Below are 45,570 nucleotides of genomic sequence, written 5' to 3' on the forward strand. Positions count from 1 at the left end.
TGATGTGGCCTATGCCGTGTATTCGCCGGAGGTGCGTCATCCCGTGGAAGTCGGCGCGGCCGACGAGGCGCACCTCGTCGCCTGGCTCTCCAAACGCCTGGGCAAGCCCTTGCAGATTCCGTCGCTCGGCGAGTACGGCTACGCGCTGGTCGGCGGGCGGCTGCTGCCGGGCGCGGCGGGACCGGCGGCGCAGTTCATGTATCAGAACGACGCCGGCGAACGCCTGACGCTCTACGTGAGCGTCTCGGGCCGCGAGCGCGACGCCGTGCATCTGCTGCGCGACGGCGCCCATCGCACCTTCTACTGGAGCACTGACAGCATGGGCTACGCGCTGTCCGGCCCGGCGACGGAAGGGCGCTTGCGTACGATTGCCTACGACGTGTGCGGCGCGCTTGGCGGCACGTCGGCGCAATGGTGACGTTTCATGGCCGCCGACACGCCACGGCCGCCCGGCATGAGCGCGGCAGAACTTTCGCGCGCGCTCGCGTCGTTCGAAACGATTGTCGGGATTCCTAACATATGCCGTAGCGGCGCGGCGCTGGCGGCGTATCGCGATCCATTCGCACTCTTGCCGGGCGACGATGCCTTCGCGCCCAGTGCCGCCGTGCTGCCCGCAAATGTCGACGAAATCCGCGCGATCCTGCGCGTAGCCAATGCGGCGCGCGTGCCGTTGTGGACGGTTTCCACGGGCCGCAATTTCGCCTACGGCGGCGCGGCGCCGCGCCTGTCCGGCTCGGTCGTGCTCGACTTGCAGCGGCTGAACCGCATTCTCGACGTGGACGAGCGCCTCGCGTGGGCGCTCGTCGAACCGGGCGTGAGCTACTTCGATCTGCACGCGCATCTGCGCGAGCGCGGTCTCGCGTTGTGGGTCGATCCGCCCGCGTCGGGATGGGGCAGCGTGATCGGCAACACGCTCGAACGCGGCTTCGGCTACACCGAATACGGCGATCACGCAGCGGCGCAATGCGGTATGGAAGTGGTGCTCGCGAACGGCGACGTCGTGCGCACCGGCATGGGCGCGCTCGACATCGGCACCGCATGGACGCTCTATCGACCCGGTTACGGGCCGTCGTTCGACGCGCTGTTCACGCAATCGAACTACGGCATCGTCACGAAGATGGGACTCTGGCTAATGCCCGTGCCGAGCGCGTATGTGATCGGCGAAATCCAGTTCGCGCGCGAGGACGATCTGGGCGCGCTCGTCGATACGCTGCGCGAGCTGCAACTGAGCGGCACGATACGCCAGCATGCGGTGATCGAAGGCGCGATCCGCCGCGCCGCCGGTCTCGCGCCACGCACGCGCTGGTACGACGGCGAAGGCGCGATGCCCGAGGCGTCGGTTGCACGCATGCAGCGCGAACTCGATATCGGGCGCTGGAATCTGCACTACGCGCTTTACGGCGACGCCGAGGTGATCGAACTGCAACGGCGCATCGTCGAGCGTGCGTTCGAGAAGGTGCGGGGCGTTCGTTTCGTCGCGCGGCGTTACGCGGGCAAGGACGAACCGCAAGGCGGCGGCGACCGCAACATGGCGGGCATCCCGTCGATGAGCGCGTTTCGCATGCTCGACTGGCTGGGCGACGATGGCGCGCACGTGGACTTCTCGCCGCTGTGTCCCGCCGACGGTCGCGACGCGCTGCGCCAGTACGCGCTCGTCAAGGCGCGCGCGGTCGAATACGGCTTCGATTACTACGGCGGCTTCTCGGCCGCGGGGCGTTATCTGCATCACGTGTTCGCGGCGATTTTTCCGCGCGCCCCGCATCCGCAAGCGGCGCGCGCGGGCGATCTGCTGCGCGCGTTGATGAGCGATGCGCGCGCGGCCGGTTATGGGGTGTACCGCTCGCATCTGCTCTATATGGATTACGCGGCGGCGCAGTACAGCTTCAACGATGGCGCGTTGCTGCGCCTCGCGGAAACCGTGAAGGACGCGCTCGATCCGCAAGGCGTGCTGTCGCCGGGCAAGCAGGGCGTCTGGCCGCAAGCGTGGCGCGCGCAGCGCGGCTATACCTGAAGAGGCGATGACGATGAAGCGGCGCAGGTTTATCGGTGTGTCATGCGGCGTGTACGCTGCGTGTTGCACGATCTGGATACGTCGATCGCAGGCGGCGTTGCAGCGTGGCGCGCGCATTGCCGTAGTCGATTTGCGACTCGCGCGCGGCGTGGCGCTGGCGCGTCATGCCGCCCGTGCGGGCATGATGACGTTCGCCGTTGACGACGATATCGGCGCGTTGTGGTACACGCGGCTCGCGTGCGTCGGCGAGGGCGTGCTGATGTTGTGCGCGCTGTGCGATTCGGAGCGCTTCGTGCTCGAACGGCTCGCGCTATCGCGCGGTTGCGTTGTCGTGAATGTGTCGTCGAAGATAATTAATACGGAAACCTAACCAGTTCGCGACGCATCGTCTTTTTCAAGCTTCGCGATTTCCGCATCACGCAATTCGCGGCGCAAGATCTTGCCGATATTGCTTTGCGGCAGCGCGTCGCGAAACTCCACCATTCTTGGCACCTTGTAGCCGGTCAGTTGCTGGCGGCAATACTGGATCAAGGCGTCCGCGGAGAGCGTGGCGTCGCGCCTCACCACGAACACCTTCACGCGCTCGCCCTGCACCGGATCGGGTACGCCGATCGCGGCCACTTCGCGCACGCCGGGATGCGTTGCGATCACGTCTTCGATCTCGTTCGGATAGACATTGAATCCCGAGACGAGAATCATGTCTTTTTTCCGGTCGATCAGCCGGATATAACCGCGCGCATCCATTACGCCGATATCGCCGGTCGTGAGCCAGCCGTCGCTCACGAACACTTTGGCGGTTTCATCGGGACGGTTCCAGTAGCCGCGCATCACCTGCGGGCCTTTCACGCACAGTTCGCCTGCTTCGCCGATACCCGCCCACGTGCCGTCGTCGCGACGAAAGCGCACTTGCGTGGACGGCGCGGGCAGGCCGATCGATCCGGCGAAATCCTGAAGATGATCGAGATCGACGGGATTGAGCGTGACGATCGGCGAACATTCGGTCAGGCCGTAACCCTCGACGATCGGCTTGCCCGTGACGGCGCGAAAGCGGTCGGCGATGGCCTTTTGCGTGGCCATGCCGCCCGCCATCGCGAGCTTGAGGCCGGAGAAGTCGCGCGCGCGAAATTCCTCGTTGTCGAGAAACGCGTTGTAGAGCGTATTGACCGCGCTGATGCAACTGAAATGTTCGTGGCGGATGGTTTTCATCACGCGTTTCATGTCGCGCGGATTCGCGATCAGGATGTTGCGTCCGCCCAGCAGCATGAAAATCAGCGCGTTGATGGTGAGCGAATAGATGTGATAGAGCGGCAGCGGCGTGAGCACGGTTTCGGCGTCGGCGTTCAACTGATCGGCGATCCAGGCCTTCGCTTGCAGCACGTTCGCGAGAATCGAGCCGTGCGTGAGCATCGCGCCTTTCGCCACGCCGGTCGTGCCGCCCGTGTATTGCAGGAAGGCGAGATCGTCGCGCGCGGCGGCGACCGGCGCACGCGGTGCGCGCGCGCCTTGTTCGAGCGCGTCGAGCAACCAGACGGCGCCCGGCAGCGAGTAGGGCGGCACGACCTTCTTCACGTGACGCAGCATGAAGTTGATGAAGCGGCCCTTCAGATTGAGCCCTTCGCCGAGCAGATCGCCCAGTTGCGTGAGGACCACGCGTTCGACGCGCGTGCCGGGCAGCGCGTCCGCGAGCGTCTTCGCGAAGCTCTCGAATACGACGATGGTTTGCGCGCCGCTGTCGTTGAGCTGATGTTCGAGTTCGCGCGCCGTGTAGAGCGGATTCACGTTGACGACCGTTGCGCCCGCCTTCAGCGCGCCGAACAGCGCGACCGGATATTGCAGCGTGTTCGGCAGCATGATCGCCACGCGCTCGCCAGGCATCACGCCCGCGCCTTGCAGCCACGAAGCAAACGCGGTGGCCTTGCGCGCGAGCGCGCCGTAGGTCATCGGCGAGCCTGCGCTCACATAGGCCTCGCGCTCGCGAAAGCGCGTGGTGCAGTCGTCGAAAAACTGAACGAGCGAGGTGTAGCGCGTGACGTCGACCTCGTGCGGCACGCCGTCGGGATACGAAGCGAACCAGATGCCATCGGTATTGGGCTTGTCGAAGGGCGGCGTGCTGTCCAGATTGTTCGTCGTGCTATGCGTCATGCGTGGGCTCCGGGCGGGACAGGGCGCTCCCATGATGCGCCGCGCGGCGCGCGAGCGTTACGCGTATTTTCCCCATTTTTACGCGGCGTGTTCGGTGGGTGTCCTCTTTGCGTTTGGCGTTGTGCGATGCGTGCCGCAAGAACCGTGCGGGCAAAGAAAAAGCCGTGCGGGCAATAACCCGGCACGGCTCGTTCGTGGGACGCGCGGCGCAGCGCCGCCGCGCTCCCTGTGCGAAGGTTCGCTAACCTCAGGTGGTGCTCACCTGCTTCGCGGTCTGCGTCATGTCGATGCCGCGGCGTTCGCGGCTGAACAGGATCAGCACGGAAATGACGATGGCCACGGTGCCGGCGACGATCGCCATCGCCATGCCGTAGTTCTGGTCGTGCGTTTCGGCCAGCGATGCCTGCAGCGTCGCGTTGACCGACGCGAACAGATTGCCGAGCTGGTAGACGAGACCCGGGAAGGTCGCGCGCACTTCATCCGGCGAGATTTCGTTCAGGTGCACCGGGATCACGCCCCACGCGCCTTGCACCGAGATCTGCATGAGGAAGGCGCCGAGCGCGAGCATCACCGGCGTGACCGAGAACGCCCACAGCGGCAGCACCGGCAGTGCGATCAGCGCAGCGATGCAGATGGCCTTGCGGCGGCCGATCTTCTCCGAAATCGAACCGAAGAACAGACCGCCCACGATCGCGCCGATGTTCAGCACGATGGTGATGAGCGAAACCGTATGCGGATCGAAGTGATGCTGTTCGCGCAGGAAGGTCGGATACAGATCCTGCGTGCCGTGCGAGAAGAAGTTGAACGCCGTCATCAGCACGATCGCGTAGATCGAGAGGCCGAGATTGTGACGCAGCGTGGAAAGCAGCGTGGGCCGCGCGCGCTTTTCCATTTCCTTCCAGGCCGGCGACTCGGGAACGTGCGAGCGCACATAGAGCACCAGCAGCGCGGGCAGCACGCCGACGAAGAACATGCCGCGCCAGCCGATGTGCTGATACAGCACGCCGAACACGACCGAGGCGAGCAGATAGCCGCTCGGATAACCGGCCTGCAGCAGACCGGAAACGATGCCGCGCGCTTTCGGCGGAATGGTTTCCATCGTCAGCGCGGAGCCCACGCCCCATTCGCCGCCCATCGCCACGCCGAACAGCGCGCGCAGGACGATGAAGGTGGTGAGGTTCGGCGAGAAGCCGGTGAGCAGTTCGAGCAGCGAATAGCACGCGATGTTGACCATCAGCGTGGGGCGGCGGCCGTATTTGTCGGCGAGCCGGCCGAAGATCAGTGCGCCGAGCGGGCGCATGGCCAGCGTGAGCGTAATGGCAAATGCGACAGCCGGGATTTTGGTATTGAATTCAGTGGCGATATCTTTCAGAACGAAAACCATCAGAAAGAAATCAAATGCGTCGAGCGTCCACCCCAAATACGCTGCGATCGTTACGTTTTTCTGTTCTCGCGTCCAGCTCATTTCATTTTTCTCCTGTCTTACCCGCGCCATGCCTCGTCTCCCGGGCATGGCCTGTGTGGCTGTTCGCCCCGCGCTGCGAGCTTCGTACGAGTGTACGCCCGGCATTAAACATTTGCATGAATGTCGGGCGCAACCCGTACTAATCCCTGGTAAAGATGGGGAAATATGAAAGCGTTTTGTTTTATTGGTAATTTAAATGTAATTAAAATGAAGCCGTAATTGAATGTTGAATGGATTGATCAAGTGGTGCACCGGTATTTCGATTAATTTTTTAATTGCGGTTAACCCGGATCGAGTGCCGGATATGCTCCGGAGTACGTAGCGCTTTCCGGCGCGGCGATCAGCGGTGCATGAGCCAGTCGAGCGTAGCCGCGATCACATTCGACCAGTCGCCCATTGTCTGCTGACGCAGCACGTGCGCATCGCGTATCCAGGGCGAGTGCGTGCCGTCCTTGCCCCAGCGCCATTCGCCGGTCGGATTGACGAGCACGGCGGTGGGCTTGCCGGTCATCGCCGCGAGATTGGCCACGCCGGCGTCCACGCTGACCACGGCGTCGAGTTGCTCGATGCAGGCGGTGGTGTCGGCGAACGTGCCGATGGCGGGCGCGTAATGACTGAAGTGACCGCGCGGCGTTCCGCCGTGCATTTCCACGCCCGGATGCAGCAGGCTCACGAACTGGACGCGTTCGCCGAGCGCCGGATTCGTCGTGAGGCGTTCGAGCGCGTCGAGCGGCATGCTGCGCAGGCGCGCCCAGTTGCGCTCCTTGCTGCGCAGCGTCTGGCTGTGCCGTTGCGCGCAGTCCCAGAACACGCCGACGAGCAGCTTGCCGCGGTGCTGCGCGCGCATCGCCTGGCTCCAGGCTGCGCCGTTCTCGCGCGCGGACTCGGGCGCGCGGATATAGGCGGGAAAGTACGGATCGGGGCGCGGCGTGTCGTGCGCGGTGAGCAGCGGCAGATGCAGCAGCGTGGCCTGCAGGGTTGGCGCGAAGTCGTGAACGTCGGGCAGTAGCGAGGCTTCGATTGGCGCGCAGACGGCCAGCGGGCGGCGTGCGGCCACGACGCGGCAATCGGGCAGCGAGGCTTCGAGCACGCTGTGTATGGGCGCGTCGCAGGTCACCATGATTTCCGCGCCGGCGTCGCGCCAGTGACGCAGCGCGCCGTAAAGCATGAACTGATCGCCGTAGCCCATCTGGTGCGTGACGAGCACGCGCTCGCCGCGCAGATCGCGCTGGCCGTTCCACATCGGCACGTCGGCGTGGCGCGTGTTGCCGCTGTCGCCCTGGTTGCGGTACAGCCAGTGCGTGAAGCCGCGCGCGTCGCCGAGACTCAGCAGCGCTTCGGCCAGCCATTTGCGCGCGCGAAGCTTGTCGGGATTGTCGTCGGGCAGGGCGCTGTTGACCGCGCGTTCCAGTATGGCAATCGCCTGGTGCGTCTCGCCGCTCAGATAGAGGTCGCGGCCCAGCCGCGCTTCGTAAAAGAGCGGCGACCAGCTCGTCTGCGCAGCGTCGATCCACGTCTGCGCGGCGCGCGCGTGTTCGCCGAGCAGACGCAGCGCGCGCGCCCGCGCATGGACGAAGCCCGCATGGCCGGGCGCGAGCGCGAGCCCTTTTTCGGCCCACGCGAGCATCTGCTCGTCGCGCTGCACGCCGATCAGCGCATGACAGATGTCGAGCAGCGCGGCGGGATCGAGCGGCGCGCGCGCATGGGCGGCGAAGGCCGCGACGAGTCGGTGTTCGGGGTCTGCGTGCATGAGCGGGGCGTCATTCTCAGTGTTTATGAGAAAAAGCTTAGAGACGCGCCTCGCCGCCGGACATCGGATACGTCCTAATTTATATAGAGCAAACGATGCATTCCGCATCCGTCGGGGCGACGCGACGCGGCAATCCGCGCGCGTTGCAAGCTTCCCGGCACGCCGCGCACAATTTCGCCGATAATGAACGACCGTGCTTTTCCTGATTGCCGCCGTCAGATGCGGTGACTAGAATCGACTCGACTTTACGCGTTCCGTCAGGCGGAACGCGGATCAGGCTTCAGGGCAATCCGGGCCTTAGCGGTCCAGACAGACATCAAGGAGACACAAGCATGCAGGTCAGGGAATTGTTCGAACTGGGCGGTCAGGTGGCGCTCATCACGGGCGGCTCGCGCGGGCTCGGCCTGCAGATGGCCGAGGCGCTGGGCGAAATGGGCTGCCGTGTCGTGATCACGGCGCGCAAGGCCGACGAACTCGCCGAGGCGCAGCGCCATCTGCAGGCGCGTGGGATCGAGGCGATGACGATCGTCAGCGACCTGCAGCGTCCGGAGGCGGCCACGAAGCTCGTCGACGAAACGCTCGCGGCGTGCGGCCAGATCGACATTCTCGTGAACAATGCGGGCGCGACCTGGGGCGCACCGGCGGAGGATTATCCGGACGAGGCCTGGCACAAGGTCATGAACCTGAACGTGAACGCGCCGTTCTTTCTCGCGCGCGAAGTGGGCAAGCGCAGCATGATCGCCCGCAAGCGCGGCAAGATCATCAACATCGCCTCGATCGCCGGTCTCAAGGGCTCGCTCGGCCCGATGCAGACCATCGCCTACAACACCTCGAAGGCGGCGGCGATCAACTTCACGCGCGCGCTCGCGGCGGAATGGGGCAAGTACGGCATCAACGTGAATGCGATCTGCCCGGGCTTCTTCCCGACCAAAATGGCGGCGGGCCTGCTCGACAAGCTCGGCCAGAGCGTGATCGACCATACGCCGCTGCAGCGTCTGGGCGACGAGAGCGATCTCAAGGGCGCCGTGGTGTTTCTCGCCAGCGCGGCGTCGCGCCACGTGACCGGCCAGTATCTGGCGATCGACGGCGGCGCGAGCATCGTCTGATTCGCATCGTAGTCCGAAGTAAAATCACGGACGGTCCGCGCTACGCCGCGGCCGATTGACCGATTGCAAGACGCGCGCGCCGCGCTCGACGGCGCGCGCTCCAGGAGACGGAACCCGCCATGTCCACATCCGCCATCGCAGCTTCGCAAGATTCAGGCGCATCCGGCGCGACGCACCATGCAACACACGGCACGGCACCCAGCTCGCCGCACTGGCCCGCGCATCTCTCGCCGCATCTGAGCATTCCCGGCACGAACCTCTTCTATAACGCCGAGGTCTCGGCGGCGCGCTTCCCCGACAAGCCCTTCATCTACTTCTACGACACGCCCGTCACGTTCGCGCAGTTCAAGGACGAGGCCGAGCGCGTGGCCGGTTATCTGCAGCAGCACTGCGGCGTGAAGGCGGGCGACCGCGTGCTGCTCTACGTGCAGAACAGCCCGCAATGGGTGCTCGCGTACTACGGCATCCTGCGCGCGAATGCCGTGGTCGTGCCGGTCAATCCGATGAATCTCACCGAGGAACTCGAACATTACGTCGAGGACAGCGGGGCGACGACGGCCTTCGTTGCGCAGGAGTTGTATCCGCGTATCGCGCCGCTGGCGGGCGAGGGGGAAGGCAAGCTGCAACACCTGATCGTCGCGACGTATAGCGATTATCTGAAGAACACGCCTTCGTCGCCGCCGCCGGAATTCGTGAGCGCGCCGCGCCAGGTGGAAGGGCCGGGCGTCGTGCATTGGGCCGACGTGCTCGCTGCACGTTGCGCGCCGGGTCCGCTCACCGCCGGCCCCGACGATCTGTGCGTGATGCCGTACACCTCGGGCACGACCGGTAAGCCGAAGGGATGCATGCACACGCATCGTTCGGTGATGTGCACGGCGGTGGGCGGCTGCAACTGGTTCGGCAGCAATCAGGACGCCGTGCAGCTTTCCGTGCTGCCGTTCTTTCACGTGACCGGCATGCAGGGCGGCATGAACAGTCCGCTCTATAACGGCTCGACGATCGTGATCCTGCCGCGCTGGGATCGCGATGCGGCCGCGCGCGCGATCGAGCATTACCGCATCAACGGCTGGCAGGCTATTTCGACGATGGTGGTCGATTTCATTTCGAATCCGCGTATCGGCGAATACGATCTGTCGAGTCTTGCGTGGATGCGCGGCGGCGGCGCGACGATGCCGGACGCCGTGGTGAAGAAACTGCGCGATCTCACGGGCCTGGAATTCGTCGAAGGCTATGGCATGTCGGAGACGATGGCGGCCACGCACATCAATCCGCCGCAGAATCCGAAGCCGCAGTGCCTGGGCATTCCGGTGTTCGACGTCGACGCGCGCATTGTCGATCCGATCACTCTAGAGGACGTGCCCGAAGGCGAAGCGGGCGAGCTGATCATGAGCGCGCCGCAGGTGATGCTCGGCTATTGGGGCAACGCGAAGGCGACCGCCGAAGCGTTCATCGAGCGCGACGGCAAGCGTTTTCTGCGCACCGGCGACCTCGTGCGGCGCGACGCGCAAGGTTATTACTTCATGACCGACCGCCTCAAGCGCATGATCAACGCGTCGGGCTACAAGGTGTGGCCGGCCGAAGTCGAAGCGCTGATGTACCGGCATCCGGCGATCAAGGAGGTGTGCATCATCGGCACGCAGGACGCGAAGCGCGGCGAAACGGTGAAGGCCGTGGTCGTGCTCGATCCGAAGCAGCTCGGCAGCGTGAACGAAGACGACATCATCGCGTGGGCGCACGAAAACATGGCGGCGTACAAGGCGCCGCGCATCGTGCAGTTCGTCGACACGCTGCCGAAGTCGGGCAGCGGCAAGATCCTCTGGCGCAAGCTGCAGGAAGACGAGGCCGCCGCGCGGGCTTGACGCCAGCCGCGTTGTGACTCGATCAAGACGCGAATCGTCTGGATGCGTCCAGGTGGTTCGCGTCTTGCTGTTTTCACCGCTATAGCGAGTGCTTCTGACGGGCTCAGGCACCTGCCAGCGCAGGCAAGCCAGGCTCGCTCCAATCCCATCCATCGTGTGTTGCAGCAGCGGCCTGCTGGCTCGGAGCCGCGCGCTGCAGCGTCGTCTCCGCGCGCCATTCTCCTGGCGCCTGCGCATTCTTGCGGCCGAGAATCGCCTCGCACAAAAAATCGATGCTGTACGCGTTCAGCAGATGCGGATGATGCGTCTGGATATAGCTCGCAATGCGCGCCGCTTCGCCTTCGATTGCCGCGAGTGCATAGAGCGTGGCGGCGTCCCAGCGGAACCGCAAACCCAGCTCGGCGAACGCCGAATTGAATGCGCACAGCTGCGTGTGCAAACCGGACTCTTGCTCGGTGACGTGCGGACGGGCGGGTGAGGGGCTCATGGCTGTCTCCTGGTTCGCGAATGGCGTGAACCCAATGTAGAAGCCCCAATCAATAAGCGATAGTTAAAGTTTTTTTCGATTTATATAAATCATCGTCTATATCAGCGATGGCGCGTGCAGGCTTCGCGTAAACCCCCCGTAGTGCTGCCGATATCGCTGATATATTGTATTGGAAATATGAAATCGATGAGTTGTGCCGGCTTACTCGTAATAGAACGCTGGAGACAAACGACCGATGTCCACCGATATGCAAGACGAAGCCGGGGCAGCCTCGCTGACCTTGACGCTCGAACCGATTCACGCCGCGCTCTCTTTGCGCGACCAGGCCTACGCAAAATTGAAGCAGGCCATCGCTGAAACCGACATCTACCGTTCGCGAGACGAAATTCGTCTGGATGAGAAGGAGTTGACCGAGAAGCTCGGCGTGAGCCGCACGCCGGTGCGTGAAGCGATGACGCTGCTCGAACAGGAAGGCTTTCTGCGTACGGTGCCGCGACGCGGTGTCTACATCCTGCGCAAGACGCGCAAAGAAATCGTCGAGATGATCTATATGTGGGCCGCGCTCGAAAGCATCGCGGCGCGTCTCGCGACGCAGCGCGCGAGCGACGAGGAAATCGCGCGCCTGCGCAGCATGTTCGCCGACTTCGACGACGCGCGGCCCGCCGAGCACATCGAGGAATACTCGGAGGCGAACATCATGTTTCACCAGTCGCTGGTGGAGCTGTCGAAGTCGCCGATCATCATCGAGACCATCAAGAACATCTTCATGCATGTGCGCGCGATACGCCGGATGACGATCGCGCAGAGCGATCGCGCGTCGAGATCGATCGTGGATCACATGCGCATTATCGAAGCGCTGGAGGCGCGCGATACCGAACGCGTCGAGCGCCTCGTGCGGCAGCATTCGATCGACCTCGCGCTGTTCGTCGAAGCGAATTGCGACTTTCTCGACTGAACTTGGCGTGTCATTTCACGTTTGATTTGAACGCCGCATGAACGGCTCGCATTGATACGCGATTCGTCTTGATGCGTGTCTGGACGCTATCTAAATAGTACGGAATACGAAGTAATTTGCGCGGTTTGAAGGATTTGAAACCGGCGAGATTTGTGTGGCGCATCAGCACGGAAGGGCGCAAGTCCGATGACACAAGGTCCGCGCGCCACCTCGCACTGCAACACGCCGCTACCGCGTAAAAAAACGTCTTGACTAATATTGTGTGTGGAATATTGTATATCACGAATCACACAACGCCCCGCCAAAGAGGAGACGTCATGGCAGAAGCAGGCATCAACGACGCGCAGAACAGCCCTGCGCAAGAGGCGCAAGCAACGACGGACGGTTTTCATCTCGTCATCGACGCGCTCAAGCTCAACGATATCGACACGATCTTCGGTCTCGTGGGGATTCCCATTACGGACCTCGCGCGGCTCGCGCAGGCCGAAGGCATGCGCTTCATCGGCTTTCGCCACGAGCAGAACGCGGGCAATGCGGCCGCCGTTGCCGGCTACATGACGAAGAAGCCCGGCATCTGCCTGACGGTGTCCGCACCCGGCTTTCTCAACGGCCTCACGGCGCTGGCCAACGCCACCACGAACTGCTTTCCGATGATTCTCATCAGCGGTTCGAGCGAGCGCGAAATCGTCGACCTGCAACAGGGCGACTACGAAGAGATGGATCAGCTCAACGCGGCCAAGCCTTATGCCAAGGCGGCGTATCGCGTGCTGCATGCGGAAGACATCGGCGTCGGCGTGGCGCGGGCGATTCGCGCGGCAGTCTCGGGTCGACCGGGCGGCGTCTATCTCGATCTGCCCGCCAAGCTGCTCGCGCAGACCCTCGACGCCGTGAAGGCGAAACAGTCGCTCATCAAGGTCGTGGACGCCGCGCCGCGCCAGATTCCGGCACCCGACGCCGTGAAGCGCGCGCTTGATGTCATCAGGAATGCGAAGCGTCCGCTGATTCTGCTCGGCAAGGGCGCTGCGTATGCGCAGGCCGACGCGCAGATCCGCGAGCTGGTCGAAAAGAGCGGCGTGCCGTATCTGCCGATGTCGATGGCCAAGGGTCTGCTGCCCGACACGCACGAGCAGTCGGCTTCGGCGGCGCGCTCGTTCGTGCTGGCGGAAGCCGATGCGGTCGTGCTGATCGGCGCGCGCCTGAACTGGCTGCTCGCGCACGGCAAGGGCAAGACGTGGGGCGCGGCGGCCGGTCCGAAGCAGTTCGTGCAGATCGACATCGCGCCGACCGAGATCGACAGCAACGTGGCAATCGAAGCGCCGGTGATCGGCGATATCGGTTCGTGCGTGGAAGCGCTGGTTGCGGGCATGGGCGCGGATTTTCCGAAGCCTTCGTCCGATTGGCTCAACGCCGTCGCGGAGCGCAAGAACACGAACCTCGCGAAGATGGCCGCGACGCTCGACAAGAATCCCACGCCGATGAATTTCCACAGCGCGCTGCGGGCGATTCGCGACGTGCTGAAGACGCGTCCCGATATCAACGTCGTGAACGAAGGCGCGAATACGCTCGATTACGCGCGCAGCATCATCGACATGTACCAGCCGCGCAAGCGTTTCGACTCGGGCACGTGGGGAATCATGGGCATCGGCATGGGCTTCGCGATCGGCGCGGCGGTCACGAGCGGCACGCAGGTCGTGGCGATCGAGGGCGATAGCGCGTTCGGCTTCAGCGGCATGGAACTCGAAACGATCTGCCGCTACAACCTGCCGGTCTGCACGATCGTGTTCAACAACAACGGCGTGTATCGCGGCACCGATGTGAATCCGAACGGCGGCGCCGACGTCGCGCCCACCGTGTTCGTGAAGGGCGCGCGCTACGACAAGATGATCGAAGCGTTCGGCGGTATCGGTCATCAGGCGACCACGCCCGAAGAACTCACGAAGGCGCTGCTCGACGCGATTGCGTCCGGCAAGCCCACGCTCATCAATGCCGTGATCGACGAATCGGCCGGCACGGAAAGCGGACGCCTCACGAATCTCAATCCGCAAAGCGCGGCGATGAAGAAATAAATCCAACCGTACAGGACAGTCGTTTCAGACTACCGAGACCAGGAGATAGCAATGAGCAAACCCCTCGACGGCATCAAGATCATCGACTTCACGCACGTTCAGGCGGGACCCGCGTGCACGCAAATGCTCGCGTGGTTCGGCGCCGATGTGATCAAGGTGGAGCGTCCGGGCGCGGGCGACGTCACGCGCAATCAACTGCGTGACATTCCCGAAGCCGATGCGTTGTACTTCACGATGCTCAACAGCAACAAGCGTTCGCTCACGCTCGACACCAAGAAGCCGGAAGGCAAGGAAGTGCTCGAAAAGCTGATTCGCGAGTCGGACGTGATGGTCGAAAACTTCGGCCCCGGTGCGCTCGATCGCATGGGCTTCACGTGGGAGCGCATCAAGGAACTCAATCCGAAGATGATTGTGGCTTCGGTGAAGGGCTTCAGCGAAGGCCATCATTACGACGACCTCAAGGTCTACGAAAACGTCGCGCAATGCGCAGGCGGCGCGGCGTCGACCACGGGCTTCTGGGACGGTCCGCCCACGGTCAGCGCCGCCGCGCTCGGCGACAGCAACACGGGTATGCATCTCGCCATCGGCATTCTCACCGCGCTGATCGGCCGCGATAAAACCGGCAAGGGGCAGAAGGTCGCCGTGTCGATGCAGGATAGCGTGATCAACCTGTGCCGCGTGAAGCTGCGCGATCAGCAGCGTCTCGATCGCGTGGGCTACCTCGAAGAGTATCCGCAGTATCCGCACGGCAGTTTCAGCGATGTCGTGCCGCGCGGCGGCAATGCGGGCGGCGGCGGTCAGCCGGGCTGGGTGCTCAAGTGCAAGGGCTGGGAGACGGACCCGAACGCGTATATCTACTTCACGGTGCAGGGCCACGCGTGGGAGCCGATCTGCCGCGCACTCGGCAAGCCGGAGTGGATCGAAGATCCGAACTACAGCACCGCGCAGGCGCGCCAGCCGCATATCTTCGATATCTTCGCGACGATCGAAGCGTGGCTCGCCGACAAGACCAAGTACGAGGCGGTCGACATTCTGCGCAAGTTCGACATTCCGTGCGCGCCCGTGCTTAGCATGAAGGAGATCGCCAACGATCCGTCGCTGCGCGCGAGCGGCACCATCGTGGAAGTGCCGCACAAGGAGCGGGGCTCGTACCTCACGGTGGGCAGCCCGATCAAGTTCTCGGAACTGAAGCCGGAGATCACGGGCTCGCCGCTGCTCGGCGAGCACACCGATGAAGTGCTCGCCGATCTCGGTTACACGCCGCAGCAGATCGCGGCGCTGCACGAAGTGCGTGCGGTGTGATATCCGTTTCGATGTAGCGATCCAGCAGTGCTGTATCGGCAGTGTGGTGCGCGGCGCGCTTGCGTTTGCCAATCGCGTCGCGCATCCGAATATCAACTCGCATTCCCCACGACGAACGATATGCCAGCCGCCATCGATTTCGAACAGCTCGCCGATGCGATCGGCGACGCCATCATTATCTCGGACGCCGCCGGCGACATCACGTACTGGAATCCCGCGGCCACGCGCATGTTCGGCTATACGCAGGACGAGGCGCTCGGCAAGACGCTGGATCTGATCATTCCCGAACGGCTGCGCGGTCGCCACTGGGAGGGCTATCACAAGACGATGGCCACCGGGCAGACGCGCTACGGCAACGATGTGCTGCGCGTGCCGGCCGTGGACAAGGATGGTCGCGCGTTATCGATCGCCTTCACGGTGGCGCTGCTGCATGATGCGCAAGGCGAACTCACGGGCATCGTCGCGGTCGTGCGCGACGAGACGGCGCGTTTCCAGGAGGAGCGCAATCTGCGCAAGCGCGTGACGGAACTCGAAGCCCGGCTGCAAACACAAGATCAGCAATCCTGATCAATCGGATTGGTCATTCTTATTCCTTCAAGCCGCAGTTCCGCACGGAGCGCTTCGATGCATACCGAAAGACTCGGGCACTACGAGGTCGAACTCTCGGCCCGTCAAATGATTCACAACGGCGGCTGGGTCGCGTTCGCTGCGATTCACTCCGCCGAAGCCCAACAGGCGGACGCGCTGCTGCCGGAACAACAGGTCGCCAACGAGACCGTGTTTGCGAGCGAAGCGGCCGCCATCGAAGGCGCCCGCGCAGCGGCGCTCGCGATTCTCCAGTCGGGCCGGACGCCGCGCTAGCGCGCTTTCAGTCGCTCCTTCAACAACGCGCACCCGGCGCGCCGCGGCACACAGAATTCCAACATCGAGCAGGAGACGTTTCATGAAGTCGTGGCCACGCTTTCGGCGCGCCAGGTCCCTTGGCGCGCCGCCGATCCCGTTCGCCCTTTCATCCGCAACGCTCGTCCGCGGAGGTGCATCATGGCGATGACGATCGCGGTTCCGCGCGAATCGCAGCAAGACGAACGCCGGGTCGCGGCGACGCCGGAAAGCGTCGCGCAACTCATCAAGCTCGGCTATGAAATCGAGGTCGAAACGGGCGCGGGCGAGCGCGCGTCTTACCCCGACGACGCGTATCGCAAAGCAGGCGCGTGCCTCGTCGACGACGCGCTCGAACTCTGGAGCAACGCCGACATCGTGCTCAAGGTGCGTCCGCCTTCGATCGACGAAGTGCAGCGCCTCAAAGCCGGCGCGACGCTGATCGGCTTCATCTGGCCCGCGCAGAACGGCGCGCTGCTCGAAGCGTGTTCGGCGCGCGGCGTGACGGTGCTCGCGATGGATTGCGTGCCGCGCCTCTCGCGCGCGCAGAAGCTCGACGCGCTGAGTTCGATGGCCAACATGGCCGGTTATCGCGCGGTGATCGAGGCGGCGCAGCATTTCGGGCGTCTCTTCACCGGGCAGATCACGGCGGCGGGCAAGATGCCGCCCGCGAAGGTCCTCGTGATCGGCGCGGGCGTGGCGGGGCTCGCGGCTATCGGCGCGGCGCGTGGTCTGGGCGCGATCGTGCGTGCGTTCGATACGCGTCCGGAAGTCGGCCAGCAGGTCGAGAGCATGGGCGCGGAATTCCTGAGCGTCGATGTCGATGAAGACGGCGGCGGCACGGGCGGCTACGCGAAGCAGATGAGCGCGAAGTTCATCGAAGCGGAGATGGCGCTATTCGAGGCGCAGGCGCGAGAAGTGGACATCATCATCACGACCGCGCTGATTCCGGGCAAGCCCGCGCCGCGTCTGATCGATGCGAAGACCGCTGCGTGTATGCGCGCTGGCAGCGTGATCGTCGATATGGCGGCGGAGCAGGGCGGCAACTGCGAACTCACGCGCGCGGGCGAGGTCGTGCAGGCGCATGGCGTGACCGTGATTGGTTATACCGACTTGCCGAGCCGCATGGCGAATCAGTCGAGCCAGTTGTACGCGACCAATCTGCGCCATCTGCTCATGGATCTCACGCCGCTCAAGAACGGCGAATTGACGCTCGATATGAACGACGTCGTGCAACGCGGCACGACGGTCATGCAGCAAGGCAATCTGTGCTGGCCGCCGCCGCCCGTGCAAACATCGGCCGCGCAGCCGCAGGCAGCGCCGAATGCGGCGGTGCATGTTGCGGCGGCGGCAGGACATGCGCAACCGTCAACGCAGGAGGCACGTAAACACGGCGCATGGTCATTACGCATACTGATTATTGGTGCGCTGTTACTGCTCGCACTCGGCGCCGTCGCGCCGCCCGCATTCGTCGCGCACTTCACTGTGTTCGTGCTCGCGGTGTTCGTCGGCTATCAGGTGGTCTGGAACGTCACGCCCGCGCTGCACACGCCGCTCATGAGCGTGACCAACGCGATCAGCGGGATCATCGTGATCGGCGCGCTGCTGCATCCGGGCGGATCGAGCACGATCGCGAGCGTGCTCGCGGGCATCGCGCTTGTTGTGGCCACCATCAATATCGCGGGCGGGTTCCTCGTGACCCAGCGCATGTTGAACATGTTCCAACGGACCTGAGGAGGCGTCATGTTGACTGGAATCGGCAATATGGCGTGGCTCGGCGCGGCGACGCTGTTCATCCTGAGTCTGCGCGGCCTGAGCCATCCGGCGAGCGCGCGGCGCGGCAATCTCTATGGCGTCGCGGGCATGACGATCGCGGTGCTCGCCACCTTGCTCGTCACGGCGGGCGCGGGCTTGCAGATTGCGATTGTCGCGGCCGTGGTGGGCGGCGGCGTGGGCGCGGTGCTCGCGCGGCGCGTGGAGATGACGCAGATGCCGCAGCTGGTGGCGGTGCTGCACAGCTTCGTCGGGCTTGCGGCCACGCTGATCGGCTTCGCGAATTTTCTCGCGCCTTCGGGGCCCGCGACCGGCGTCGAGCGCGCGATTCACGACACCGAGATCTACGTGGGCGCGTTCATCGGCACGATCACGTTCAGCGGTTCGATCGTGGCGTTTCTGAAGCTGCAGGGCACGCTTGGCGGCAAGCCGCTGGTGCTGCCCGCACGCCATGCGATGAACGCGCTCGCGCTCGCCGTTTGCGTCGTGCTCGGCTATCGCTTCGTCGCCGGATCCGACGCACCGCAGGCGCTCTACGCGCTGATCGCCATGTGCGTGATCGCGGCGGCGCTCGGCGTGCATCTGGTGATGGCGATCGGTGGCGCGGACATGCCCGTGGTGGTCTCGATGCTCAACAGCTATTCGGGTTGGGCGGCGGCGGCCACCGGCTTCATGCTCGACAACGATCTGCTCGTGACGACGGGTGCGCTCGTCGGATCGAGCGGCGCGATTCTCAGCTACATCATGTGCCGCGCGATGAATCGCAGTTTCGTTTCGGTGATCCTGGGCGGCTTCGGCGCGGCGACATCGACGTCGAGCGCGACGCCGCAAGGCGAGGTGGTCGCGACGTCGGTGGACGAAGTCAGCGCGCTGCTGCGCGATGCCGCCGAAGTCGTGATCGTGCCGGGCTACGGCATGGCCGTGGCGCAGGCGCAAGGCACGATCAGCGAAATCACGCGGCGGCTGCGCGCGGCGGGCGTGCGCGTGCGTTTCGGCATTCATCCCGTGGCGGGGCGCTTGCCGGGTCACATGAACGTGCTGCTCGCCGAAGCGAAGGTGCCGTACGACATCGTGCTCGAAATGGACGAGATCAACGAGGACTTTACGAGCACCGACGTCGTGCTCGTGATCGGCGCGAACGACATCGTCAATCCGGGCGCGCAGGAAGACGCGGGCAGTCCGATCGCGGGCATGCCGGTGCTCGAGGTGTGGAAGGCACGCACGGTGGTGGTCTCGAAGCGCAGCATGGCGACCGGTTACGCGGGCGTCGACAATCCGCTGTTCTACAAGGAGAACACGCGCATGCTGTTCGGCGACGCGAAGGGCAGCGTGGACGCGTTGCTGCGTCAACTGGAAACCGCATGATGACGAGTTGATTGCGCAGTGATGTCCGCAGTGATGCAGCAAGCCGCCGTTCGCGGCGGTTCATCAACGAATGGAGAGAGACAACGTGGCACATACCGATCGCATCGACGCCGGCTACACGGCGCGGCGGCACAACCGCTGGGTGCAGCTCGTGGCCGGCATCGCCTGCATGGGGCTCGTCGCCAATCTGCAATATGCGTGGACGCTGTTCGTCGTGCCGATGGACGCGCGGCACCATTGGGGGCAAGCGGCGATCCAGCTCGCGTTTTCGATTTTCATCGTCACGGAGACGTGGCTCGTCCCGGTCGAAGGCTGGCTCGTCGATCGCTTCGGGCCGCGTCCGGTCGTGATGGGCGGTGCGTGTTGCGTGGCGCTCGGCTGGGTGCTCGACGCCTGGGCGCCGGTGTTGCCGGTGCTCTACGTTGCCGCGGTGATCTCGGGCATCGGTGCGGGCTGCGTGTACGGCACCTGCGTGGGCACCGCGCTCAAATGGTTTCCCGACCGGCGCGGGCTCGCGGCGGGCATGACGGCCGCTGGCTTCGGCGCGGGTGCGGCGCTCACCGTGATCCCTATTTCGCGGATGATTCAGCATTCGGGTTACGAGACCGCCTTCGTTTTCTTCGGACTCCTGCAAGGTGCGTGCATCATGGCGCTGGCCTTGCTGATGGTGCGTCCGAAGCCGCCCGCGCATGCGGCGGGCGTCCGGCGCGTGGTCGCCACGAAAACCGATTACACGACGCAGCAGATGGTCCGCGCGCCGCTGTTCTGGGTGATGTATGCGATGTTCGTGTGCGTGGCGGCGGGCGGCATCATCGCCACGGCGCAGATCGGGCCGATCGCGAAGTCGTATGGTTTCGCCTCGATGCCGGTGACGCTGCTGAGCGTGTCGCTGCCGCTGCTGACGATGACGCTGTCGATCAACAATCTCTGCAACGGCTTCACGCGGCCCTTGTGCGGTTTGATTTCGGATCGGATCGGCCGCGAGAACACGATGTTCATCACGTTTCTCGGCGAAGGGCTGGCGCTGCTCGGACTGCGCGAGTTCGGCCACGATCCGTATCTGTTCATGCTGTTCTCGGGACTCGTGTTCCTGTTTTACGGCGACATCTTTTCGAATTTCCCGGCGACCTGCGCGGACACCTTCGGCGCGCGCTATGCGGCGGGCAACGCGGGCACCTTGTACACGGCGAAAGGCACGGCGGCTTTGCTGGTGCCCGTGGCCACGTTGCTCGCCGTGCATGGCGGATGGAACATGGTGTTCGATTTCGCCGCCTGCGTGGCGATGATGGCGGGCGTCTGCGCGAAGGTCGTGTTGCAACCGATGCGGCGGCGCTGGATCTTCGAGTCGGCGGCGCCGGAGCGCGCGGAGAGCGCCTTCGTGGCGACACCGCTCGGTTCGCGGGAGTAGGCGCTATCGGCGAGCGGTTTGTCTGGGGCGTGTTGCTCAGGCGGCCGCTTTGCCGGACCGCTGGGCGGTGGCGCGAAAACGCGAGCGGCGCACGCGGCGCGTATCGGTGCGCGCCTGGACGCGGCGCGCGTCGAATTCCGATGACGTCGACGGCGACGCGGTAGTCGGCATCGAAAGCGACGCGTACCTTCCTTCATGCTGGCCGCGCTCGATCCATTCGGCGGGCAGGCGGGTGGCGATCAGCCACGTCGCCGCGACGCCGAAGCTCACGGCGATCAGCGCGGCGATAACGACGAATTCCATCAGGTCTCCCTGCGCGTGGTGGTGCAGCGCCCGGCGCTGCTTCCAGTTCTGTTTTCGCAATGTATACCACGGAACATATCGGGTGCGTATCCGTAGCGTATCGGGTGCGTATCGATACGGCGCGCGCGAGAATCGTTCGAAGCAGACGGGAAGAAGGAAGAGAAGAGGCGCGGAAAACAAAAAAGCCCGCATGTGCGGGCTTTTTCGATGAATCCGGGGTGCTGCTTTATTGCTGCTTAGCTGAAGAGCGTGGTGCCCAGGAGAGGACTCGAACCTCCACAGTGTTGCCACCGCTAGGACCTGAACCTAGTGCGTCTACCAATTCCGCCACCTGGGCACGTCTTCAAGCTAGACCGAGATTATAACGCGTTCCCGGTGTCTGTCAACAGATCTTTTCAAGAAAATTCCACGAAAGCGATGCTTCGAGGAAGATCTATGTCTTGCCAAGGGCAGGGCGGAGTGAGAAGACCTCAAATCCGCGAAAGCCGCACGAGCTCGACGACTGCTGACACTAAAAGAAAAAAGCCGGCATCAAGCCGGCTTTTTTCATGAATCTTGGTGCCCAAGAGAGGACTCGAACCTCCACAGTGTTGCCACCGCCAGGACCTGAACCTGGTGCGTCTACCAATTCCGCCACCTGGGCAAGGTGTCGCTTACTACTTGCTGCTGCGCTGTGTCGTGCAGCAGAGAAACGAGATTGTAGCGTGTCCGTAGAGGCTGTCAAGCGTCTTTTGAAAAAATGTTTCAAGGAGCGGGGCGCGCACGTTTTTGAGGGGCTTTCCGGCGGCGTGAGTGCGGCTTCGTCGGTCCGGTTGAACACCGCTTTCGAGATGCGCCGCGCGCAGGCGCTGGCAACGAGTCTGCATAAGGCTGCACCGTGAATTGTCGCGTAGTGCGCGGGTGTTAGAATGCCTCGCAGCAGTCCCTGCGGAGCGGCGCGCGTTCGACGTTCAACCGGAGGGGCCGCCGCATCGCGCAACACTCGAACACGTAGATAGCAGCACTCGAAGACCGGGGCGCGGCACGACAGGCTCGGGCCACGCAAACTCCGACGTCCACGCAACGAGAACAACCATCGACAAGCCCTTGAGCAAATATCCGTACCCGATTCCCAGCCGCGAAGAGATCCTCGGCGTGCTGCGGACCAGCGAATCGCCCTGCACCGCGAACGATATCGCCGAGGCGCTCGCCATCAAGCGCCAGGAGCGCGAAGGGTTCTTCAGGCGGATCGCCGCGATGGAGCGCGACGGGCAGATCCGGCTCGATTCGCGCGGTCACTATCAGCTTGCGCATCCTTCCAATTTCGTCGCCGGGCGCGTGCAAGGCCATCGCGACGGCTTCGGCTTCCTCGTACGCGACGACGGTCAGGACGATCTGTTTCTGCCGCAAGGCGAGATGCAGAAGGTCATGCACAACGACCGCGTGCTCGCGCGCATCGTCGGTTACGACCGTCGCGGGCGTCCGGAAGGGCACATCGTCGAGGTCACGGACCGCGCGAACCGCAGCGTGATCGGCCGTCTGCTCAACGAGAACGGCGCGCTGATCGTCGCGCCCGAAGACAAGCGTATCGGCCACGACATTCTCGTCACGCAGAATCCCAAGAAGGCCAAGGTCGGCCAGGTGGTCGTGGTCGAGCTGACCGACTTCCCGAGCCGTCATTCGCAGCCGCTCGGCCGCGTGGTCGAAGTGCTCGGCGACATCGACGATCCCGGCATGGAGATCGAGATCGCCGTGCGCAAGTACGGCGTGCCGCACGAATTCAGCAAGCGCGCGCTCGACGAAGCCGCGAAGCTGCCCGATGCCGTGCGTCCGACCGACATCCGCTATCGCGTGGATCTGCGCGACGTGCCGCTCGTCACCATCGACGGCGAGGACGCGCGCGACTTCGACGACGCGGTCTATTGCGAACCGATGCAGGTCGGCAAGGGCGAAGGCTTCCGCCTGCTGGTGGCGATCGCCGACGTCTCGCATTACGTGACGCCGGCCGGCGGCCTCGACGTGGACGCTATCGAGCGCAGCACCTCGGTGTACTTCCCGCGCCGCGTGATTCCGATGCTGCCCGAGAAGCTCTCGAACGGTCTGTGTTCGCTGAACCCGCATGTCGACCGCTGTGTGCTCGTCTGCGACATGGTGATTACCGCGCGCGGCGAGATCAAGGCGTACCAGTTCTATCCGGCCGTGATTCACTCGGCCGCGCGGCTCACGTACACCGAAGTCGCCGCCGTGCTCAAGAACACCAAGGGTCCGGAAGCCGTGCGACGCGCCACGCTGCTGCCGCATCTGCAGAATCTCTATGGCGTCTACAAGTCGCTGTTCGCGGCGCGCCAGAAGCGCGGGGCGATCGACTTCGACACCACCGAGACCTATATCGTCTGCAACGCACAGGGCAAGATCGAGCAGATCGTGCCGCGTCAGCGCAACGACGCGCACAAGCTGATCGAGGAATGCATGCTCGCGGCCAACGTGTGCGCGGCGGACTTCATGAAGCGCAACAAGCACCCGGGCCTGTACCGCGTGCACGCGGGTCCGAGCGCCGAAAAGCTCGAAAACCTGCGGACTTTCCTGCGCGGCATGGGGCTCACGCTCGGCGGCGGCGACACGCCGCACGCGAGCGATTACGCTGCGTTGATGGCGCACATCCGCGACCGGCCCGATGCGCAGATGCTGCAGACCATGCTGCTGCGCTCGATGCAGCAGGCCGTCTACAGCCCGGACAACATCGGCCACTTCGGTCTCGCGTATGAGGCGTACGCGCACTTCACGAGCCCGATTCGCCGCTATCCCGACCTGCTCACGCACCGCGCGATCTACGCGATCCTGCAGGGCAAGAAGTACCAGCCGGCCGCGCCGGAAGGCGTCGAGCTCAACACGGCGCTGTCGCCGCGCGCCCGCGCGCTGCAGGCCGAGGACGAAGAGAAGCGCGGCAAGCGCGCGCGTGGCGGCAACACGGCGATCTGGGAAGAACTGGGTCTGCATTGCTCGGCCAACGAGCGCCGCGCCGACGAAGCCTCGCGCGACGTCGAAGCCTGGCTCAAGTGCTATTTCATGCGCGACAAGCTCGGCGAAGAGTACGGCGGGATGGTGAGCGGCGTGACGTCGTTCGGCATCTTCGTGCAGCTCGATTCGCTGTTCATCGAAGGGCTCGTGCACGTCACGGAACTGGGCTCGGATTACTTCCAGTACGACGACATCAAGAACGAGCTGCGCGGCGAACGCACGGGCATCCGCTACCGTCTGTCGGACCGCGTGCGCGTGCAGGTGAGCCGCGTCGATCTCGACGCGCGCAAGATCGACTTCCGCCTCGTGCGCGATACGCCGATCAAGCCCGCGCTCAATCGCGGCGGCCAGGCGCAGCAGCACGAGCGCGGCGCGCAGGACGGCGGCCCGCGTGTGCGTTCGATGCCGCAAGGCGAAGAGTCGCGCCGCAAGAAAGCCGCACCCGCGCCCACGGCGGCCGTGAAGGAAGCGCGCGCGGCGCGTGGCGCGGCGAAGACCGCGAAGAAGCGTCCGGCGTCGAAGTCGGTGGCCAAGAAGGCGCCGCCGCGCAAGAAGCGTTGAAATCGCGTCGACGTCGTGGGCATCGCGCACCGGCGTCGCGCTGAAGCTGTTCCAGCAGGACCGCGCCGGTCACGACGACCGGCGCACTTATTTTTGTTCGCGGTGCGCGCAGGCAGGCGCGTCGCGAGCCGTTCATCAGGGGTTGTAGCCAGTCATGTCACGTCTCAAGGTTCTTTACGGTTTTCATGCGGTGACCGCACGTATGCGGCACGACGCGTCCACGGTCGAAGATATTTACTACGACACGTCGCGGCGCGATCGCCGCATGCAGGAATTCCTGCACGCCGCGAAAGAAGCGGGCGTGCGCATCATTGCCGCCGACGAGACGCGCCTCTGGGGCCTCGCGCACACCGAGCGCCATCAGGGCGTGGTGGCGCGCGTGCACGACATGCCGCTCGCGCAGAACCTCGCGGAACTGCTCGACGGCATTCAGGGCTCGCCGCTGCTGCTGGTGCTCGACGGCGTGACCGATCCGCATAACCTCGGCGCGTGTCTGCGCGTGGCCGACGCCGCCGGCGCGCACGCCGTGATCGCGCCGCGCGACCGCGCCGTGGGCCTGAACGCCACGGCCGCGAAAGTCGCGAGCGGCGCCGCCGATACGGTGCCGTACATCACCGTCACGAACCTGGCGCGCGCGCTGCGCGAGCTCAAGGACGCGGGCGTGTGGATCATCGGCACGGCCGGCGACGCGCCCACGGGCCTTTATCAGACCAAGCTCGACGGTCCCGTCGCGCTGGTGATGGGCGCCGAAGGCGAGGGCATGCGCCGTCTCACGCGCGAAACCTGCGACGAAGTCATGCAGATTCCGATGGCCGGCACGGTCGAGAGCCTGAACGTCTCGGTGGCGTCGGGCGTCTGCCTGTTCGAAGCCGTGCGCCAGCGCGCGGCGGCGCGCTGATCGCGCATCACGACTCCCCCGCGCCTGGATTCTGATCGACGCAGCATGACACTCTTGGGTTTTACCCGGCGATTTGCCCGGCATGGCGCGCCGTTCGCCGCGCTCGGCGCGGTGCTGGCGCTTGCCGCCTGCGCGCCCGCCACGATGGTCGACCGCGGCGGCTACGTCGCGGATACGCAATATCACGCGCGCAGCGCCGATTCGCGCATCCGCTTCCTCGTGCTGCACTACACGGAAGGCGACGAGCCGACCTCGCTCGAGGAACTCACGCGCGAGAACGTGAGCGCGCATTACCTCGTGCCCGAGCATCCGCCGCTGCGCGACGGCAAGCCCGTCGTGCTGCAGCTCGTGCCCGAAACGCAGCGCGCCTGGCATGCCGGCGTGAGCGAGTGGCAGGGCACGACCGAGCTGAATGCGGCCTCGATCGGCATCGAAAACGTCAATTCCGGACCGCACGATACGCCCGCCGGGCGCACGTGGGCGCCCTGGCCGCCCGATCAGGTGGCGGCGATCATCGCGCTCTCGAAGGACATCGTCACGCGTTACGGCATTCCGCCGACGCGCGTGGTGGGGCACAGCGACATCGCGCCCCAGCGCAAGATCGATCCGGGCGCGGCGTTCCCGTGGAAGCAGCTTTACGACGCGGGCGTGGGCGCCTGGCCCGACGACGCGACCGTGCAGGCGGATCTGGCGGGCCGTGCGCCGAATGCGCCCGCCGACGTGCGCGGCCTGCAGTTGAAGCTCGCGCGCTACGGCTACGCGGTGGCCACCGACGGCGTGCTCGACGAACCTACGCGCCGCGTGTTCGCCGCCTTCCAGATGCACTTCCGGCCCAGCGACTATTCCGGCACGCCCGACGCGCAAACCGACGCGATCGCCCAGGCGCTGCTCGACAAATACGTCGATAAAACCGCGCCGGCGCTGCCCGGCACGACCGAAACGGCGCCCTGACGCCGGCGGCGACGCGTGCCGTACGCCGTTTCGGCGCGCGGCACGACGGTCCGCACGACGGCCCGAATCCGGCGCTTCTTCGCCGATTGCCGCCGATAACCGCCGATCCCCGCAGGTCCAGGTCCGCAACTCCGGTAAACTAGGCGTTTTCCGCGTTTTTCTTTCCTCGGGCAGTTCCCCATCATGACTCAAGACGAACTCAAACAACTGGTCGGCCAGGCCGCGGCCGACTATGTCAACGCGAACGTGCCGGAAGGCGCCATCATCGGCGTCGGCACCGGCTCGACCGCGAACTGTTTCATCGACGCACTGGCCGCCAGCAAGGGCCGCTATCGCGGCGCGGTGTCCAGTTCGGTGGCCACCACCGCGCGCCTCGAAGCGCAGGGCTTCAAGATCTTCGACCTGAACGACATCGAATCGCTGCCCGTTTACGTGGACGGCGCGGACGAGATCGACGCGTCGGGCGCGATGATCAAGGGCGGCGGCGGGGCGCTCACGCGCGAGAAGATCGTGGCGTCGGTGTCGGAAGTGTTCGTCTGTATCGCCGATGCGAGCAAGCTCGTGGACGTGCTCGGCCAGTTCCCGCTGCCGATCGAAGTCGTGCCGATGGCGCGCACGGCCATTGGCCGCCGCGTGACGGCGCTCGGCGGCGTGCCGGTGTTGCGTGTGAAGCAAGACGGTTCGCCTTTCATCACCGACAACGGCAACGAGATTCTCGACGTGAAGGGGCTGCGCATCAGCGATCCGCGCACGCTCGAAGCGCATGTGAATGCATGGCCGGGCGTGGTGACCGTCGGTCTGTTCGCGTCGCGCGGCGCCGACCTGTGCCTGCTGGGCGGCGCGCAAGGCGTCGAGCGCATCGAGTACCGCAAGGCTTGATCGCGATGTCCGGCTGATCGTCTGGATCGGCCGGCAGGGCGGTGGCGAGGCGTCAGTCACGCCGCCGTCCGCAAGATGTGGTTTTAGCGGTTCCGGCGGAGCGAAGTGTGCGTCATCTACGTCGACAGGCGTCGATACGCTTCGATTGATTCGGCATCCTGATAAATATGAGAACAGCGGATGCGCGAACGTTGTGCCGTCAACATGCGGGCAAAAAACATGCGGGGAAAAAGGCGAAACGCGCCGTCCCGGGCACGTTTCGCTCAATCCTTCGGTTCACGAGAACCGCGCGCGGCCCGCGCCGCGCGCCCTTCGTCACTCCACCGTTTCGGCCTGATGCAGACGCGGCAGCAGGCGGTCGAACTCGCGGCGCACGAGTCCGTAGCACTCGCACGCGCGGCCTTCGAGGCCCTTGCGGTCGAGGATGCGGATACGACCGCGGCTATGGTGGATCAGGCCTTCGTCGTGCAGCTTGCCGGCCGCTTCCGTGATGCCTTCGCGACGCACGCCGAGCATATCGGCGATCAGTTGCTGCGTGACCGAGAGGTCGTTCGACGCCACGCGATCGACTTCGATCAGCAGCCAGCGGCACAGCTGCTTGCTGAGCGAGTGATGGCGATTGCAGGCAGCGGTTTGCGCGACCTGCGTGAGCAGCGCGTGCATGTACAGCAACATCAGGCGGCGCAGGAAGTCCGAACGCGCGAATTGCTGCTTGAGGCTTTGCGCGCTCATGCGGTAGGCGAAGCCCGCGCACTGCACCTGCACGCGGTTCGGCATGGTTTCGCCGCCCGTGAGGACCGGCACGCCGGTCATGCCTTCGCGGCCGACAGCGGCGATTTCCACGGAGCTGCCGTCTTCCATCGTCGAGAGCATCGAGATGATGGCCGTGGTCGGAAAGTACACGTGATGAATGCGCTGGCCGGAGTCACAGAGCAATTGTTCGGTGCGCAGATGAACGAGTTCGAGATGCGGTGCGAGAGCTTGCCATTCGTGCGACGGCAGGGCGCCGAGCAGGTGATTGCCGTGCAGGTCTGATTGAAGGGTCAACATGATTTGGTCCTCGTGCGAAGCGGCTTTCGTCGCCCCATGTTTTTTCGTTCCGGCTGTCGAGCATGTTGTGTTTGCCGCTTCCCGTAGCGGCTCTGCGTTCGGCTTGCCGGCCCCATAGTCCCGAGTCGTTCGCGAGATCGTTGTCTGCGATACGCCTGTGTGGCGTACCTCTCAAAGCAGGGTGTGTGCCAGATGACCCCGAATCGTTCAGGCGCGTGGCTTTGCGGGCGATGCAATGCAAGAACGGGGGCATAAAAAGGGTTTTTTGTTTCAATTCTGTACGACGCCCACGCACGCGCCTCAAGCAGTCCGCGCATTTTATATCGACGCAAGTCATTGAATTTATTGGAATATTTGCACTCTCCGCAGGGGGTGCGAAAAATGACTCCATGCTGAAACATGCGCGCAGCGAAAAAGGGGGCGCGGCATCTGGGCGCAGGCAAAAGTGTGCGGATTTGATTCATTCGTGTTGCACCGCGAGGGCTGCGCGAGGAAACGTTCGGTCCTGAAACATGACCCGCGTAACGCTGCGTCACGTTACGTGGGCTAGCGCACATAAGCGCCTGGCACGCTGTGTGAGGCTCGCAATGTCTGCCATCTTTCTTCGTTCACTCATGACACGGACGCGCGGTTGCATACGCAACGGCCTGACTGCCTCACGCGATACACGGCGATTGCATCGCCGGGTCATCAGCGCGCGATCAGTGTGGGTATGCGTACAGAATCGTCCGATGCGCTTTGTTCCAATGGAATCCGAAAACGGGGGTGCGAGGTGCACCCATAACCAGAGTTAACGGACGTATCGGAACAACCGAAGCATTCGGAACGGGGAGCTTCTCGCATGAACCAGATCGTGACGCCGGCCGGCGTGATCGCCGCGGCCAATGAACCCGAAGTCGCGCTCGTCGTCCAGCCGGTGGTGCTGGCGGGCGGATCGGGCACGCGGCTGTGGCCGCTTTCTCGCGAGCACTGCCCCAAGCAGCTGATCGACCTGCTTGACGGCGAGTCCCTGCTCGAAGCGACCGTGCGCCGCCTCGACGGCCTCTATGCGCGCGCGGGCAGCAGCGTGCGCAAGGCCGCGCCGCTCGTGGTCAGCAGCGAAGAGTTGCGCCACATGACCGCCGACCGACTTGGCCGCAGCGGCATGGCCGCGCGCGTCGTGTTCGAACCGGTCGCGCGCAATACGGCGCCGGCTTTGACCGTCGCGGCGCTGGCCGCGCACGCGACCCATGCCGCTCACGCCGCCAGCGCGGCGGCGACCGGCGCGGACGGTTCCATCAGCGACAGCGATCCGATTCTCATCGCCATGCCCGCCGATCATCTGATCGCCGACCGCAACGCATTCGCCACCGCGCTCGAAGAGGCCGTGACCTACGCGGCGCGCGGCGCGATCGTCACGCTCGGTGTACCGCCGACGCGCGCGGAAACCGGCTACGGCTATATCGGCGCGGGCGCGGCGCTGGGTGCGGGCGGCGCGCGCAAGATCGAGCGCTTCGTCGAAAAGCCCAGCGCGGACGTGGCCGAAGGCTACGTCGCGTCCGGCGATTACTGGTGGAACAGCGGCATCTTCGTCGTGCGCGCCTCGGTCTGGCTCTCGGCGATCGCGCATTGCCGTCCCGAGATCTCCGTGCATTGCGCGCAAGCCTTCGAGCGCGCGGCCGTCGACGCCGACGGCGCGGTGCATCTCGATGCGGCGACGCTCGCCGCCTGTCCGTCCGATTCGATCGACTACGCGGTGATGGAATCCATCGGCGCCGACGCGCGTCTCGCGGGCGTGGTCGTGCCGCTCGTCGCCGGCTGGTCGGACGTGGGCGCGTGGGACGCCGTCTGGCAGGTCTCGCAGAAAGACGCGGCGGGCAACGTCGCGCGCGGCCGCGTGCTGTTCGAAGACTCGACCGAAACCTTCGCGCATTCGGACGGCCGGCTGGTCGCCTGCGTGGGCGTGCACGGCGTGGTGGTCGTGGAGACCGCCGACGCGGTGCTGGTGGCGGCCAAGGATCGCGTGCAGAACGTCAAGGCGATCGTCGGCAAGCTCAAGGCGCAGCGCGGCGAGGAAGCACAGCACCATCGGCGCGTGGAGCGTCCGTGGGGCTGCTACGACTCGATCGATCGCGGCGAGCGCTTCCAGGTAAAGCGCATCGTCGTGAAGCCGGGCGGCGTGCTGTCACTGCAGATGCATCACCACCGCGCGGAGCACTGGGTGGTCGTGCGCGGCACGGCGCGCGTCACGCGCGGCGACGAGGTGTTCCTGCTCTCGGAAAACGAATCGACCTACATCCCGCTCGGCGTGAAGCACCGACTCGAAAATCCGGGCAAGACGCCGCTCGAAATCATCGAGGTGCAGTCGGGCGGCTATCTCGGCGAAGACGACATCGTGCGCTTCGACGATCAGTACGGCCGCGCGCCGGCGCTGGTCACGCGTAGCTGAAATCGACGGGCGGACACCACTCACGTTGAGCAAAGTGCATCACGAAGGGCTCATGAATGAAGCAAGCCTGAAGACCGCGGCGGCGCTCATCGCTGCATATGCACAGACGAGCGCCGCGTTGCGGTCCCACAAACGAAAAAAAACGCTGCACGTATAAGCGAGTGCTTCATACAGACGACAGACGAAACGACGACGAATAACTTCAAAACAAAACAATCGGGCAACCGAAGGGCCAATTGCTTGTGCTTTCGAGTTCTGGATCGAATAGGGCGTGAAACGTATGCCTTTCATGTCAGGAAATATCCTGGCTGGCGAGATATGCAATACGCATGGCAACGTACGCTTGAGTTCGACGCAGCTTGAGGGCCCGCGCAGTAACCGGCAAACAGGGCGATAACGCCGCATCGGGGGGAGGGGTCATGGAACTGGGAAACAAAGAACGATCGCTGGTGAGCAAGGTCATGGATGGCCTGATCTCGGGCATAGTCGAGGAACGTTACGGCGCGATTCTGCCGCCACAGGACGTGTTGTCGAAAGAGTTCGACGTAAGCCGCACCGTCATGCGCGAAGCGCTGTCGATGCTGCTCGCGCGACACATGCTCGACGTGCGTCCGAAGATCGGCACACGCATACGGCCGATGCGCGACTGGCGCATGATCGACGAGGACGTGGTGAGCTGGCGCTTTCGCGCGAAGCCCGACAAGACGTTCTTGCGCGACGTGATCGAGTTCCGCGCGCTGATCGAGCCCGCGGCCTGTGCGCTGGCCGCCGAACGCGCGAGCGCCGCCGATCTCGCGGGCATACGCGACGCCTATGAAGCGCTCAGTCAGACGAGTCCTGGCGACGCGGGCTGCCAGGCCGCCGACACGTTACTGCACACGCGCATACTCGCGGCGAGCGGCAATCAGTTCTATCAGCAGATGGCGGCGATCATTCGCGGCGCGCTGTCACTCGTGAATCCGATCGTCAGCGAACGTGACGGCGGCTGGGCGAACATCGTCGCCGGACATGGACGCGTGGTCGACGCGATCGAGCGGCGCGCGCCGCAGGAAGCGCAGGCCGCGGCCGCCGCGATGATCGAATTCACCGCCGACGAGCTGCATCATGCGCTGACTCAGGAAGCGATCGAGCAGCCGCGCTGAACGCGGCCGTTTGACGATCCGCTTCGTCTCGAACCCGGCCCCGCATCGCGCGGCCGGGTTCCGCGTTTTCCCGAGTCTTCCCGCCTTTTTCCCGTGCGTGACATGCAAGGCGCGTCGATTTGCTCTCGCACGCGCGAGCCGGTATCGTCCTGAGCTTTGAGCGCGCGATATATCGACGCAGCGTTTGAGCGACAGAACGAGAGAGGGCGACGCATGAGCGAGATTCAGACGATCCGTTGGGGCATCGTGGGCGCGGGCCGCATTGCGCGGCGCTTTGCGCAGGGCGTGGAGCACGTGCGCGACGCACGTGTGAGCGCGGTATGGTCGCGACGCGCGGCGCCCGCCGACGCGCTCGCCGGCGAGTTCGGCGCAACGGCTTGCGAGAGCTTCGAGGCCTTGCTCGCGAGCGGCATCGACGCGGTCTATATCGCGACCATGCAGGACAGCCACGCGCACTACGCGATTGCCGCGCTCGAAGCCGGTGTGCCGGTGCTCTGCGAGAAACCCGCCACCGTGAACGTCACGCAGCTCGAGCGCGTGCTCGACGCCGCGCGCGCGTCCGGACGTCTCTTCATGGAGGCGATGAAGCCGCCGTTCTATCCGCTGTATCGCGCCTTGCGCGCGCATCTGGAAGCGGATCCGATCGGTCCTGTCGGCCTCGTGCGCGCGGGCTGCTCGGTGGCTAACGTGCCCGCCGATCATCCGTCGTTCTCGTTCGAGCACGCAGGCGGCGCGCTGCTCGACATCGGCGTGTACGAGATGTTTCTCGCCGTGGACTGGCTCGGCGCGCCGCGCGAGGTGCAGACTTTCGGGCGGCTCGGCGCGACCGGCGTGGACACTTTCGCGAGCCTGAATTGCCAGCACGAAAACGGCATCGCGCAGCTTTTTTGCGGACTCGATCTGCACGGATACGGCGACGCGCTGCTGGCGGGTCCGCTCGGCAACGTGACGATCCACGCGAACTGGTGGAATCCGGTGCGCGCGACCATTCGTTACGTGGATGGCCGCGTGGCGGAGCTGGACGAGCCCTTCGACGGCGGCGGCCTCAACTACGAGACCGCACACTTCTGCGAGCTGTTGCGCGAGGGCGCGCTGGAGAGTCCGATCATGCCGCACGAAACGTCGCGGCGCATGATCGCGATGGCCGATTCGGCGCGCGCGGCGCTCGGCCTGAAGTTCGCCTGCGAGTGACGAGAATACGGAGGCAGTTGCGCCGCGCCGCGTGACGTGCGCGGCGCGTGCGTGTAGCGATTCCTCAGTGCCGCGAAGGCAGCGCGAGGCGCTTTTCGTACCAGTGCTGGACCCATTCGAGGATCTGGCACAGCACCCAGTACACCGCGGCGGCGGCGAGATAGAGCGGCAGCGGCTGATAGGTCGAGGCGATGATTTCCTGCGCGCTGCGCAGCAGCTCCGTCACCGTGATCACCGACACGAGCGAGGTGTCCTTGATCAGGCTGATGAGGCTGTTCGAGAGGCTCGGCACGGCAATGCGCAGCGCCTGCGGCGCGATCACGTAGCGCAGCGTCTGGCGGCGCGAGAGGCCGAGACTGTAGGCCGCGAGCCATTGGCCGTGATGAATGCCGAGAATCGCGCCGCGCATGCTCTCCGAGAGATACGCCGCCACGTTCGCGGAGAGTGCGATCACGCCGGCCGGCGTCGGATCGAGCGAAATGCCGATGCTTGGCAATCCGTAGTAAATCACGAAGATCTGCACGAGCAGCGGGGTGCCGCGCATGATGCTCACGTACACGCGCGCGATCACGGGAAACGCGCGGTTCGTGCTGATGCCCATGAGCGCGAGCACGGCGCCGCCGATGAGGCCGAAGATCATCGACAGGATGGCGAACTTGATCGTCAGCACCGCGCCCTGCGCGAGCACCGGCAGCGACTGGATGATGAGCGTGTAGATGGGCATGGGGAAAACGCGCGCGAGACGCGGGTTAGGGGCGCGAGGAGCGCCGTGAAATAACAAGGGGCGGCATCGTGCGATGCCGCCCCGCGCGCATCACCTGACGCACGATACCCGCGCGGCGAGCCGCACGTCGGGCACGTTGCGCGAGGCGCCGGACGCCGTTACTTCGTGACCGGCTTGGTCACGTCGATGCCGAACCATTTGTCGGAGATCTTCGCGAAAGTGCCGTCGGCTTCGAGTTGCGTCATCGCGTCGTCGATCGCCTTGGCGAACTTCGGATTGCCCTTCTTGAACGGAATGCCCGACGGGTTGCCGTCACCGACGATCGAACCCGTGCGCAGCGGCAGCTGCGAGTTCTTCAGCAGGTAGGCGAGCATCAGACGGTCGTTGAGCGCCGCGTCCAGACGGCCGGCGGCCAGGTCGCGCAGATACTCGGGCGCGCCCGGATAGGTCTTCACGTCGATGCCCGGCACCGACTTGGCCATGTCCATGTAGTTCGTGCCCAGACCGACGCCGAGCTTCTTGCCCTTGAGGTCGTCGAGCGACTTGAACTGGCGCGTGTCGTCCTTGCGCTGGATGAGCTGCGCCGCCGAGTACGTGTACGCCGGCGAGAAGTCGAGCACGGCCTTGCGCTGGTCGGTGATGCCGACCTGGTTGACGATCACGTCGAACTTGCCTGCCTGCAGGCCGGCGATGATGCCGCTCCACTCGGTCGTGACGAACTCGGGCTTGAGGCCCATCTTCACGGCCACGGCGCGCGCGATGTCGACGTCGTAGCCGACCAGCTCGCCGTTGGGCGCCTTCGAGTTGAACGGCGGGAAGGTGCCTTCGAGGCCGATGCGCAGCGTGCCGCGCGCCTTCGCCTGGTCGAGCAGGTCCTCGGCGTGGGCGCTCGCCGCGACGAACGAAACACCGACGAGAGCGACGGCAAGGAGCTTCTTCAGCAAGGATGCTTTCATTGTTTTCCTCTTGTTTTGCTGCGATGTGGCGGCTCTCCCGGCGCTGGATGGCGCGCCTGATGAGGCGATCGGGAGGGCTGCCGCTTTCAGGCCCGGCGACGCCTCCGAAGCGCCGCGCATGGCCGGAAATACTGAGTCAGAAACTATAGCCTCAGGCGCGGCCCGAGGCCAGCGCCCGCGCGCATTCGGCGACGAGCGCCGGACCGCGATAGATGAAGCCCGTGTAGACCTGCACGAGCGCGGCGCCCGCGGCGATCTTCGCACGCGCGTCCTCGCCCGAGAAAATGCCGCCCACGCCGATGATCGGCACCTGCTCGCCGAGTTCGGCGCGCAGCTTGCGGATCACCTCGTTCGACGCGTCGAACACCGGGCGGCCCGACAGACCGCCGGTCTCGGCGGCGTTCGGCAGGCCTTCGACGGCCGCGCGCGAGAGCGTGGTGTTGGTGGCGATCACGCCTTCGATCTTGTGGCGCAGCAGCGTGTCGGCGATTTCCTTGACCTGTTCGTCGTCGAGATCGGGGGCGATCTTGAGCGCGAGCGGCACGAGCTTGCCGTGCATGTCGGCCAGACGCTGCTGCTTGTCCTTGAGCGCCGCGAGCAGGGCGTCGAGTTCGCCGCCGCCTTGCAGCTGACGCAGGTTCTTCGTGTTCGGCGACGAAATATTGATCGTCACGTAGCTCGCGAACGGATAGACGCGTTCGAGGCAGAACAGGTAGTCGTCGGCGGCGCGCTCGATCGGCGTATCGGCGTTCTTGCCGATGTTCAGGCCGAGAATGCCGCGATAACGCGCGGCCTGCACGTTCTTCACGAACTGCTCGACGCCGTGGTTATTGAAACCCATCCGGTTGATGATGCCGCCCGCCTCGGGCAGACGGAAAATGCGCGGACGCGGATTGCCCGGCTGCGGACGCGGCGTGACCGTGCCCACCTCGATGAAACCGAAGCCCAGCGCGGCGAATCCGTCGATGGCGGCGCCTTCCTTGTCGAGGCCCGCGGCGAGGCCCACCGGGTTGCGGAACGTGAGGCCCATCACCGTGCGCGGCGAATCCGGGACGCGCGGCGCAAGCAGGCCGGCCATGCCGGTGCGGCCCGCGGCGCCGATCATGCGCAGCGAGAGATGGTGGGCGTCTTCGGCGTCCATGCGGAAGAGCTGGTCGCGAACGAACGGATAAAGGGTACTGAACACGGGAGGAAGGCGCGCGCGCCGGAAAATGGGAACCCGCTATTTTAGCGAGAAAGCCGGGCGAGGGAGGCGGCTGAACGGGCGCATGGCGCGCGTGGCGGCGAAAACGCGCGCGCGAGGCCGCGCGATGGCCGTCTCCTAACGCTCGGGTACCGGATCGAGCGCGCGCCAGACGCCGTCGAAAAGCCCTTCGAGCGGCTGAAAACGCGCCTTGTACGCCATCTTGGGACTTTCGCGAATCCAGTAGCCGAGATAGACGTAAGGCAGTTGAAGGCTGCGCGCCTGCTCGATCTGCCAGAGGATGTTGTAGGTGCCGTAGCTCGCGTGCGGATCGTCGGGCTCGAAGAACGTATAGACCGACGAGAGCCCGTCACCGAGGATGTCGATCATGCTGACCATGCGCAGCGTGCCGGGCTCGTCGGGCTGTTGCGGATCGGGCTCGCGAAACTCGACGAGGCGCGAGTTGATCCGGCTTTGCAGCAGGAACTGCTCGTACTGGTCGCGGCTGTCGCGGTCCATGCCGCCGCCCGCGTGGCGCGCCGACTGGTAGCGCATATAGAGCGCGTAATGCGCTTCGTCGTAATGCAGCGGCGCGACGGTCGCGACGAGCGCGCCGTGTTGTTTCCAGGTGCGCCGCTGCGTGCGGCGCGGCGTGAAGCGCTCGACCGGCACGCGCACCGGTACGCAGGCGCGGCAACCGTCGCAATAGGGCCGATAGGTGAAGACGCCCGAGCGGCGAAAGCCCGCTTTCACGAGATCGGTGTAGACGTCGGAGTTGATCAGGTGGCTCGGCGTGGCGACTTGCGAGCGCGCGATGCGCCCCTCCAGATAACTGCAGGGGTAAGGCGCCGTTGCATAGAATTGCAGCGCGGAAAGCGGTGAAAGCGGCAGCTCGTTGGGATGCGTCACGTTGGCAGCTCTCGTAGCGGTTCGGATCGTCGCGGATCGGCGTGATTGCCGCGCGCGGGCGCAGAGGAGGCGCAGGACGCCGGATTGCCGTGCCGGGCGCGCCGCAGAGCCGCGCAGCGTCTCGTTCTGCGGGCCGCGGGGGCGACGTGTTCTGCTTGCATACTAACATCGACGCCAGGCGGGAATCCATCGAATTGCGCGGCGTTGTGCGAGGCGCACCGCTTGTCCGCTTGCTTGTCCCCTTGCGTGTCTGGCATGCGCGAAAAGAGGGCGCGGAGCGGTCTCAGACGGCCGGAACGGTGGACTCGGGCGCGCTGCGATGGCCGGTCCAGTCGGCGAGGACCTGCTTGTCGAAATGCCAGCCGATGGACGGTGCGCTCACGGTCGCGCGCACGTGCGCGAGGAAGCTCTTGCGCGCGATTTCATGGCCGCCGAGCGAGGCGAGATGCGCGGTGTTCTGCTGGCAGTCGATCAGCGCGACGCCGCTGCGGCGCAGATGCGCGACGAGCGCCGCGAGCGCGATTTTCGAGGCGTCGGTCATGGCGGCGAACATCGACTCGCCGAAGAACATCGTGCCGAGCGACACGCCGTACAGACCGCCCACGCGGCGGCCCTCGAACCAGGTTTCGACGCTATGCGCGTCGCCGATCCGGTGCAGCGTGGAATAGGCGTCGATCACGTCGTTGGTGATCCAGGTGCCGCGCTGGCCATGACGCGGCGCGCTGGCGCAGGCGCGCATCACGGCGGCGAAATCGTCGTCGACGCGGACTTCCCATGCCGGATCGCGCAACACGCGCTTGAGGGTTTTCTTGAACGACGGCGAGACCTTGAAGTCGTCCGGACGCAGGATCATGCGCGGGTCCGGGCTCCACCAGAGCACCGGCTGGCCGTCGGAATACCACGGAAAAATGCCGTGCCGATAGGCGTCGACGAGCCGCGAGGGCAGCAGGTCGGCGCTCGCGGCGAGCAGGCCCGGCGCGCCGCTCGACGCGCCAAGGGCGCGCTCGACGGGCGGAAACGGTTCGTCGGGCGAAAGCCAGGGCACCATGGCCGCGGGCTCAGCCGTCGCGCAGCGAGCGCAGGACGTCGCCGGTGTGCAGGCCGTAGCTGCCCGACTGGCGATCGGCGAAGAAAAAGCGCAGGGTCTGGCCGACCGTCGGGAAGGCGATATCGTCCCAGGGAATTTCGTGCTCTTCGAAGAGGCGGACTTCGAGGCTTTCCTCGCCCGCCGCGATATCGAGATCGAGCAGACGCGCGAGATAGAACAGGTGCACCTGATGCACGCGCGGCACGTTCAGCAGCGAAAAGAGGCTCTGCACCTCCACGCGCGCGCCGGCTTCCTCGAGCGTTTCGCGCGAGGCGGCCTCGGCGGTCGTCTCGCCCATCTCCATGAAACCCGCGGGCAGCGTCCAGTAGCCGTAGCGCGGCTCGATCGCGCGGCGGCACAGCAGCACCTTGTCTTCCCAAACGGGAACGGTGCCCACCACGTTGCGCGGATTCTGATAGTGGATAGTGCCGCAGTGCGAGCAGACGTAGCGTTCGCGGTTGTCGCCGGGCGGAACGAGCAGGCTGACCGCCTGACCGCAAGTCGAGCAGAATTTCATGGGCACGATAGGGGGATGGGTGATGCGAGTGTATCACCGCCGCGTGCGATGACGGGGGCTCGGGAGGGATAGGTGCCCCTGTCCGTGCCTAACGCTTTGCCTCCATCCTGGACGCGCGGAGCCGGAAAACCTTGCCGTCGAACATGTAGTAATACGTGCCATGTTCCGCGCGCTCGTTGCGGCTTCCGCGTACGACGAGCAGGCAGCTGTCGGCGCGGAAAGCAAGCGGTTCGGTGACGTCGAGGGGCCAGTCCGAAACATTGAACGGCAACGACGTCACCCGGCCGCTCCGGGTATCGATGGCTGCCGCCATCACACAGCCCGCGCCGCATCCCCATTGCACGAGGATGTACCGGCCCGCGAAGTTGACGGGGCCGCGTGAGGCTTGCGCGATCACGGTGCGATATGGGCGCGAGATCGAATCAAAAGACAGGCGCGCCGCGCCATGCCTCGCCTGCACCGCCGCTGCACATTCTGCGTAGGCCGGGGGCTGCTGCGAGTGCGCGACGCTGGAAACCAGCAATAGCAAAGACAGCGCGGAGGGCGGAAGACGTTTGCGCATGGCTCAGTACCAGTGATGAGACCGCCAGAACGCGCGAGCGTGGCGAGCCGAGTGATAGCGCCCGTAAATGTAGCGGATGCCGCCCTGACATTCCTCAACGGCGTCACCGAAAGAGTTTGCGCCGCGCGGGTTCAGTTCGTATTGAGCCTGGAGAAGTTGAAACAGGCCGCGCGCCGTCGATGCACCGTTTCTCGCGTCGACAATGCCGCCCGATTCCTGGGCCATGATCCAGAGTAAATCGTCGAAGTCCGACAGCGAAACGCCTTCGCGGTCCACGGCTTCGCGCAATGCGATTCGCGAGGGAAGCGGAATCGATTCGGTCGATTTTTCGATCCAGCCTGGCTTTTTCGATTTCACCGGACGGTGTGAGTGGATGTGCGTGCGAGGCATTCAGGCAACTCCTTGAGGTACGGAGTCGCGAACCTGACACGATCGCGTTTCGCACGATCTGTGCGTCATCAAAGCTTGATGAGGTGCCGCCGCGCTTGAACTGTCTATGTGCGTTTCACGCGTTGAAAAACAAAAAAGGGTTACACGCCGATCCGTTCTGATCCGACCCCACTAAGTTGGACAGTTAAATCCTAAGCGCCCGGGGGGCGGTATTGCACGGTACTCAGCCCGTTGAGTTTCAGCTTGATGCGCTCGTGGTTGTAGTAGTGGATATATCGCTCGAGTTCGTCACGCAACTGCTCGACAGAGGTGAATCTGTTCAGCCTGAAGCGCTCCGATTTGAGCGTACCGAAGAAGCTCTCCATCTCTGCATTGTCGAGGCAGTTGCCCTTGCGCGATCTGCGCTACGACGAGCGCACCGCTCGTGTGGCGCAGCGTGTGGAACGAGAATGGCGCGATGCGCTACTGCGCGACGCATGGGGCATCTATATTGAGGACCGCCACGCGAAGCGGTCCCAACGGCACTATCTGGACCATCAACGCATGGCCGAGGCTGGCGGGCTGCAAGGCAGCGATTGGCAAGCGCACGATTTTGCGGGCGTGCTCGCCCGCTGATTGGGCTGCGGCGGTCGGACCTGTCGCGCCAAGTACTCGACGGCGTGCTCAAGACCGCGACCGCGGTGCGACCGACCAAAACGCGCCAGGCGTATTCCGCGCTCAGTACGTTCTTCAACTGGTGCCATACAGGCGACTGGTTCCTGCTGACATGCATCCCCTCCGTCTCCCCCGCGAACGCCTGCCGAAGAAGCAGGCGAAGAACGACTGTTTGCAGCGCGAGCAGTTAAAGTCGTGGTTCGCCGCCGTTGGTGCGATCACGACCCAGACAATTGCCGATTATCTTCAGGTGCTGCTGATCCCCAGCGCGCGCCGTGAAGAAATCGCCGTGATGAAATGGACCGGTGTCGATTTCGACTGGAACAGCCTGAGGTTCGGGGACAAGGTGGAGGACGAACGCACGATTCTGCTGATGCCCTACGTCAGGGCGTTGCTGCAGTCATTGAAGTCACTCCAGAAGACCATCGAACCGCCGCCGGCGGCGCAGGATGGCGGCGCGTGGCGAGACCTGGGAGCCGCCAGAGAGGGTGTTTGCGAGCAGCCGCGCGGAGGACAGCAGACTTGCCGAGCCGCGCATCGCGCACAACAAGATCCTCTACGCGGCGAACCTGACTCACGTCAGTCTGCATGGTTTGCGCCGCTCGTTCGGTACTCTCTCCGAAGAGGGCGAATGCCCGGTCGGCGTGGTGGCACAGATTCCGGGGGCAAAAGCCGAACGCGATTGACCGTTATGCCGACGCCAAGGTTATCCCGTCGCAAGTTTGCGGGGAAGGTAGCTGCCCGGATAGGCTTGTTTGCCGTGACATCGAGGAAAGCCGGTTGCCTCTGCTGCCGGACAATTCCGTCGATTTGGCCGCTTGCACGCACTGCCTGGCGCAAGGGTAATGCCAATGCGCGGTGCGTTGGCGACCGGTGTGAATGAGCGACACGTTTCGAGTGGGAACACAACGCCGCAAGTGAGGACAGACAACCTGGAAACACGGACAGGGGCGTGCAACGTACGAACGTGCACCCAGCGTGTTGCGTGGCAGCGCAGGCCGTCAAAGGCCGCGCCCGTCATCGACGCTGAACCCGGCGAACCATCACCCGGTTTCACCTTCATCTGAGTGGGTTCACCCACGCATACGCTCCGCCGCGTATGGCGCGTGTTAGTTTGAAATCAAAAGAATCAAACTGACCCCCGGTTATTCCTGGCGAACACATTGCCGAGGTAACGCCGCGCCCGGCGCGCACGGTCAGCCTGACGCTATCAGGAGTCCAGATATATGTCGGAGCGCATGACTTTCCCTTCGTTCGCATGCATTTCAGAATTTTCTGATTGGCGGAGCGCGTTAGCGGGCAGAAAGTCACCGGTCGCGCGCGATGGAGCTGCGCGCGTCCATGCATCCCCGGTAATAACGATCACAAGAAAGGATCTGGTCTCATGCATTGCCCGCAGTCCGCGCAGTCTGTCCTGCATCACTGTCTCCCCCATGTCATGCACCAGCCGGGAGACTTCCCGGCATGCTGAACTTCGGCCTGAAACGCACGCTGACTGCTTCCTGCCCCGCCTTTCCCACCCTCTACGACGGCGAACCCGCACTGTTGCCCAGTGCGCTCCACGGTGAGGAACGGCTTTCGACGGTTTGCGCCTACACGCTCTCGCTGACTACCGCGCTGGAAATGCCCAGTACCGACGCTGCCAGCATCGACCTGAAGTCGCTGATCGGCATTGAAATTACAGTCACGATACAGTTGGAGGGGATGGGCAGCAACCTCGGCGCGGTGAACATCGGCGCGGGCGAGCGCGAGATTTCCGGGATCATCACCGAGGCGCGCTTCGTTGGGCAACTCAACCGCCAGTGTCGCTACGAGGTGGTGTTCCAGCCGTGGCTGGCTTTACTCGACAAGACCTCGGATTACCGCATTTTCCAGCGCAAGACCGTCATCGAGATCGTTAGGGAAGTGCTCGACAAGTACATGTACTCGTACGACTTCCGCACGGGCGGCACGTACGAGGCGCTGGACTTTCAGGTGCAGTACGGCGAGACCGACCTCGGTGTCATCCAGCGCCTGGCCGCCGAACACGGCATCTACTGGTTTGTCGAGCACAGCGGCACGTTTCACCGCATCGTGTTCGTGGATCACCTGGGCGGTCACGGCCCGGTGGAGAGCGTGGCCTACCAGACGCTCGAATATCACGAGCCGGACCAGAAGATCGACCTCGAATACATCGACCGCTTCGAGCCGGAACAGCGCATCACGACGGGCGTGCATACAACCGGCGACTACGATTTCAAGAAGCCGCACGCGAAGCTCAGGGTGCAGGCCGAACTCGAACAGGATACGGCACACAACATGCTGGAGCGCCGCGAGTGGCCGGGCGACTTCACCGACAGCGGCACGGGCGACGGTATCGCCCGCGTACGCGCCGCGGAGCTACGTGCGCCGGGTGAGCGCGCGAGCGGGCACGGCAACCTGCGCGATGTCGAGTGCGGCACCACGTTCACGCTGGCGAACTGCCCGAAGCCTGACGCCAACCAGGAATATCTGGTGCTGTGGGCAAAGCTCGTTGTCGAGGAAACCGGCGAGTCGAGCGGCAGCGGGGCTGAATATCGTGTCGAGGTGGACTTCGAGGTGCAGCCCGCCACCGTCATGTTCCGCCCCGACCGCAGCCTGTGGCCGAAGCCGCGCACGAACGGTCCGCAGACTGCAGTGGTCACCGGCCCTGAGGGGCGCGAAATATGGACCGACCAGTACGGCCGGGTGAAGCTCAAGTTCCATTGGGATCACGCCGGGCCGTCTGACCACAATTCATCGTGCTGGGTGCGGGTGTCGTATCCGTGGGCGGGCGCGAACTACGGCGGCATCCACATTCCGCGGATCGGCACGGAAGTGATCGTGGACTTCGAGGGCGGCGACCCGGACCGCCCGATCGTGGTCGGGCGGCTCTACAACGCCGCGACCATGCCACCGTGGCAACTGCCCGGCAACGCGACGCAAAGCGGCCTCCTGACGCGCACCTCGCCGGATGGCGGCTATGGCAACGCGAACGCGATCCGCTTCGAGGACAAAAGGGGCGCGGAACAGGTCTGGATTCAGGCCGAACGCAATCTCGATACGGTGGTCGAGCACGACGAGACACACACCGTCGGGCATGACCGCACGAAAACCATCGGTTACGACGAGGCCGATCACATCGGGCGGCACTGGACGCTGACGACGGGCGGCTACAAGTGGGAAACCATTGATCTGGCGGCCGTGCAGAACGTCGGGCTGGGTCAGTTGCTGAATGTCGGCGCGGCGTATGTCGAGAACGTGGGCGGCCTGTACATGCGCAACGTCGGCCTGCAGATGGCGAGCACGGTCGGCATGGATCGCCATGACCGGGTGGTGCAGAACTGGTCGTCGGACGTGGGCCACACGTACACGGTGACGGTTCGCGGCAAGGCGGTGGGCGACGCGGTGCAGAAGGACATGGCGAACCCGTTCGAGGCCACGCCCGCGTTCGTGCCGCAACTGCCCGCGCCGGTCGAGAGCGCGCAGAACAACCAGCTTCAGATTACCGACAGCGGCTACGCGTTGCTGTCGGGCGCGACGCAGTCGCAACTGATCGGCCCCGGTGGCACGATTACGATCGATGAGGCTGGGATCACGCTCGAAGGCACGAGCATCCGGCTGAAGGCGCCCGTCATCAGCATGAGCGGTGGCGGCGCGGGTGGGCTTGCGCCGGTCACCGAAGCGACCTGTGCAGAGTGCGCGAAGCGCCACGCCACGCCCCATCCGGTCGATGTGGCGACGGGCCAGAAGGTGCTCGCGCATCAGGACTTCAGCCTGCCGGGCCGCCTGCCGGTCCGCTGGGCGCGCAGCTACCGCAGCGAGGACCAGCGCGAGGGATTCCTTGGTGTGGCCTGGCGCGTGCCGTACTCGACGGAAATCCGTAGCGACGGCACCCAACTGACCTACTTCGACGTCGATGGTCGCCGCCTGAATTTCCCGCTGCTAGAACCCGGCCAGGAACATTTCCACGTCATCGAGAAATACACGCTCGCGCGCGGCGAGGACAGCGTGGCGGGAGCAACCTATGTCGTGCGCTTTGGCAACGGCGTGGAGGAGCACTATGCGATCCACCCGAGCGATGACGCCCGCTGGCAACTCCAGCGCGTCACCGACCGCGACGGCAACAGGTTGAATCTGGGCTACACGCCGCAGGGCTGGCTGTGCGAGGTGAGCAACAACGTGCATACAGTGCGCTGCGCACTGGATGACATGGGCCGCATGACGGCGGTGTATCTGGTCGGCCACGGCGATCCGCTGCTCGCCAGCTACGCCTACGACAGGAATGGCGATCTGGTCGAGGCGACTGACCGCGCAGGGCGAGTCTGGCGCTACGAGTACCATAACCACCTGCTGACCGGCTACCTCACCCCGGGCGGCGCGATCCACCGTTCCGAATGGGACGGCGACACCCCGCAGGCGCGCGTAACGCGCACCTACGCCTTCGCCGACGACAAGGCCGCCCGCCAGGGGCAACCGGCCATCACGCGCGACACGCACTTCGCGTACCAGCCCGCCAGCAACACCACCCGCGTGACGGACGGCCTGGGCCGTACCACCGAATACCACTATAACGGCCTGTGGGCGGTGGATCGCATTCTGTACCCGGACGGTACGACGCGCCTCACGCACTTCGATGAAACCGGTAGTGTGAGCGGCTACACGGACGAACTCGGGCGCGTCACGCAGATGGTGAACGACGCACAGGGCAATCCCACGACCGTCATAGACGCGGCAGGCAACATCACGCGCATCAGCTATAACGCGCAGAACCTGCCGGTGCAGATCACCGACCCGGCGGGCCAGGTCTGGCAGCGCGCCTATGACGATGCGGGCCACCTCGTCACAGAGACGGACCCGCTGGGCCGCACGACGGCCTACGCCTACGAAAAGGGTCTGCCGGTCACGCGTACCGACGCGTTGGGCAACGTCACGGCGATGCAGTTTAACGACGCCGGACAGGTCACGGCGCGCACGGACTGTTCGGGCCATACGACCACCTACCGTTACGACGGCGAAGGCCGCTTGACATCCGCCCGCGATCCGCTGGGCAACGAAACCTTGCAGCACTGGGACGCGGCACGTAACCGCTTGGGCGGTATCAAGCCCGCAGGCCTGGGTGGCTGGAATGTGACCTACGATGGCGCGGGTCGCGTGACGGCACAGACCGATCCGCTCGACCGTATCACGCGCACGCGGTGGGACGCCTATGACCAGCGTATCGCCGTGACCGATCCGGCTGGCGGCGCGCAGGGCTACCGCTACGACGCCATCGGGCGACTGACGGCCCTCACAAACGCGAACGGCGAATCAACCCGCTTTGAATACGACAGCCGCGACCGGTTGATCGCGCAGACCGGTTTCGATGGCCGTCGGCAGACGTACCGCTACAGCGCGGCGGGCGAGGTCATCGCGCGTACCGATCACGGCATGGACGGGCAGATTACGACCGATATTGCCTATGACGTGCTGGGCCGCCCGGTCGAGCGGCATTCAAGCGACGGCACGCACGCGAGCTACCGCTACGACGCGCGCGGTCTGCTCACGCAGGCGCAGGCCACTACGCCGGGTGGGCGAGGTGAAACGGCGAGCCAGGTCACGTTCGAATACGACGCAGCGGGGC

General features: G+C 64.8%; 38 protein-coding genes, 2 tRNA genes and 2 pseudogenes. 24 read left to right on the plus strand and 18 right to left on the minus strand.

The window, feature by feature from the left end; genetic code table 11:
• From G3N97_RS11545 to G3N97_RS11555, 3 genes and pseudogenes are all read left to right on the plus strand, one after another.
• A pseudogene (locus G3N97_RS11545) lies at positions 1 to 418 on the plus strand (anti-sigma factor); the annotation flags it as partial.
• A gap of 6 nt (positions 419 to 424) precedes the next feature.
• A complete protein-coding gene (locus G3N97_RS11550) occupies positions 425 to 2,011 on the plus strand; it encodes an FAD-binding oxidoreductase (RefSeq protein ID WP_205993334.1) in 1,587 nt (528 codons plus the stop codon).
• Positions 2,012 to 2,108: 97 nt separating this feature from the next.
• Positions 2,109 to 2,381 (plus strand): hypothetical protein, encoded by a 273-nt coding sequence (locus tag G3N97_RS11555; protein WP_205993335.1) that lies wholly within the window; start codon positions 2,109 to 2,111, stop codon positions 2,379 to 2,381.
• On the opposite strand, the gene G3N97_RS11560 is transcribed toward G3N97_RS11555, so the two are convergent.
• From G3N97_RS11560 to G3N97_RS11570, 3 genes are all read right to left on the minus strand, one after another.
• Entirely contained in the window at positions 2,378 to 4,153 is a 1,776-nt protein-coding gene (locus G3N97_RS11560; RefSeq protein WP_205993336.1) for an AMP-binding protein, read from the minus strand. The two genes, G3N97_RS11555 and G3N97_RS11560, sit on opposite strands and share 4 nt — an antisense overlap.
• A gap of 247 nt (positions 4,154 to 4,400) precedes the next feature.
• Complete coding sequence (locus tag G3N97_RS11565) at positions 4,401 to 5,618, minus strand: MFS transporter (protein WP_205993337.1); 1,218 nt, start codon at positions 5,616 to 5,618, stop codon at positions 4,401 to 4,403.
• 340 nt (positions 5,619 to 5,958) lie between these two features.
• Positions 5,959 to 7,368: a hypothetical protein gene (locus G3N97_RS11570; protein WP_205993338.1), complete on the minus strand. Its 1,410-nt coding sequence runs from the start codon at positions 7,366 to 7,368 to the stop codon at positions 5,959 to 5,961.
• A 332-nt stretch (positions 7,369 to 7,700) separates the two neighbouring features.
• Here G3N97_RS11570 and G3N97_RS11575 point away from each other — a divergent pair, with 332 nt between their 5' ends.
• Together G3N97_RS11575 and G3N97_RS11580 are read left to right on the plus strand one after the other, a co-directional pair.
• Positions 7,701 to 8,474, plus strand: a complete 774-nt coding sequence (locus G3N97_RS11575; RefSeq protein WP_074984291.1) for an SDR family oxidoreductase — start codon at positions 7,701 to 7,703, stop codon at positions 8,472 to 8,474.
• Positions 8,475 to 8,593: 119 nt separating this feature from the next.
• Positions 8,594 to 10,333: a long-chain fatty acid--CoA ligase gene (locus G3N97_RS11580; RefSeq protein WP_205993339.1), complete on the plus strand. Its 1,740-nt coding sequence runs from the start codon at positions 8,594 to 8,596 to the stop codon at positions 10,331 to 10,333.
• Between the two features lie 103 nt (positions 10,334 to 10,436).
• Here the strand turns inward: G3N97_RS11580 and G3N97_RS11585 are convergent, their stop codons facing one another.
• Positions 10,437 to 10,820 carry a hypothetical protein gene (locus tag G3N97_RS11585; RefSeq protein ID WP_205993340.1) on the minus strand — a complete coding sequence of 128 codons (384 nt, stop codon included), beginning with the start codon at positions 10,818 to 10,820 and terminating at the stop codon, positions 10,437 to 10,439.
• A gap of 235 nt (positions 10,821 to 11,055) precedes the next feature.
• Here G3N97_RS11585 and G3N97_RS11590 point away from each other — a divergent pair, with 235 nt between their 5' ends.
• From G3N97_RS11590 to oxlT, 8 genes are all read left to right on the plus strand, one after another.
• Positions 11,056 to 11,775: a GntR family transcriptional regulator gene (locus tag G3N97_RS11590; RefSeq protein WP_205993341.1), complete on the plus strand. Its 720-nt coding sequence runs from the start codon at positions 11,056 to 11,058 to the stop codon at positions 11,773 to 11,775.
• Between the two features lie 317 nt (positions 11,776 to 12,092).
• Entirely contained in the window at positions 12,093 to 13,841 is a 1,749-nt protein-coding gene (oxc, locus tag G3N97_RS11595) for an oxalyl-CoA decarboxylase (RefSeq protein ID WP_205993342.1), read from the plus strand.
• Between the two features lie 51 nt (positions 13,842 to 13,892).
• Positions 13,893 to 15,143, plus strand: coding sequence for a formyl-CoA transferase (frc, locus tag G3N97_RS11600; RefSeq protein ID WP_205993343.1), 1,251 nt, complete (start codon positions 13,893 to 13,895; stop codon positions 15,141 to 15,143).
• A 120-nt stretch (positions 15,144 to 15,263) separates the two neighbouring features.
• A complete protein-coding gene (locus G3N97_RS11605; protein ID WP_205993344.1) occupies positions 15,264 to 15,710 on the plus strand; it encodes a PAS domain S-box protein in 447 nt (148 codons plus the stop codon).
• A gap of 57 nt (positions 15,711 to 15,767) precedes the next feature.
• On the plus strand, positions 15,768 to 16,004 hold the full coding sequence (locus G3N97_RS11610) for a hypothetical protein (RefSeq protein ID WP_205993345.1): 237 nt from the start codon (positions 15,768 to 15,770) through the stop codon (positions 16,002 to 16,004).
• Between the two features lie 180 nt (positions 16,005 to 16,184).
• Positions 16,185 to 17,756, plus strand: coding sequence for a Re/Si-specific NAD(P)(+) transhydrogenase subunit alpha (locus G3N97_RS11615; RefSeq protein WP_205993346.1), 1,572 nt, complete (start codon positions 16,185 to 16,187; stop codon positions 17,754 to 17,756).
• Positions 17,757 to 17,765: 9 nt separating this feature from the next.
• Entirely contained in the window at positions 17,766 to 19,160 is a 1,395-nt protein-coding gene (locus G3N97_RS11620; RefSeq protein ID WP_205993347.1) for an NAD(P)(+) transhydrogenase (Re/Si-specific) subunit beta, read from the plus strand.
• Positions 19,161 to 19,245: 85 nt separating this feature from the next.
• Positions 19,246 to 20,568, plus strand: a complete 1,323-nt coding sequence (gene oxlT / locus G3N97_RS11625; protein WP_346778056.1) for an oxalate/formate MFS antiporter — start codon at positions 19,246 to 19,248, stop codon at positions 20,566 to 20,568.
• A gap of 36 nt (positions 20,569 to 20,604) precedes the next feature.
• Here the strand turns inward: oxlT and G3N97_RS11630 are convergent, their stop codons facing one another.
• The 3 genes from G3N97_RS11630 to G3N97_RS11640 form a co-directional block, all read right to left on the minus strand.
• Positions 20,605 to 21,162: a hypothetical protein gene (locus tag G3N97_RS11630; protein ID WP_205993349.1), complete on the minus strand. Its 558-nt coding sequence runs from the start codon at positions 21,160 to 21,162 to the stop codon at positions 20,605 to 20,607.
• A tRNA-Leu gene (locus tag G3N97_RS11635) sits at positions 21,122 to 21,208 on the minus strand. Before G3N97_RS11635 ends, G3N97_RS11630 begins: the two co-directional genes overlap by 41 nt.
• 219 nt (positions 21,209 to 21,427) lie before the next feature.
• Positions 21,428 to 21,514: transfer RNA gene (locus G3N97_RS11640), tRNA-Leu, on the minus strand.
• A gap of 61 nt (positions 21,515 to 21,575) precedes the next feature.
• Between G3N97_RS11640 and G3N97_RS11645 the strand changes: the two genes are divergently transcribed.
• The 5 genes from G3N97_RS11645 to rpiA all read left to right on the plus strand — a co-directional run bounded on the left by G3N97_RS11645 (position 21,576) and on the right by rpiA (position 27,157).
• A complete protein-coding gene (locus tag G3N97_RS11645; protein ID WP_205993350.1) occupies positions 21,576 to 21,752 on the plus strand; it encodes a hypothetical protein in 177 nt (58 codons plus the stop codon).
• 205 nt (positions 21,753 to 21,957) lie between these two features.
• Positions 21,958 to 24,429 (plus strand): ribonuclease R, encoded by a 2,472-nt coding sequence (gene rnr, locus G3N97_RS11650; RefSeq protein ID WP_205993351.1) that lies wholly within the window; start codon positions 21,958 to 21,960, stop codon positions 24,427 to 24,429.
• 154 nt (positions 24,430 to 24,583) lie between these two features.
• Positions 24,584 to 25,327, plus strand: coding sequence for a 23S rRNA (guanosine(2251)-2'-O)-methyltransferase RlmB (gene rlmB, locus G3N97_RS11655; protein ID WP_176079377.1), 744 nt, complete (start codon positions 24,584 to 24,586; stop codon positions 25,325 to 25,327).
• Positions 25,328 to 25,372: 45 nt separating this feature from the next.
• Complete coding sequence (locus G3N97_RS11660) at positions 25,373 to 26,278, plus strand: N-acetylmuramoyl-L-alanine amidase (protein ID WP_205993352.1); 906 nt, start codon at positions 25,373 to 25,375, stop codon at positions 26,276 to 26,278.
• 183 nt (positions 26,279 to 26,461) lie between these two features.
• Positions 26,462 to 27,157, plus strand: a complete 696-nt coding sequence (rpiA, locus tag G3N97_RS11665; protein WP_065063226.1) for a ribose-5-phosphate isomerase RpiA — start codon at positions 26,462 to 26,464, stop codon at positions 27,155 to 27,157.
• Between the two features lie 315 nt (positions 27,158 to 27,472).
• Here the strand turns inward: rpiA and G3N97_RS11670 are convergent, their stop codons facing one another.
• Positions 27,473 to 28,207 carry a Crp/Fnr family transcriptional regulator gene (locus tag G3N97_RS11670; RefSeq protein ID WP_065063228.1) on the minus strand — a complete coding sequence of 245 codons (735 nt, stop codon included), beginning with the start codon at positions 28,205 to 28,207 and terminating at the stop codon, positions 27,473 to 27,475.
• Between the two features lie 841 nt (positions 28,208 to 29,048).
• Between G3N97_RS11670 and G3N97_RS11675 the strand changes: the two genes are divergently transcribed.
• Entirely contained in the window at positions 29,049 to 30,635 is a 1,587-nt protein-coding gene (locus G3N97_RS11675; protein WP_205993353.1) for a mannose-1-phosphate guanylyltransferase/mannose-6-phosphate isomerase, read from the plus strand.
• Between the two features lie 39 nt (positions 30,636 to 30,674).
• Here the strand turns inward: G3N97_RS11675 and G3N97_RS11680 are convergent, their stop codons facing one another.
• Positions 30,675 to 30,926 (minus strand): hypothetical protein, encoded by a 252-nt coding sequence (locus G3N97_RS11680; RefSeq protein ID WP_205993354.1) that lies wholly within the window; start codon positions 30,924 to 30,926, stop codon positions 30,675 to 30,677.
• Between the two features lie 128 nt (positions 30,927 to 31,054).
• Between G3N97_RS11680 and G3N97_RS11685 the strand changes: the two genes are divergently transcribed.
• Positions 31,055 to 31,777 carry an FCD domain-containing protein gene (locus G3N97_RS11685; RefSeq protein ID WP_065063232.1) on the plus strand — a complete coding sequence of 241 codons (723 nt, stop codon included), beginning with the start codon at positions 31,055 to 31,057 and terminating at the stop codon, positions 31,775 to 31,777.
• A 213-nt stretch (positions 31,778 to 31,990) separates the two neighbouring features.
• Complete coding sequence (locus G3N97_RS11690) at positions 31,991 to 32,968, plus strand: Gfo/Idh/MocA family oxidoreductase (protein ID WP_205993355.1); 978 nt, start codon at positions 31,991 to 31,993, stop codon at positions 32,966 to 32,968.
• A gap of 64 nt (positions 32,969 to 33,032) precedes the next feature.
• Here the strand turns inward: G3N97_RS11690 and G3N97_RS11695 are convergent, their stop codons facing one another.
• The 9 genes and pseudogenes from G3N97_RS11695 to G3N97_RS11735 form a co-directional block, all read right to left on the minus strand.
• A complete protein-coding gene (locus G3N97_RS11695) occupies positions 33,033 to 33,692 on the minus strand; it encodes an amino acid ABC transporter permease (protein WP_065063236.1) in 660 nt (219 codons plus the stop codon).
• Between the two features lie 158 nt (positions 33,693 to 33,850).
• Positions 33,851 to 34,648 (minus strand): cystine ABC transporter substrate-binding protein, encoded by a 798-nt coding sequence (locus G3N97_RS11700; protein WP_205993356.1) that lies wholly within the window; start codon positions 34,646 to 34,648, stop codon positions 33,851 to 33,853.
• A 151-nt stretch (positions 34,649 to 34,799) separates the two neighbouring features.
• A complete protein-coding gene (locus tag G3N97_RS11705) occupies positions 34,800 to 35,834 on the minus strand; it encodes a quinone-dependent dihydroorotate dehydrogenase (protein WP_065063240.1) in 1,035 nt (344 codons plus the stop codon).
• A gap of 135 nt (positions 35,835 to 35,969) precedes the next feature.
• Entirely contained in the window at positions 35,970 to 36,740 is a 771-nt protein-coding gene (locus G3N97_RS11710) for an arginyltransferase (protein ID WP_065063242.1), read from the minus strand.
• 283 nt (positions 36,741 to 37,023) lie between these two features.
• Complete coding sequence (gene aat / locus G3N97_RS11715; RefSeq protein WP_205993357.1) at positions 37,024 to 37,788, minus strand: leucyl/phenylalanyl-tRNA--protein transferase; 765 nt, start codon at positions 37,786 to 37,788, stop codon at positions 37,024 to 37,026.
• Between the two features lie 10 nt (positions 37,789 to 37,798).
• Positions 37,799 to 38,344 carry an NUDIX hydrolase gene (locus tag G3N97_RS11720; RefSeq protein ID WP_065063246.1) on the minus strand — a complete coding sequence of 182 codons (546 nt, stop codon included), beginning with the start codon at positions 38,342 to 38,344 and terminating at the stop codon, positions 37,799 to 37,801.
• An 88-nt stretch (positions 38,345 to 38,432) separates the two neighbouring features.
• On the minus strand, positions 38,433 to 38,906 hold the full coding sequence (locus G3N97_RS11725) for a hypothetical protein (protein ID WP_205993358.1): 474 nt from the start codon (positions 38,904 to 38,906) through the stop codon (positions 38,433 to 38,435).
• A 3-nt stretch (positions 38,907 to 38,909) separates the two neighbouring features.
• Positions 38,910 to 39,296, minus strand: coding sequence for a hypothetical protein (locus G3N97_RS11730; protein WP_205993359.1), 387 nt, complete (start codon positions 39,294 to 39,296; stop codon positions 38,910 to 38,912).
• Positions 39,297 to 39,487: 191 nt separating this feature from the next.
• Positions 39,488 to 39,694 (minus strand): annotated as a pseudogene (locus tag G3N97_RS11735) (IS3 family transposase); the annotation flags it as partial.
• Here G3N97_RS11735 and G3N97_RS11740 point away from each other — a divergent pair.
• The 3 genes from G3N97_RS11740 to tssI all read left to right on the plus strand — a co-directional run.
• The gene (locus tag G3N97_RS11740; protein ID WP_205993360.1) at positions 39,606 to 39,911 is read left to right on the plus strand and encodes a hypothetical protein; all 306 of its coding nucleotides are present in this window, start codon (positions 39,606 to 39,608) and stop codon (positions 39,909 to 39,911) included. The pseudogene G3N97_RS11735 and the gene G3N97_RS11740 overlap by 89 nt on opposite strands.
• 488 nt (positions 39,912 to 40,399) lie before the next feature.
• Positions 40,400 to 40,636: a hypothetical protein gene (locus G3N97_RS11745; protein ID WP_205993361.1), complete on the plus strand. Its 237-nt coding sequence runs from the start codon at positions 40,400 to 40,402 to the stop codon at positions 40,634 to 40,636.
• Between the two features lie 778 nt (positions 40,637 to 41,414).
• Positions 41,415 to 45,570: type VI secretion system tip protein TssI/VgrG (gene tssI, locus G3N97_RS11750; protein WP_205993362.1), on the plus strand; the 4,156-nt coding region annotated here is incomplete at its 3' end.

The sequence above is a fragment of the Paraburkholderia sp. Ac-20347 genome (genome assembly GCF_017104805.1).
In the GTDB taxonomy this organism is placed as follows: Bacteria; Pseudomonadota; Gammaproteobacteria; order Burkholderiales; family Burkholderiaceae; genus Paraburkholderia; species Paraburkholderia tropica.

Coding starts and splice junctions, on each gene's coding strand:
- G3N97_RS11550 (WP_205993334.1), top strand. CDS start 425: ATGGCCGCCGACACGCCACGGCCGCCCGGCATGAGCGCGGCAGAACTT.
- G3N97_RS11560 (WP_205993336.1), bottom strand. CDS start 4,153: ATGACGCATAGCACGACGAACAATCTGGACAGCACGCCGCCCTTCGAC.
- G3N97_RS11565 (WP_205993337.1), bottom strand. CDS start 5,618: ATGAGCTGGACGCGAGAACAGAAAAACGTAACGATCGCAGCGTATTTG.
- G3N97_RS11570 (WP_205993338.1), bottom strand. CDS start 7,368: ATGCACGCAGACCCCGAACACCGACTCGTCGCGGCCTTCGCCGCCCAT.
- G3N97_RS11575 (WP_074984291.1), top strand. CDS start 7,701: ATGCAGGTCAGGGAATTGTTCGAACTGGGCGGTCAGGTGGCGCTCATC.
- G3N97_RS11580 (WP_205993339.1), top strand. CDS start 8,594: ATGTCCACATCCGCCATCGCAGCTTCGCAAGATTCAGGCGCATCCGGC.
- G3N97_RS11585 (WP_205993340.1), bottom strand. CDS start 10,820: ATGAGCCCCTCACCCGCCCGTCCGCACGTCACCGAGCAAGAGTCCGGT.
- G3N97_RS11590 (WP_205993341.1), top strand. CDS start 11,056: ATGTCCACCGATATGCAAGACGAAGCCGGGGCAGCCTCGCTGACCTTG.
- oxc (WP_205993342.1), top strand. CDS start 12,093: ATGGCAGAAGCAGGCATCAACGACGCGCAGAACAGCCCTGCGCAAGAG.
- frc (WP_205993343.1), top strand. CDS start 13,893: ATGAGCAAACCCCTCGACGGCATCAAGATCATCGACTTCACGCACGTT.
- G3N97_RS11605 (WP_205993344.1), top strand. CDS start 15,264: ATGCCAGCCGCCATCGATTTCGAACAGCTCGCCGATGCGATCGGCGAC.
- G3N97_RS11610 (WP_205993345.1), top strand. CDS start 15,768: ATGCATACCGAAAGACTCGGGCACTACGAGGTCGAACTCTCGGCCCGT.
- G3N97_RS11615 (WP_205993346.1), top strand. CDS start 16,185: ATGGCGATGACGATCGCGGTTCCGCGCGAATCGCAGCAAGACGAACGC.
- G3N97_RS11620 (WP_205993347.1), top strand. CDS start 17,766: ATGTTGACTGGAATCGGCAATATGGCGTGGCTCGGCGCGGCGACGCTG.
- rlmB (WP_176079377.1), top strand. CDS start 24,584: ATGTCACGTCTCAAGGTTCTTTACGGTTTTCATGCGGTGACCGCACGT.
- G3N97_RS11660 (WP_205993352.1), top strand. CDS start 25,373: ATGACACTCTTGGGTTTTACCCGGCGATTTGCCCGGCATGGCGCGCCG.
- rpiA (WP_065063226.1), top strand. CDS start 26,462: ATGACTCAAGACGAACTCAAACAACTGGTCGGCCAGGCCGCGGCCGAC.
- G3N97_RS11670 (WP_065063228.1), bottom strand. CDS start 28,207: ATGTTGACCCTTCAATCAGACCTGCACGGCAATCACCTGCTCGGCGCC.
- G3N97_RS11675 (WP_205993353.1), top strand. CDS start 29,049: ATGAACCAGATCGTGACGCCGGCCGGCGTGATCGCCGCGGCCAATGAA.
- G3N97_RS11680 (WP_205993354.1), bottom strand. CDS start 30,926: ATGAAAGGCATACGTTTCACGCCCTATTCGATCCAGAACTCGAAAGCA.
- G3N97_RS11685 (WP_065063232.1), top strand. CDS start 31,055: ATGGAACTGGGAAACAAAGAACGATCGCTGGTGAGCAAGGTCATGGAT.
- G3N97_RS11690 (WP_205993355.1), top strand. CDS start 31,991: ATGAGCGAGATTCAGACGATCCGTTGGGGCATCGTGGGCGCGGGCCGC.
- G3N97_RS11695 (WP_065063236.1), bottom strand. CDS start 33,692: ATGCCCATCTACACGCTCATCATCCAGTCGCTGCCGGTGCTCGCGCAG.
- G3N97_RS11700 (WP_205993356.1), bottom strand. CDS start 34,648: ATGAAAGCATCCTTGCTGAAGAAGCTCCTTGCCGTCGCTCTCGTCGGT.
- aat (WP_205993357.1), bottom strand. CDS start 37,788: ATGGTGCCCTGGCTTTCGCCCGACGAACCGTTTCCGCCCGTCGAGCGC.
- G3N97_RS11720 (WP_065063246.1), bottom strand. CDS start 38,344: ATGAAATTCTGCTCGACTTGCGGTCAGGCGGTCAGCCTGCTCGTTCCG.
- G3N97_RS11725 (WP_205993358.1), bottom strand. CDS start 38,906: ATGCGCAAACGTCTTCCGCCCTCCGCGCTGTCTTTGCTATTGCTGGTT.
- G3N97_RS11730 (WP_205993359.1), bottom strand. CDS start 39,296: ATGCCTCGCACGCACATCCACTCACACCGTCCGGTGAAATCGAAAAAG.
- G3N97_RS11745 (WP_205993361.1), top strand. CDS start 40,400: ATGGCGGCGCGTGGCGAGACCTGGGAGCCGCCAGAGAGGGTGTTTGCG.